Origin of the sequence: Ralstonia condita, from assembly GCF_958405655.1 — a bacterium.
Classification (GTDB): Bacteria; Pseudomonadota; Gammaproteobacteria; order Burkholderiales; family Burkholderiaceae; genus Ralstonia; species Ralstonia condita.
On the sequence record NZ_CATYWO010000002.1, the window covers coordinates 115,344 to 170,782 of the forward strand.

A 55,439-nucleotide genomic window follows, 5' to 3' on the forward strand; every position below is an offset into this window, starting at 1 on the left:
TAGGCCCAGGCTGCTGTAATCGGCCAGGACCTCTTCGCCAAGCGGAGGAGCCGGCAGCTCGAGCGGCGCTTCCACCGGACGGGCCTGGCGCAGCAAGGCGTAGTCGTGACCCGGCTCCTGCAGCGCGAGCGTCTGCCACAGCGCCTGGCGGCGATGCCCGGCCAGCGGCGTGAGCGCATTCGCGGCTGCCAGCACGTTCAAGTCATGGCGATCAAGCTCGGCGCGGCTGGCCAGATCTTCCACGCTGGTGAACGGTGCCTGGGCGCGCGCTGCTTCGATGCGCCCCGCAGCCGACTGGCGCATGCCGCGAATGCGGTTGAAGCCGAGCCGGATGTCGGGCTGCCCCGGTTCACCGTCACGGGTGCGCAGATGGAGCGTGCTATCCCACACGCTGGCGGTCACGTCGACCGGCAGCACACGCACATGGTTGCGCCGCGCCTCCTGCACCAGTTGCGACGGTGAATAGAACCCCATCGGCTGGCTGTTGAGCAATGCCGCAAAAAACGCGGCCGGCTCGTGGCATTTCAGGTAGCTGCTGACATAGGCCAGCTTGGCGAAACCGGCGGCGTGGCTTTCCGGAAAGCCATATTCGGCAAAGCCTTCCATCTGGTTGCACAGCGATTCGACAAAAGCCTTGTCATACCCCTTCTCTTCCACCATCACGCTCATCAGGCGCTCCTGATGTTGCGTGAGGTTGCCCTTGCGCTTCCAGGCCGCCATGTCGCGGCGCAACTGGTCGGCTTGGTCCGGGGTGAAGTCAGCGGCGTCAATGGCGATCTGCATGACTTGCTCCTGGAAGATCGGCACGCCGAGCGTTCGCTTCAGCACGCCTTCCACCTCCTTGCCGGGGTAGATGACGCAGTCGGTCTGTCCGTTGCGCATTGCCTCCCGCCGCTGCAGGTACGGATGCACCATGCCGCCCTGGATCGGCCCCGGGCGCACGATGGCCACCTGGATCACCAGGTCGTAATACGTCTGCGGTCGCAAACGCGGCAGCATCGACTGCTGGGCGCGCGATTCGATCTGGAACACGCCGATGGTCTCGGCCCGGCAGATCATCTGGTAAGTCTTCTCATCCTCATCCGGAATGTTCTGCATGGCGAGCCTGCCGGCCGCTTTGTAATGGGCTCGCCGGCCCGGCAACGCATCCACCATGTCCAGCGTGCGGCGGATGGCCGTGAGCATGCCCAACGCCAGGACGTCTACCTTCAGCAGGCGCAGCGATTCAAGGTCGTCTTTGTCCCACTGGATGACGCGGCGGTTTTCCATGGCCGCGTTTTCGATCGGCACAAGCCGCGAGAGCTTGCCCTGCGCGATCACGAATCCGCCCACGTGCTGCGACAGGTGACGCGGAAACCCCCGCAACTGGTCCACCAGCAGGGCCCAGCGCTGCACCAGCGGCGATTCCGGATCCAGCCCCTGCTGGCCGGCGCGCTGGGCGAATTCCTTGCGGTTGTCCCACCACGCCTGCCCCTTGGCCACCTGCTCGATGATGCCCAGATCAATGCCGAGCGCGCGGCCGACATCGCGCAAGGCGCTGCGCGTGCGATAGGTGATCAACGCAGCGGCCAGCGCGGTGCGCGTGACGCCGTACTTGTTGTAGATGTACTGGATGACCTCTTCGCGGCGCTGGTGCTCGAAATCGACGTCAATGTCGGGCGGCTCGTTGCGTGCGCGCGAAAGAAATCGGGCGAACAGCGTGTTGCCGCTTTCCGGATCGACCTCGGTGATGCCCAGGCAATAGCACACCGCCGAGTTGGCCGCCGAGCCGCGCCCCTGGCAGAGAATCTCTTTGCTCCGCGCGAACTTCACCACGTCATAGACCGTGAGGAAAAACGCCTCGTAGCGCAGTTCGGCAATCAGTTTGAGCTCTTGCTCGATCTGTTTGCGGACCTTCTTCGGTATCGAATCGCCATACCGCCGCGTGGCACCGGCCTCTACCTCGGCGCGCAGGTATTGGGCAGGCGTCATGCCTGCGGGCACGACCTCGCTTGGATATTCGTACTCGATTTCATCCAGCGAAAACGTGCACAGTCCCGCCAGCTCCACTGTGCGCTGCAGAGCCTTGAGCCCGCGATCGCCCTGATAGAAAAACCCGAACTGCATGCGTGTTCGCATGGCCTGCTCGGCGCTGGGGGCCAGTTCCAGCCCGCACGCGGCAAGCGGCCTGGACAGGCGGATGGCGGCCAGCACGTCGTGCAGCGGCTTGCGCTGGCGCGAATGCATCTGCACGCCTCCGGTGGCCACCATGGGCACGTCGGTCTGCTCCGATACCGCGGCCACCGTGGCCCGGTGGCGATCATCGGCATGGCGCAACGGCAGCTCCAGCGCAATCGACAACCGATCGCCGAACACGCGCGCGCACCACGTCGCCTGGGCCAGCAGGTGCTGCGGGTCGGGGTCGTAGTCGGGCAGCAGAATCGCCAGGCAATCGGGCACGCCGCGTAGATGGGAAAGCGCCTCTTGCGGTGCGGCCAGGTCGTCAGCGTGCAAACGGTACTCGCCCTTGGGCGCTGCCAGCCGTGCCTGCGTGATGATCTCGCACAGGTTGCCGTACCCCTCGATGTTCTGCGCAAGCAACACCAGTTTCAGCCAGGGCTCGCCCTGCGCATCGCGCACGGTGAAGCGGCTACCGGTGATCAGCTTGAAGCCCAGGGCCTTGGCTTTCATGTGCGCGCGCACCGTGCCGGCGACCGAGCACTCGTCGGTCAGCGCAAGTGCCTGGTAGCCCAGTTCGTGCGCGCGCTCGACCAGCTCCTGTGGGTGCGACGCCCCGGTCAGGAACGTGAAATTGCTGATGCAATGCAGCTCGGCATAATCGGGCAGGCCGATGGAAGTGGTTGCCATGGTGCGGCTCGCCTAGCCAAACAGCCCGTGCAGATACCAGCGGCCGTCGTCTTCGCCGGCCTTCACTGCGGCAGAAACACGTTCGCGGTAAAGCCAGTAGCGCACGCCCTGCCCATCTTCGGCGATGAAGTAATCGCGTTTGATCAGGGCATCGTCCCACCAGCCGGACTCAATGCGCTCGGGCAGCGACACCAGCCGCAGCGGCCCGCGGTAATACGGATAGTGTTGACGCGTCAGCAGTGGAATGGGTTTCTCCAGCAGCCACAGCGGCCGCTCTGGCTGCTGCGCATGCCATTGCGTCAGTGCCTGGCGCGCCGCCGCACGGCCTTGCGTGGTGGTCGCGGCATTCACCTCGGCCCAATGGTTGGCGCGCTCGGGGCGATGGTCTGCGCAGGGCTGCGGATGGCGCACGTTGCCTGCCCCCAGCCGGGCGATGAGCGTATCGAGCAGGCGGGCTGCATCCTCGGCGCGACCACCCGGCTCGGGAAAGAGGGATTCAGTGGGCGGAGCAAGCGGCGTGGCATCGGTCACGGTCAGGCGCAGTTCAACCACCGGCGCGGTCAGCGTAAGCCGATGCATGCGCTCGTGCAGTACACGCGACAGGTGCAACAGCGTGCGAACGGGTTGCGCCAGCGCGATCTCCACCGGCGTGGAGGAAGCCGTATCCTCACTGCCCCGGCCGCGCCGGCGTTCATGCTCCAGCGTGAGGCGATACGTCTTGGCACCCAATTGATGCGCCGACAGCCAGCCCACCAGTTGCAGCAGCAATTGCTCCGATGCTGCCAGGACGCCTTCCGCACTATCAATGCGACCCGGCAGCTCCAGCGGCACATCAAAACGCAACGGTGCGGCAAACCACGTAAAGCTCTCGTGCCGATTGCCGTACGCCGCATCCAGCGTATCGACCAACAGCGGCCCGCAGCGGCGGCGCAGACCCCCACGCGGCAACGCACGCAAGTCAGCCAGCGTGCGGCACCCGAGGCCGTCAAGCCAATCTGGTCGTGTGAGGCGCGTTACGGCATCCACCGACAACCGATCGAGCAGAACCGACAAACGCTCCTGCCGCACGGCACGCCGCGCACAGCCTTGACGCATCGCCGTACGACGATGCCCGCGCGCTGGCGCTGGCCGCGCGCTGGCCAGCCACGCCGCTCCGCGTGCCGTCGGACCGGCGCCAAGCTGCGGCATCGCGCCCAGCCGGAGCGCGCAATACCTCACTGCCCGGCACAGCGCGCGATGGCCGCCGAACAGGCGCAAACTGGCCTCGACTTCCAGCAGCACAGTCCCTTCTTCCACCACATCCAACGTGACATGGGGCGTGAATGCCAATAGCGCGAGTGCCAGGGATTGCAGCAGCCGTCCCTCCGCCGCCAGATCACGATCGAGCTGCACGGCGTGGGGCACAAGCGCCTGTGCGCCCGCCCGCCGCAGGCCGGGACGCACCCCTTCACGCATCGCCAAACCATTGGCTGACACCACGCGCTCCTGCTCCAGCACCACGACTGGCAAGGGGAGCGCGGCCGGGTCAGACCACTGGGGTCGAAGCGCGTCGAGGGGCAGACGGGGCAGATGCACCGCGATCCAGAACGGCATGATCGGAGGCGTCCGACAAAGCATCGAACGCAGCGGAAGACGAAGAAGAGGACAGCACCGCCAGCAGTGCCGCAGTGGCCGGATCCATGGTGAAGGGCTCGGCGGGCTGCACCGGCAATGGACGCACAGCCGCTCGGCCAGCCCGCAGCGGATCGGCCAACGGCAACTGCAATGGCGACTCGCGCAGCGGCCCGCGCCGCTTGTGGAAGACGATGGACAGCGCATCGCCACCTGCCGGCGCCAGCCCCAGCCGCAACACCGCCGGCGAGGACTCACGCAGGGCCTGCGCCGGCCGGAATACCCAGATGGCGCTCTCACCTGACTGCGCCAGCACCTGCAGCCTGCGCAGTGCCCCCGGACGAACCTGGTTCAGCCAGATCAGGACGCCGCCAAAGGCCTGGCTGCGCACGATCTGCTCGGCCGCCCACAGCAGATCGGCCTGCATGTCGGCCCGTACCCAGACGATTTGTTCAGGCGAGAAATCCCAGCCCACCAGCCGCACCGCATTGGGCAGATACGGCGGCCCCACCAGGGCGATGCGCCTTGCACCTGCGCACAGCGTGGACAAAGCCGGACGGAGCAACCGGCATTCGCCGATACCCGGCTGCGGACACAGCAACTCGGTCAGCCCGCCGAGAGGCCAGCCGCCGCCGGGCAGCTCGGCATCCAGCGTGTCATAGCCGGTCGACAAGACGCGTCCACCGCCTCGCGCCAAGCTGCCCGCGCGCCACAGTGCCGGGTGCAGCGTTTCGGGTGCCGGCACGGCTCGGGCTTTTCGCGCGGCCAGACGTGGCTCGGACACCACCTGCCCAGCGGCGACGGGGTGTTCCGCCACACCTTCGGCGAAAGAAAGAGACGAGGACAGCGCAGACATGGGAGAGCCGCAAGGCAAGTCGGTGAAATACTGTATGGATATACAGTATCACAACTTTACGTCTGCAACGCTTCTTTTCCAAGGCAAGCTGCCCACGTACAAAAATGGTGTGATGTTCCTGGTGACCCAGCCCGTTTCCCGTGGAAAAAAGCAGCGTTACCAACAGGAGCGGGCGGGCCGCCAACGCTCAACGCGTGGGCGGGTGGGTCCCAACGACAAGGCTTCGGAAGGCCGCAACACGACGGTCTGGCCATCAACGCCCGACAGGTTGTCCGGTGGAGGCGTCACTGGGCCAGAAGATGTTCAGCGGCACCGCAATGCTGATATCGAACCCCGTGGTCTCGCCTTCCACAGGCGGCCCACCATCCAGTGCCCACGCCACCCAGTTCTTCAACCGGGCACAGACTTCAGCGCGGTCTGACGGCGGTAACTTCAGATAGGTCTGCACCATCGACGGTGTGAGCTGGAAGGACAGCGAATCAACCTGCTTGACTCCGTCTTGCATGCACACAGTCCACCACGCCTGCACGTCAAGGGCGAGCGCGCCGGCCAGGTCGAACTGCAATTCGGCGTTCTCCGGCAACGCATCGACGATTGCAGCATGCAACTCGTTGAACTGCGCGCCAAGCGCGCTATCGGAACCCGGCCCTGTCATTGCTGTCTCCTCCTTTTGCGCCTGCAGGTGTGCGGCACATCGCCATAAAACCAGCGTAGCCGCACAGCCACGAACCGCCTTGACGGGACGCAATGAGGTTCCCGCTTGCACTTGTCGGAAACCAAATGTGTCGCGACAAAAGGTTGCCGATATCCATCGCACCTCGCCACAACGTGGCGACGGCGGTGCGGAATGACGCACGCCAATGTCGAACGATCTGCTTGCCAGGACACAACGGCGCACCGGGCATCTGACGGGACGTTTCTTGCGAGGCAATCAACGTCATGTCCCTTGCAGCAGGTATTCCCCTGCCCCGCCATCGGCGAAGCAACCCGTCCCGACCGCCCTCAAGCCATCGCGCTCGCGCACAAGAAAAAGCGCATCCAACTGCTTGCGGCGCGCGAGTGCCACGCCATCCTCCTCGCCCAACACCATCAATGCCGTGGCGTATGCATCCGCGTCCATGCAACAGGATGCGAGCACCGTGACCGACGCAACCCCGTTGTTCAACGGCTGCCCCGTTCGGGGATCCATCGTGTGTGAAACACGCTGGCCATCGCATTCGCGCCAATGGCGATAATCCCCCGACGTCGCAATTGCGACATCGGTCATCTCAATGACGGAGAGGGGCTCCCTGCGTTCATCATCCGGTCGTTCGATAGCGATCGCCCAGCATGCATTCGATGGCTTGGTACCGCGCGCGCGCATCTCGCCATCGATGCCGACGAGCCAGGATTCAATGCCGTGGCGGTCCATGACGCGCCCCAGTTCGTCGACACCAAAGCCCTTGGCGATCCCGCACAGATCCAGTGCGAGCGGCGCGCGTTTGCGGGCACGGCCGCGCGTGGCGTCGACTTCAAGCAGCGCGCCGACGGGCGAGCGAGGCTGCGCGGGCAACGCCCCTGTGGCGCTCGGCGCATCGGCTTCACGTGGGCCGAAGCCCCAGCGGCTGACCACATCGCCCACGCCGACATTGAATGCGTTACCGCTCTCCTGGCCGATCTCGATCGCGCGTACCAGCACCATCGCAAGGTTGGCGGAAATCGGCACCCACACGTCAGGCTCGGCCAGATTCAGCCGGGTGAGATCGGAAGTGGCCTTCCAGTTGGACATTTCCTGATCGACGGCCTGCACCGCGCGATCGAGCGCCGCTGCAAGGCGGGCGCGATCAAGGTCGGGACCGGCATAGCACTGCGCGCTGTAGCGCGTCCCCATGGTCTCGCCGTTCAACGTGTAACGGCAGCGCGCGCGCCCACCCTGACGCTCAATAGACGTCTTCGACATAGGAACCCTTCAACTTCAAGTCATTGACCGTCACACCCGACCCGGCAAGAATGCGCTCCCAGGCCGTTGCAACGCCCCTTGCCATCTCCCGGCCGCCACACACCATGACGTGCGCACCTCGCGCAACAAGGTTGCGCAGCGCGGCCGCATCGGCAAGCAAGCGCTCCTGCACGTAGGTCTTTTCACTCGGGCTCGACAATGCAGTGGTCAACGCGGTCAACTGCTGCTTGCCGACGAGTTCGGCGAGTTCCTTGTCATACAGAAACGCATCGCCGGATCGCCGTGCGCCAAAGTACAGGTGCATCGGCCTTTCGGCTGCGTTGTGCCGAATGAAACCAACGAACGGACCGACACCGGTTCCAGCGCCAATCAAAATGACCGGCGCCGTGCCCGCGGCTGGCCGGAAGCTCGGGTTCGGGCGGATGAACGCCTCGACGACGTCACCTGGCGCAAGGCTGGTCAGGTAACCCGAACACACCCCTTGCGGATGCTTGCGCACGCAAATCTCGACCAAGCCGTCGCTCGACGCGCTGGCAAGCGAATAGAAGCGCGGCACGGCATCGCCCGGCGGCACAAAGCCAACCAGATCGCCAGGTTCGAATGACGGCAGGCGACGGCCTACCAGGCGTTTCCATGAAGACCCGCCGTTCCCGTCGCGCACGAAGCGCAATACCGAGGTGAATGCATCGGCCTGCTCGCCATAGTCCTTGCGCTCGACCAGGCGCAGTGCGAAGGTGCACGGCAACGAAGGCTGGTAGTCCACAGCGAGCTCGGTACCGAGCACGGCGCCCAGTTGCCCGGCCCACTTCCTGAAGGTGCTCTCGGATTGACGATCGACGCACTCGATGTCTACCAACGCACGCATGCCTTTCTCGCGTAACGCGCCATGCACCTGCCGCGCGAATCCGCAAAACTGCGGGAACTGCCGATCGCCGAAACCGAGCACGGCAAAGGCCATTGGCGCAGAGATCTCCAGGCGTGCCAGCTTGCGCAGAAAGTGCGCGGCGTTGGCGGGTGCCGCGCCATCGCCATAGGTGGAGGTCAACACGATGAGGCGCTTGGCATTCGTATAGCGCGACGCCATATCGTTCATGGCCGCCATGTGCACCCGAAAATTGGCTTGTGTCAGGGCCCGATGCAGGGCCGTGGCAAACGCCCATGTTGTGTTCCCCTCGCTACCGACAAGAAGGACGGTATCCGCCTGGCGCGGGTTCGCATTAGCGGAGACTTTCGGCATCGCGCGGCGACGCAATGCCCACAGCCACACGCCGCTGATTGCCAGCACGGGCACCGATGCACTCGAGACACCAAGCAGCAGTGCCAGCCACCACAGCCCGTCTCCCGTATGCAGCATGTACACGGTTTCTTGGAACTGCTGCCACGCGTCATGTTTTCGCCATGCAAGGGACACTCCGGTGGACGCATCCACATAACCCGCGCCCTGCGCTGTTGTCAGCGCATAGACGTCGCGCGGATTCTGCGGGTCCGGAAAGGTCAGCTCGCGCAATGCGGCAACATCCACGCCCTTGAGCGCAGCGAGTTGACTGACAGGCGCAGGCGCGGAGGCGCTCACCGACGCCGGGTAGGCGGGTTCTGCCGAGCCACCCTCGGGGAGTACGCCGAACGTCGTCAGCGACATTGCCGCACCAGTCAGCGCCGACAGCGTCAGCCCGACCAGTGCGACACGCGCGATCTCGTTGTGCACACGCTGCAAGCCGCTGCCGCGGATGCGTCCGAAGAGGTGAGCCATGCCGCCCATGCGCCGCGCCAGCAGCGCCAGGCCCGAGACGCTCAACAGCAGCATGAGGATCGCGCCTGTGCCTGCGGCTACGCGGCCCACATCGCCCAGCAACAACTTGCGATGCAGGTTGGTCACCCAACGCATGGCGGCCGACGTTGTGTATGGTCCGATGGCCGCTCCGGTCGAAGGCTGGATGCGCTGTGCGGCGGGCCCGTCGGCCGCCGTGTAATACGCGACGATCATGCCGGATGGCTTGCGGGCGATCCGTTCGACTTCAGGAATGTTCGCCTTGACGCGCGATGCAAGCATCGCGACATCGAGACTGCCGGAAGGCGTCCGCACGGCGGCCGCGCGGTCGATGGCAGGTTTGACCGACAGCACCACGCCTGAGAGTGCCATGACCGTCAGGACAATCGCGGCAATCAGTCCGGACAAAGAATGCAGCTTGCGAAGCATGATGGCACTCAAAGCAGGTAGCGAAACGATTTCACATAACCGCGGCCTTTGACGGGTTTGGCCGCGCCAGACGTCGTCAATGGGACAACCACCTCGGACGGGTTTTCGTTCATCTTCTCGACAGCCGTATCGATGTGAATCTCATAGCCGGCATCGATCAGCGTATCGGCGACATCCAGCGTTGCGCGCAGCGTTCTGCCTGCCCCGACGCTCGCCCCGGTGATGCCATCGAGCTTCGCCCTGCCGCCCGAGAGTCGAGACCAATCGCGCAGATGCTTGTAGTACTTAGCCTTGTCGCCGGCCATCCAGAGCGTTCCCTGGTACCGGCCCGCGCGATCGGTCACATACATGACCACGTAAGCGCCGTCGCCGCCGTAGTTGCTCAGTTGCGTCTCAAATGTCACCTGGCGCGCTGACGCGATCGACGGCAGCGTGAAGGCGCCAGCCAGCGCCGCAATAGGAAGCGCATATTTCACTTTCATGATCTGTCCTCTGGAATATTGATGGGATGGTGGTCGTGATGACACCGAATGGCATCCGATCGCACGGACACTATTGAATCTGCACCTGCGGCTTTGACCCTGGCTTGACAATGCCGCCAGCGGGTACCTGCCCGCTTGGCCTGGCGGGGTCCGTCGCCTTCGCGCGGTCATCGTCGCGATCTCCGCGCGCACGTCCGCTGCCGTCGTCGGTCTTGATTCGAATGATCGTGAGCGTGGCGGGGTCGACCTTCGCCTTGAAGCGGCGGCCATCGCGATCGACGCCACGGATTTCGTAGCAGCCGTCGTCCGTCCTGATCTTGCTGACGCTCCAGCCTTGCGACTTGGCGAGCGTATCGATCGCCTTGACAGGTTTCCACTCGGCGAGCGGAACATTGCAGTCATCGTCATCGGCCAGCGCCGGTTGAACGCCGATCGCGCAAGCCCCGACCAGGGCCGTAAGCGCAAAACCTTTCAAAAGTCGTTGACGGTTCATGGGTCGTCTCCAGTCCTGTTCGTCTTGACAGGCTCCACGATGCGTCCCTGACCTGAAGCCAACCTTGCGAAGACAACGATTTTTCTTCATCCTCGCGCAAGGTTGGGATGTCAAAGTCTTCCAAAACGTCAGCGGGAACCAACATGAGAGTGCTACTGGTCGAGGACGACCCCTTGCTCGGACAGGCGGTATACGAGCAGATCCTTCGAGATGGGCATTCGACCGACTATGTCACGACGCTTGGCGACGCCCGACGCTACGTTGCCGCGGCCGCCTACGATCTCATCCTGCTGGACCTGCTGCTGCCCGATGGCAAGGGAATCGATTTCCTGCGCGAACTGCGCACAACCGGCTCACAGGTTCCCGTGATCATCCTGACCGCGCTGGATCAGGTGTCAAACCGCATCGCCGGCCTCAATGCCGGCGCTGACGATTACCTCGTCAAGCCATTCAACCTTTCGGAGCTGTCCGCGCGCGTCAATGCCGTTGGACGACGCTATGCCGGCAACCCCAATCCGCTCGTGACGCTGCGCGATCTCGAGATCGATCTGGCGGGTCACAACATCAGGCGTGCCGGGCACCATGTTGCTCTGACGGCCAGCGAATGGGCCCTGCTGGAAGCCCTCGTCCAGCGCCCCGACATGATCGTCTCGAAAGCGCAGCTGGAAGCGCGGTTGTATTCGTTCAGCGATGAGGTTGGCAGCAACACCATCGAAGTCCACATGAGCCGCCTGCGGAAGAAACTGGGCTCCGATCTGATCGAGACCGTGCGAGGGCTCGGCTATCGAATCCGACAGGCCTAGCGATGCCGCGCAGCCTTCAAGCCCGTCTTGCCGTCATGCTGGCGCTTGGCCTGGCGGCGCTTTCGCTGGTGACCGCATTCGCGTCATTTCACGTCCTGCGCGAAGAGATCGACCGGATCTCGGATAGCGCATTGCAGGAAACGGCGCAGCGCCTGCTGCCGCTCACCGTCATGGACATGCTCGCGCGCGACGAGCAAAGCGCCGGTGAACAACGCATCCCAGCCGTGCGCGCGCACCACGAATTGCTGACATACGTTGTGCGGGATCAGCAAGGGAAGACCGTCCTGCAGTCTCACGACGCCGATCCCACGATCTTTCCGCTTCACCCTGCGCCCGGCTTTACATCAACGGCCTCGCACCGGCTCTACACCGAGACGGCACTCCAGGGCACGGTTTCGATCATCATCGCGGAGCCGCTGGCGGCACGTCGGCACGCCACGATCATGGCGGCGCTTGCCGTGGTGCGTCCGCTCGCGCTGCTGGTTCCGTTCGCCCTGCTGGGTGCGTGGCTGATCATCCGCTTCGGGTTGCGTCCAATCCGCCGCTTTTGCGATGCCATTGCGGCCCGGGGGCGCGACGATCTCAGCCCGGTGATGGATGCCCGCATGCCAACGGAGATCATCCCCATTGCGGACGCCGTGAATGAGCTGATGAAGCGATTGGATCGCGCGCTGACCGCCGAGCGCAGTTTCACCGCGAGCAGCGCCCACGAGCTTCGCACCCCGATTGCCGCGGCGCTCGCGCAAACCCAGCGTCTCATCGCCGAATCCCAAGGGACGTCCATCGAGGGGCGCGCCAGGAATGTCGAGACATCATTGCGGACACTCGCGCGACTGAGTGAGAAGTTGATGCAACTGGCGCGCGCCGAAGGCGGCCGAGTCCTTGCTGATACCCCCGGGGATCTGCGACCCATCCTCCAGATCGTTGTCGATGACATCCACCGCGCCGCGCGCTCGAATCTCGTTCAATTGGCGTTACCGCAGGGGCCCGTGCTCTCGCAGATCGACCCTGATGCATTTGCGATGCTGGTGCGCAACCTGATCGAGAACGCGCTCAAGCACGGCACGCCCACGGAAGCGATTCAGGTGGAGCTGTCGTCCGATGGTCGGCTGACGGTCACGAACCGCTGCCCTGTCGTTCCGGCGGACACACTTGCCCGCTTGACGCAACCATTCGAGCGCGGTGCCACGACCGCGAAAGGCAGTGGCCTGGGTCTTGCGATCGTCCATGCCGTCGCACACGCGGCAGGCGCACGCCTGAGCCTGCGCTCTCCTGCCGAGGGCAAGGTCGACGGTTTCCAGGCAAGCGTCGATGGATTGGCGGCCGACTGATGAGCGCGGGACCGGTCCAGGGTCCGTCAAGCGCTTCGCAGCAGGCGCATTGCACGCGCTACCACGTCACTGGCGCGGACGCACGTTCATGTGGTCGACCAGCGTCGTCGGCGGATAAACGACGACCGTGTCGTGATCCTGCAATCCATCCAGCACCTGCGCTTCTTCAGCGTTGCGCTGGCCAATCTGAATGATCTGCTGCACGGCTTTTCCGTTCTTGACTGCAAACGCGCACCAGTGCTCACCGCAGCGGAACAGGGCGCCGATCGGCAGCCGCAGTACGTCGGGCCGATCCCAGATGACAATGCGGCCTTGCACGCGATACCCATCGTTCAGCCTCCCGGGCGGATCCACCAGATCCGCCACGACATGGACGCGCTGCTCCTCCACGCCAAGCGCCGACACCTTGGTGAATGCGCCCGGACCCACCGTCCGGACCATGGCATTGACTGCCGTTGGGCCGCCCCACTCCACGACCGATACGCGCATACCGGGGCTGATCTTGACGGCATCGGTGGACAGCACGTCGACGACGAGTTCATAGCGCGAAGGATCTGCCAGGACCATGAGGGCGGTACCCGCAGGTACAACGCGCTCACTCTGCTGCTCGATGCGCAACAGCACGGTATCTGCGGGAGCACGCACCTCGACGGGTTGCCCAGATTCCAACGCCTTCAGATTTGCCGTCGCGACGCGAACGTCGGCTGCTGCCGATGTCTCTCTTGCACGCGCGGCAGCCAGGTCACTGGCCCCCGAGGCCAGCGTGGTACGCATCTGCTCGACTTCCTGCCTGGACGTGGCGCCGCTGCTCAGCAGTCTTTCGCCACGATCCAGGTCGCGCCTGGCCTGCTCGTAATCGGCACGAGCGTGAGCGGCTCGGGCTTGTGCCTCACGAAAGGTCGCTTCGGCGGCGTCAACACGCGCCCGTTGCGCGGCCCGCTCGCCCGGCGTCATCGGCACCGGCACGAGGACGGCGATCACCTGCCCCGTCCTGATCCGATCGCCCTCATGCCATTCCACGCGGAGCAGTCGGCCCGTGATCGGCGCGGTCATCACATAGCGATCATGCGCGCGGATTTCGCCGTCTTCATCGATCGTGACCTGAAGCGGCCCACGTGTGACGCGCCCGGTATCAACCGTCAGGGGCGCTGGCCAGAGTGCGTACGCGAGTGCCAACGCCAACGCAAGCGCGGCACCGGCAACGGCAAGCGGCTTCCTGAGCGCACCGCGCTTCATGTTTCCCTCGCCTTGAGCACCGCAACGATATCCAGGCGCCTGATCTTGGCGGCCACCAGCAACCCTGAACACACGACCGCCCCCCCCGTCACCATGAACGCGTAAGCAAACGTGGCCGCATGCACCACGAGCGGCAGGCGGTAGAGGTCCGTTGTCAGCCGAGTGGCGAGGAGTCCGCACACGCCGTAGCCAAGCAGCAGCCCGGCTGGCAGTGCAATCGCTGTGAGCACAAACTGCTCCCCGAGCAGTATCCACGCGACTTCAGCCTGCGTGAACCCGAGCACGCGCAGCGATGCCAACTGCTGCACGCGTTCCGAGTACGCGATCCGCATGCCGTTGAAGGCCACACCGAAGGCAATCACACAGGCAAAAGCGAAGTTGATGGACGTGGACAGGCGGACGCTTTCCTCCATGATCTTGCGAAAGCTGGTGATCACGGCCTGGCGAACCGCCACCGCATTCACCGCTGGCAGCCGCTTCAGGGTCGCATACAGCGGGGCAGCCGCCTGTTGATCGACGGACAACCTCGCCCCCGACCAGTTTCCGCTTTCCCCGAGCAGGTTCGCCAGCGCTTTCTGGTCCATGTAGGCGGCTATGCCCACCAGGTCGCCGGACAGTCCCATCAATGTCACCTGTACGGTCTGACGCTTTCCCTCCAGCACCTCGACCGTGACCGGGTCACCGGGATGGACGCCCAGCACGTCTGCGAGTCTGGCGGAAACCACCAGACCATCCGGGGGCATGCGCAGGGGTCTTCCATGGTCATCGACCAGCCGGTGCAACTCCGCCGTCTGAGCAATTCCGCTCAGCGAGACCTGGCGCGACCGATACCCGGCAGCAAGCCTGACCGGCACATCGCGAAACGCCTCGACCTTCAGCACGCCGGGCAGACGCCCGATGGCGTAGACGGCACGATGCGATAACGGCTGAGAGAAGGCTACCGTCACATCCTGGCGCTCGATCTGCTGAAACTGAATATCGAACAGAAAGTCGATCGCATCAAAGAAGAACCCACCGACGACGAGAATGGCGCTCGCGCAGGCAATGGCCAGGACGCCAAGGGTCGACTTGACGGGCTGGCGAGCGATATTGCGCGCGATCATTCGCCACACCACATTCAGGTGCCGATAGATGCCCGCGCGCTCCACCCACCCCACCGAAAAGGCCGGTGGAACGACCGCACGCAGCGCCTCGACCGGCAGCAGCCTGGCGGCCTTGGCGGTACTTGCAAGGGCCCCGACCGTTGCCGTCCCGAAGCTGATCAGAAACGCCCAGATCATCGTCGCAGGATCGACGCGAAACGCGAGATGCGCCAGCCGATAGTAGCGGGCGTAGAGATCAGTCAAGTACATCACCAGCGCCAGTCCGCCGCCAATCCCGACGGCAGCACCTGCTGCAGCCACAACGCATGCCAGCTGCAGGTAATGCAGACCCACCGAGAGGTCACCGTATCCGAAGGCTTTCATCAGGCCGATCTGCGCGCGTTGGGTATCGATGAGCCGGGTCAGCACGTTCTGCAAGAGAAACATGGCGACAAGAAAGAAGATGGCGGGGACGTACGTGGCTGTCACGCGGTTCTGCGCGATCTCGTCGGTGATGAATCGATTCGATAGCTGGTTTTCGCGGCTGATGGCTCCAAGCCCGCCATACGGCAACAAGGCATGGTCGACCTGCGCGATGACGTGCTGCGCCGGCACGCTGCCGTCCAGAGACAAGACGAGATCATTGAATGCGCCATCCATGCGGAACGCTGCCGAAACCGCATTCGTTCCCATCCACACGACGCCGTAATGGCGGTTGTCCGGGAAGATGGACCCGGCGCCGGCTTCATAGACATACTCCGGCGAGATGGCGATGCCGACAATGTGCAGGCGCTTCCACCGGCCATTCAGGATGGCGCTGAAGTGGCTGCCCGGTTGCAGGCCGTTGGCCTCTGCGAAAGCAGCGCTGATCAACACTTCATCATCGCGGCCAGGCGAAAGGTATCGGCCGCTTTGCAGATGCAGCAGATTGAGCGTCGGCCAGCCGAATTCCGGGACCGACACGATACGGGCCGTGGCCGGCTCCGAAAGGCCCGGTATGTCGACCGTCACATCCGACACGACACGCGCTTCGGCATGCGATACGCCCGGTAGCGCAGCAATGCGCGAAGCGGTCTCCAACGGGGCCCGTTTCAGATGCACGAAGAGGTCGGCAAACCGGTACGACGTGTAGTAATCCTGCTGGGCGTTGAGCAGCGCCAGATACGTGCTGCGCATCGCAACAAACGTGGCGACGCCGCAGGCGACCACAAGGACTGCCGCCACGACCTGCGCACGCATCTGCCAGAGGTCGCGCCAGAGCAGCCGGACAAGTGTGCTCACCATGCCAGATCCCTCACTCGGGCACGCTGCGCATTGCGACGGTGCTCGACAATGGCGCCGCTGCTCATGCGGAGTACGCGATCCGCCATTTCGGCAATGACGGCGTTGTGCGTGACGATGACGATCAGGGTGCCGAAATCGCGGTTCACCTGCTCGAGCACCTCGAGTACCAGCCGCCCGGTGCGGAAATCCAGCGCGCCGGTGGGTTCATCGCACAACAGGACATCCGGCCGCTTGGCTACCGCACGGGCAATGGCCACACGCTGCTGCTCACCACCCGACATCTGCGAGGGAAAGTTGTCGGCCAACGCCCCGATGCCCACCCGGTTCAGGGCCTCGTCGGGAGCCAGCGGGTGCTCGGCGATATCCGTCACCAGTGCGACGTTCTCGCGGGCGGTCAGGCTTGGGATCAGGTTGTAGAACTGAAACACGAATCCGACGTGTTCGCGCCGGAACCGCGTCAGGCCCCGTTCGCCCGCAGCCGAAAGATCGTGGTCCCGATACACGATGGTGCCACTCGTTGGCGTATCCAGCCCGCCCATCAGGTTGAGCAGCGTGGATTTACCGCTGCCCGACGCACCCAGCAGCACAACGATCTCACCGGCACCGAGTTCCAGGTCGACGGCTTCCAGGGCGCGAACGCTGACGCTGCCCATTGGGTAGACCTTGCTGACGGCCTGGATGGTGAACACCGTTTCCACGACACACCGATCGGCTAGTGGACCAAGCACATCCCCGGGGGGCGCATCGGACAGTGGCTGGCGTGCTCGAAAGGGCCACTGCCAACAGCGCGGTACGCAAGGCCTTCCTGCCAGCTCACATGCGCGGCCGCTGCTGCGTCATCAGTAAGGCAATCCTTCCTCAATCGGCAGAGCGGGATCGCGCGACCACTCATTCCATGAACCGAGATACAGTCGCACGTCCTTGAGGCCGGCCTCCTCAAGCGCAACAAACGTCGTGGATGCCCGCGCGCCCTTGAAGCAGAAGACGATGACCGGCGTATCGTGACGGATGCCCACCGTCGCGCATTCCGCCAGAATTTCCGCCGGCGACTTGAACATCTGGCCAGATGGAGTGGGCTTCAACATCCGGTACCACTCGAGCCAGACAGAACCCGGAATCCGCCCCTTGCGCGGACAGAAATCCTTGCCGTAAGGCGACGAGCTTTCCCCGATCCACTCGTCCACGTCCCGGACATCGAGTTTCACCACGCGTGCATCGGCAATGGCTGCCTTCATCTCCTTCAGGTCGACCAGGATGTTCCGCCCCTCCGCCGTGACGGGGAAGGCAGCGGGAGTCGGCGTCGACGCCTCGGTCGTGCTCGGTAGCGCTGCGGCGCGCCACGCATTGAAACCGCCGTGGAGCACCTTGATCTTGTCTCGCGGATAGCCCAGGTAGCGCAGCAGCACGTAGCCGCGACAGGACTGCCCGAAACCGGTGGTCATCGACTGCTCATAGACGACAGCGGTTTCCTTTCCAGACAGGCCAGCCTTGCTGAAGGCCTCGGTAAATGTCTGCCGCAACGCCTCCACGCCTTCAGGCGTCGATGTCGCCAGATAGGTGAAGATCTCATGCAGATTCACCGCGCCCGGCAGATGCGCTTCAGCGTAGTTCGCTGCATCCCGCGTGTCGATGAGGACTACCGGCTTCACCTTCATCAGATCGGCCAGCTCGGTAGCGGAAATCAGGACTCTCTCGTGCATGGCCGGCCTCGCTGCATCGTGGACGAACAACCATGGAGGCACAACCCGGCTCCGGCCAGGTGCCTATGAGAAAACTCTAGGCGAGGGAACGGCGTCGATGTTGATATCCATCAATCGCGAGAACGTGCCTTGGCCGATCGCGCCGTCACGCTGCGGCCGCGCACTGGAGGGCACTTCGCCAATCTTTGCAGACACCAGAATCACCCTGGCAGGAAGGTGCTGCGCGCGCGGGCACCGATCGCCTAGGGCGCCATGTGCGCGCCATGATGATGGTGGGGCATGTCACCCGCCATGGCATCCGCCCCGTGGTCTGCAAGCTGCGCATCAAACCAGCGGTGCAGTGCAGAGACGAGCGTCTTGTCCTCGGTGCGATATGTCAGCTCCGCTCCTGCTTCGACGTCCCGGTAGCGAATCTCGATCTGCCCCGGCCTGGCGGCCTTGAGCTCGGACAGCCCAGGCATGGCCGGACCGTGAATCTGCGTCGGGGCCGAGAAATCGCCGTTCCCGAACTGGGTCTGGATGGCACGCAGATGCTCGCGCACCAGTGCAATCTGTCGCGTATCGGAAGGCTTCTTGGCGATGACGCGCTGAATGCCACCACGCTGCGTCTTGATGAAGAGGTGCGTCGTGTCGCTCAGGTTGAACGGCATGACGTCCGCGCCCCTGGCGGCCACTTCGCCCTGGCGCTGGGCGTCGGCTGCATGGAGTCCAGCCGAGATCGTGGAGGCGGTGAGGAATGCCATCGCCCACACTGCATTGAAACGCTTCATTCCTGCTCCCCTGAGGGTGGTGATCGCAGCCACGACTTTGGATGCACCTGTTCGCCAGCCCTTTCGCCCGGGACGGCTACCAGCGTTACGCAAGCCCGCCCGACCAAGCACACCGGTGCGCGTTCGGCTTCGGGGGCATGCGCCCCCGGCTCGCAACAGCTTACGCGACTGCCCTAGACCGCATTGAGCGGAATTTTCAGATAGCGCACCCCATTGTCTTCGGGCGGCGGGAGCTCGCCAGCCCGAATGTTGACCTGAACCGAGGGCAGGATGAGGGTGGGCATAGCCAGCGTTGCGTCGCGCGCCTGCCGCATCGCGACAAACTGCGCTTCGGTCACGCCATCATGCATATGGATGTTCCGGGCCCGTTGCTCGCTGACGGTGGCCTCCCAGCCCGGGCCGCGCCCTTCAGGCGGGTAGTCGTGACACATGAACAGCCGGGTTTCGCCGGGCAGGTCCAGCAGCTTGCGAATGGACCGATACAGCTCGTGCGCATTACCACCGGGGAAATCGCAGCGTGCGGTGCCGACATCCGGCATGAACAGCGTATCCCCAACGAATACCGCGTCCCCGATCTGGTACGCCATGTCAGCGGGCGTGTGGCCGGGTACGTGAATCGCCTTGCCGGTCAAGCCGCCGATGGTGAAGGTCTCGTCGTCTTGAAACAGATGATCGAACTGCGATCCGTCCAGCCGGAATTCGGGTTCGAGGTTGAACAGCGCCTTGAATACGCCCTGCACACGGCAAATGTCCTGACCGATGGCGATTCGGCCACCCAGATGGCGTTTCAGGTAAGGAGCGGCGGAAAGATGGTCGGCATGCGCATGCGTCTCAAGAATCCACTCGACCCGCAAGCCATGTTCGTTCACGAATGCGATGACCCTGTCTGCACTGACGGTCGACGTCCGTCCGGACTTGGGGTCATAGTCCAGCACCGAGTCGACGATGGCGCACTCTGGGCGCCCTTGCTGGTACACCACGTACGTCACCGTCCACGTTGCGGGATCGAAGAACGGTTGGATGGTCGGTTGCATGAAGATCTCCTTGGATACGGAACATTCTATTCACACATAGTCTATTTTTCAATATACTATCTTTATGTAGATTGTAGGCCCACCTCTCATGGAACAGCCGCCTCCCGCCATCGACCTCACCACCATGCAGGCAGCCGCTGCCAATGCTTGCACTTTGCTCAAAGTGCTGGCCAATCCGGATCGGCTGCTGCTGATGTGCCGCCTGTCCCAGGGCGAACTGTCGGTGGGCGAGCTTGAGAACGCGCTCGGCATCCGGCAACCGACCCTGTCGCAGCAGCTGGGGGTTCTGCGTGACAACGGTCTGGTCGCGCCCCGCCGCGAAGGCAAGAACATTTTCTATTCCGTGGCGAGCGCACAGGCGCTTGCCGTCATGACCACCCTGTATGAACAGTTTTGTACCTACACTGATTCGGAGCCAACATGCTGATCGATATCGGTAACTTCACGCCCGGCCTGTCACTGGCTGGCGGTCTCATCATCGGCGCTGCAGCTGCGGTGCTGGTGCTCTTCAATGGCCGCATTGCCGGCATCAGCGGCATTCTCGGCGGCCTGCTGAGCCTGCCGCGCAAGGATATGGCCTGGCGCGTCGCCTTCCTTGCCGGCCTGATCGGGGCTCCCGTCCTGGCAAGCGTGCTCGGCAGGCCTGCCGTCGCGGATATCCAGGCGGGCTGGGGCGAGATCCTCGCCGCCGGTTTCCTGGTCGGCCTGGGCACACGCTATGCCAGCGGCTGCACGAGCGGCCACGGCGTATGCGGTATCTCCCGCGGTTCTGTCCGGTCGCTGGTCGCCACCATGACCTTCATGGCGGCGGGCTTCCTGACCGTCTTCGTGCAACGCCATCTGATTGGAGGCTGACATGACCTCGATTGCCGCATTGCTTGCCGGATTGCTCTTTGGCGTGGGCCTGATGATCTCAGGCATGGCCAACCCGGCCAAGGTTCAGGGCTTTCTCGACATTGCCGGGCGCTGGGATCCGTCACTCGCCTTCGTGATGGCAGGCGCGATTGCCATTGGTTCGCTCGCATTCCTGATTGCCAAACGCCGCCAGCGCTCATTCCTGGGGCTGCCTGTGCAACTGCCCGCCAGCACCGCCGTGACATTGCGGCTGGTGTTGGGGAGTGCCGCATTCGGCATCGGTTGGGGTCTGGCCGGTTTCTGTCCGGGTCCGGCACTGGTCGCCCTGGGCGCAGGCTACCCCAAGGCTATCGGGTTCGTGGCAGCCATGGTCGCGGGCATGGTCGTGTTCGAGGTGATCGACCGGGCGAAAGCCAAGTTGCAGCAGGCGTAAGCGCGCCGAGGTGGATCCATGGAAAACGTGATTGCCAGCAGCGCTGCCCTCGGGGCCGTCGTCGGACTGATCCTGGCGCTGACCGGCGCAGGCGGCGCCATCCTCGCGGTGCCGCTGCTGCTTTTTGTATTGCATCTGAACGTCGCCGAGGCCGCGCCGGTGGCGCTCCTTGCGGTGGGTCTGTCCGCTGCTGTCGGCGCCGTCATCGGACTGCGCGCGGGCATTGTTCGGTACCGCGCCGCCGCGTTGATGGCGGCCACTGGCACGGTGTTCTCGCCGGCCGGCCTGTGGCTCGCCCATCGTCTGCCAAACACGCCGCTGACCTTGATCTTTGCCGCAGTGCTCGCCTATGTGGCCCTGCGGATGTTCAAGCAGGCCAAGACGGTCACGAAGGACACCTCCCGCAGCGAGGAGCACCAGCAACCGTGCCAGCTCGACAACGAGACCGGCCGCTTTGTGTGGACAGCCGCGTGCACGCGCGCACTTGCGGTCTCGGGCATCGGCGCGGGCTTTCTCTCCGGCCTGCTTGGCGTGGGTGGCGGCTTTGTCATTGTGCCGGCACTCAAGAAAGCCACCAACGCCCCCGTGCATTCCATCGTGGCGACATCTCTGGCGGTGATCACGCTGGTCTCCGCTTCGGGAGTCGTGACAACCGCCTTGTCCGGGCGAATGAACTGGACGGTTGGCGTGCCCTTCGCCGCGGGTGCCGCCGTTGCCATGCTGGGCGGACGGCTCATTGCGGGCCGACTGAGCGGCCACCGGCTACAGCAGGGCTTTGCGCTCGTGGCCGGACTCATTGCCATCGGCATGGTGGCCAAGGTTGCGCTGGCGACTTGAGCCAGGCCTGACAAGCGTACCCGTTGATCGGTACGACATTTCTCAAGGAGACACTCTTGAACACAAGACAACTGCGCGCCCTGACGGTCGCGTTGCTGGCAGCAGCCAGCGTGCCTGCGATCGCTCAGACACCCACCGTCCCGTTGACCGCCCCGGACGAAGCATCGATTCCCAAGGGGCCGATGGGCGATGCGATCAAGCACGGCAAGGCGTTGCTCACCGACACGCACAAGCTCCTGCCCAACAACGTCGGTAACGGCCTGAACTGCACCAGTTGCCATCTGAATGGCGGGACGACCCCCTATGCGTCGCCCTGGGTCGGACTGACGGGTGCCTTTCCGGAGTACCGGTCCCGCAGCGGCAAGATCATCTCTCTTCAGGAACGCATCAACGACTGCTTCCAGCGCTCGATGAATGGCAAGCCGCTGGCGTTCGACTCGGCAGAAATGAACGACATCATGGCCTACATGAAGTGGCTGTCGACGGGTGTGCCGACCGGCACGAATGTGACAGGACGGGGCTTCGAGAAGATCGACACCTCGCTAGTCCCGAACCGCGAGCAAGGCAAGGCCATCTACGCGGCACAATGCGCCTCCTGCCACGGCGCCGAAGGCCAAGGCACCAAGAACCCGCAAGGCGGCTATTTCTTCCCGCCGCTGTGGGGCCAGGACTCCTTCAACGTCGGCGCAGGGATGGCGCGGCTGTACACCGCTGCTGCGTTCGTCAAGCACAACATGCCGCTCGGCCAGGGCGGCACGCTCTCTGCCCAGCAAGCCGTTGACGTGGCTGCGTACTTTACGCAGCAACCTCGCCCCGACTATGCGGCACGCGTCAATGACTGGCCCAAGGGAGACAGGCCGAAGGATGCCCGCTAGCGCATCACTGATGCGTATCGGGGCCATGACTTCACAAATCTTGTGCTACGTCATGCCCCGATTCTTGAGGCGGGTCAACAATGCAACCTAGGGTTCCATCGAATCACCCGCCAGCCGGACAGCCAGCGCAACCTGCCCGGCCTTGATGAACCAACCCGCGCAATCCTGAAGGAGGCTGCCATGCAAATGAATGTTGGAACGGTGGATCGCGTTATCCGAATCGCGGTCGGGTTGCTCTTGATCGGCCTGGCGGCAACGGGGCGCGTCGGCGTATGGGGCTGGATTGGGGTGGTTCCGCTCATCACGGGATTGTTCCGCTTCTGCCCGGCCTACAGCATCCTGGGCGTGAAGACCTGCTCGGCGCCCAAGCCCGACGCCAAGTCCTGACGCATCGATCAGCGGACCGGCTGACGGCCGGCTCGCACGCGCCGCGCAATGGCCTGCGCAACGAGCGGGGCCGCTGCGCAACAGGACCTCAGCTGCGGCGCGCGACCGTTTCGGTCAGCCTCGCACGGGCTGCAGCGTGATACGTCGATAGCACTGCTCGGTCTCACTCACGCTTCCCAGTTCGGTGCCGACATGGCCGAGCGAGGCCGTTGCCGCGGCGACGCCATAGCGAAACGCCTGCGGCACGTCGTCCCCGCGGTGGAGCGCCCACACCATTCCGCCGACAAAGCTGTCGCCCGCCCCGATCGTGCTCATGACGGTGACAGCGCCACCAGCCACGCGATCGACGCCGTCGCGCGTCACCAGCATCGCACCCTCCGCGCCTAGCGAGAGCGCAACCACCTGCGCATACCCCGCATCGACGATCTGCCGCGCCGCTTGCCCCCATTCGGCTTCGTTAGCCAGAGGCTGCCCGGTCAACTGCCGCAGTTCATTGAGGCTCGGTTTGATGAGGTACGGCGCGTGCGGCAGCGCGAGACGCAGAGCCTCGCCGGAGGCATCGAGCACGACCCTGGAGCCGCGCGCATTCGCGGCATCGATCGCGCGCGCGTAGAAATCGTCCGGCACGCCAGGAGCCAGGCTTCCGCTCAACACGAGATAGCGCGGCGCCGGATGCAGCGCGTCCAGTCGCGCCAGGCAACCTTGCCACTCGGCTTGGGTGATGACCGGGCCAGGCATGACAAACCGGAATTCGCGCCCCGAAGAAGCCTCCTTCACCGAAAAGTTCTCCCGCGTCTCCCCCGCGATCGGCAATACCGCAAAGTCCAGCCCCTCCGCCGTCAGCAAGCGCGCCAGGTTGGCGGCTGCTGCGCCGCCCCCCAGGTAGATGGCCTGACAATCGCCGCCCAGCCGACGCACCACGCGGGCCACATTGACACCGCCGCCGCCAGGATCGCAGCGAACCGGGCCGCAACGCATCTTGTGCGTATCGGTGAGGCGCTCGACCGCGGTGAAGAAGTCGATGGCCGGATTGACGGTCAGCGTAACGATGTCGGACATAGGACCTGAACGGATGAGGTGCAAAGCTGCACCTGCGGCGATGCGGTGGAAATGCCAGCGGGCGTCGCGACTTGACCGGCGCCGCGCACAAGCACTGTCGTGGAGAACGGTCCTGTTGGTCACGGCAAATGGAAGCGACCGCCTGCTGCACTGCTGCCATTCTCGCGGCTGCACGGGATGCCCTGCAACCGCAAGGCGATGACGGATGCGCTCGGTTCAGATGTGCAACAGGGCCAGCACGGCAAGGACTCCGCCCACCCCGCCGACGCCATACGAGAGCACCTGCATCCAGCGCCGTCGCGACAGCAGCGTGATGGCCGCCAGCGCAATCGAAACTTGAATGGCCACCACCGCCTGTGCCCACCGATGATGATGGTGTACCGCCTGCTCGCTGGCTTCATCGGCCTCCCTTGCCAGGCGCTCCTGCTCTTCAGCCTGACGACGAATGTCCTCCCTTTCCGTCGCGTAGCGCTGGGCTTCGCGCCGTGCGGCGGCCTGGTCGGTGCCCGGCAGTTGGGCGGTCAGCTCGGCAATCGCCTGCTTCTGCCCCTTGGCCTGGTAGTAGGCCCACCGATTGGCCGCTTCGGTCTTGTGGATGGCGGCTTCGTTCTTGGCGAGCAGCGCCGCGTTCTGCGTGGCGCCACCCTGGTAGCCGAAGATGGCGCCAGCCGTCGAGAGAATGGCTGTCATGACAGCGATGCGCCCGGCAAAGCTGTCGGCGTGGCCGCTCTCTGCGGCGTGTTCCAGCACGTGATCGTGCGCGCCGTGCACATGGAATCCTTCTGACAAGATTGCTCCCCGTTTTGATTTTGTAGATGGTGCGTGCCGTCTGGCGACGGGCCTCACAATGCATCGACTCGCCTGGAAAGGCAACGCCCGACGATGCGCACCTCCCGCGAGGCAGGTCACCTTTCAATTATGTAGGGCTCCCGAAAATCTGTGCGATTGCTGGCAGTTCAATGCCCAACAAACATCGACCACCTGTGCGGGAGCGCAGCAAAGTCGAAGAACGCCTTTCCCGAAAAGGATAGCGTGGTGGGCGACTACATGCCCAATGGCTTCATCCAGCAGCAGCGCTTTCGGTCACGCCGTCAGCAGAGTTGAGGCGTGTCATGCCCGTCGCGCCCGCCGCCCCGCGTCTCATTCGCTGTCTCGCTCTCGAACCGCATCCGGAAGGCGGCTTCTAGCGCGAAACCCATCGCAGTGAGGAACGCGTCCAGCGCGGCGTCGCGGCCGTCGAACGTGCGGCCGCCACCGCCATCTGTTCCTTGCTGGCCGGTGATGTCTATGCCGCCTGGCATCGGCTCAAGTCGGACGAGGTTCGGCATTTCCATACGGGCGAGGCGTTGGCGGTGCATGTGTTGGAAGACGACGGCGTGTTGCACACGTATTGCCTGGGCCACGCGGCCGACGACGACGAGGCGACTTGCCAGGTGGTGGTGCCCGCCGGTCGCTGGTTTGCGGCGGAGTGCCCGGCAAGCCTGCACGGCTATTCGCTTGTCGGCTGCTCGGTCCCGCCGGGCTTCGAGTTCTGTGATTTCGAACTGGCCGCGGGCATGCAAGGCCGTGTGCTGGTGGAACGGCATCCGGCACATGAAGTATGGATCCGGCGGTGACTATCCTAGCCTGCGGCAGGTGAGTCAGCACCACACCACGCTGTCATAGCCGACCGTGCGGCGATAGACGCTCATGCCATGCCACGTGCTGTATTCCATGTATGCACATGTCAGCACGACGATCCAGTTGGCTACCGTGGTGGATATATCACCTCCCTCGCTGCCCGCCCGATCGCAATTTGATCGGCACGCTTGCAGTCTATGAGAGGGGCGTCCAAAACCATTGCGCGAGCAACGACGCTTCTTGGCGCCTATTCCCGGGCCCGGCTCCTTGGAGGGCACGACGCGCCGCATGCATGCAACGGCATGAGCGCAGGCGCGCGCCCGCACATCCCGCCGCACGGTGGGACGACGCGGCGGGACGAGCCGCCGCCGACATGGGCATCCGCCCGCCGGGCACCAACCCGGGCAGGCGATGCCTCAACGTCAAAACGAATGGTGCACGCCGGTGCTCACCACGATCTGGCTGCGGTTGGCCGACACACCGACGCCGTTGATGGCGGCCGACGGCGCATCCCCGGACGCGCGCTGATACGTCCCCTGCACGTACACCTGGGTACGCTTGGAGAACGCATACACGTTGCCCAGGCTGAACTGGTTCCAGCGCGCGCCCTCGTACTTGCTGAACGTGTAACCCACGTTGAGCGTATTCGCGCCGCTGTAGTGCCACGCGGTGCCGAGGTCGACGTTCTGCGCGCGGGCGTTGGCACCGCCGAGCGTGATGCGCGTCTGCGTGTACACCGCGTTGATCTGCACCGGCAGGCTGCTGAACTGGTACAGCGCGCCAGCGCCGAACGACTTGACCGAGCTCATCGGCGTCATCGTGCCTGGCACCAGCGTCGTGCCCAGCGTGTTGGTGATACCCAGCCGGCCTGCGATGTCCAGTGCCCGATCATTCGACGCGGTATAAGCCGCGGCGGCGCGGAAGCCTCCGTTGGTGTAGTACGCGCCCAGGCTGTAGCTGCGGCTCTTGGTCGGCGAGCCCGGCACTTCGCCAAAGCCATACATGCCGCCCAGTTGCAGCCCGCCGAAGATGGGCGAGACATAGCGCACGGCATTGTCGATCTGGAACTGGTTGGCCAGGTTGTCGAAATTGCCCGGGTGGAACAGATAGAAGTTCGTCAGTTGGAAGCCGTTACTCAGACGGCCGAGGTAGTCGAACATGAAATCGGCCTGATGGCCGAGCTGTACATTGCCAAGGCTCTCATTCGACAGGCCAACCCAAGCCGTACGGTTGAAGAGCTTGCCGGCCACCACGCTATTGCCCGAGTCCCCCAGGAAACCCGACTCCAACTGAAAGATGGCCTGCGTGCCGTGACCGAGGTCTTCCGTTCCGCGAAAGCCGAAGCGATCCGGCTGCATGGTGCCTGGGTCCATGCGCAGCGCCGATCCACTGGTCGTGGCGCTCCTGACGTTGTTGATGTAGGCCACCCCCTGGTCGATGCTGCCGTACAGCGTCACGCTGCTCTGCGCCGCGGCGGTGCCGGTCAAGCCCATCGCCGCCAGGGCGAGAAGTGTCTTCCTCATGTCTTTCCTCCGGTGGCCGGGTTACCCGCCCGGCCGGTTGTTATCGCTGTCTTGGTGGACAAGCTCCTGGCGATCTGTTTCATATACAAAACGCCGTTTGATAAAAGAACTGCAGGTAAAAAAAAGCGCACGGCTGGTCAGGCCGGCGCGTCAATACTCAAAGATCGATCACCAGGCGCTTTCCCTTGCAGCCCGACACGCACACCATCATGGTCTGATTCGATGCGCGCTCGCTCTTGGAAAGCACGCTGTCACGATGGTCCGGCTCGCCTTCCAGTACGCGCGTCTCGCACGAGCCGCACACACCTTCCTTGCAGCTGTATTCGACCTCGACACCCGCTTCGAGCAGCGCGTCGAGCAGGGACTTGCCAGCGGGCACACACAGCTCGGCGCCGGTGCGCATCAGCTTGACCGTGTACTCGCCCTCCTGCACGGAGGCCACGGTGGCCTCTGCGGCAAACCGCTCGATGTGAACGTTGGTGTAACCGAGTTCCTCGCACGCGGCCTCGAACGCCCGCAACATCGGCCCCGGGCCGCAGCAGTAGAAATGCGTGTCAGCCGAGTGCCCCGCAAGCAGCGCCTTCAGATCCGGCGGGCCGCCGGCTTGCGCATCGAAGTGAAGACGCACCGCATCGCCATGCACAGCCAGCGCATCGACAAACGCCGCTTCGGCACGCGAGCGCGCGCAGTACAGCATCGAGAACGCCCTGCCGCGCTCGGCGAGCCGGCGCGCCATGCAGACGATCGGCGTCACGCCAATGCCTCCCGCCACCAGGACCGTATGCGGCGCACGCTCATCGAGTGCAAAGTGATTGCGCGGCCCGCCCACCTTGAGCGTCGAGCCGACGCGCAGTTGCTCGTGCACGTAGCGCGAGCCCCCGCGACTGTTTCGATCCAGCAGCACACCGACCACATAACGGTCACGCGCTTCCGGTGCGCCGCACAGCGAGTAACTGCGCACCAGGCCGTTGCCCAGGTGCAGATCGATATGCGCACCGGGGGCGTACTCGGGCAGCGTCTTGCCTTCCACATCGCGCAGCTCCACGCTCACGATGCCTTCCGCTTCGTAGCGCATCGCCTGCACCCGCAGGGTGAGGGGGGGATTCGTAGTCATGGCACGTCTCTCAACTTCAATTCAGCGCTTTTCCGTCAGGAACTTGCCTTCCGGCCCGCCGACGTTTTTCTGACGGCGCGTATGCCCGTCGATTCCGCCTTCGATGGCCCACTCGGCGAACACGGTCGGCCCGGGCTCGAAATCACGCGGCTGCCACTCGCCGTCAAGCTGGTCTTCATCGGCGTAGTACTCGATCAGGCCGCCCGCCGGATTCTTGAAGTACCAGAAGTACGCCGACGAAATGGGGTGGCGGCCGGGGCCGAGCTGTGTATCCCAACCGCAGCGCGACATCTGCATGCCACCGCCAAACACTTCGTGAATGTCGCGTACGGTGAACGCCACGTGGTTGAGCCCGCTCCTGGCCTGCGGCGTCTGCAGCAGAAAGAGGTCGTGATGCCCGCCCTCCGGTTCACATCGCAGGAAAGCGCCACGGCCCGGGTAGTGATCGGACGGTACAAAGCCGAGCTTGTCGATGTAGAAGCGCTCCGTGGCCGCCACGTCCTTGACGAAGAACACGACGTGACCCACTTCGATGGGCGTAGCGCGTTCGTAGATGGGGCTGGGCTGGTTCACGCGCGGTTTGTCGGTCCAGGTGTTCATTGCCGCGCATTGCACGTCGATGTCGCGCTTGCGCGAGCGCTGCACACGCACGGCGAGGCCGTTCGGATCGGTGCAGCCGACACGGCCGTCAGCGTTGACATAGCCGGGCTGCCCAGCCAGGACATCGGCCAGGCGGTCGAGCACGGCTTGAGAGTCCGCTCCCCAGATCACCTCGCGCAACGTGGGACCGGATTCCATTGCGGGCGGGAGCGACGCATCGTCCGTACGCTTGACACGCACGCGGCACCCATTGAGCGTTTCGAACAGCAAGCCACTGCCGTCTTCAGGCAGCAGCGCGAGGCCCCAATCCTGGAAGAACTGTTTGCATGCTGCAAGGTCATCGGCACCGTAGACGATTTCGTCGATGCCCCGGATCGTATTCATCTTCCTCTCCTGCTTTGCGCCGTGGGCCGGCGAAAGCCGCCCACGGTCGCTTTGAATCATTGACGCGTCCGCGCCCTGGTCATTCATTTGGGCGCCGCGGAATGCGCGGCTGCCGGGATGCCCGGTGCGGCCAGCGCGCCGCTGCGCAGCAAGGCCAAGCCACACACCAGCACGACGAGTTGCGTACCGACCAGGCTGCCAAAGCCTGCGGCAAGGCCACCGCCGTTCCCCTGGGCAATCACGACGCCCATGACGGCCGGCATGAAGCCCGCCACCAGACTGCCGACGCCATTGACGACACCGAAGGCACAAGCGACATGTTCAGGCGCGGCATTGAACTGCACGGTGCTCGGAATGGCCGGGCTTTGCAGACCCCAGCACAGGCTGGCTGCGGTCAGCCAGTAGGCTGCGGCATAGCGATCGGTGCTATTGATGGCCAGCAACACCGCGATGGCCACGCCCAGGCTGCCCAGCACGAACACCAGCGGCACACGGCGACGCGGAATGATGTCCAGCAGCAGGCCGCCCAGCAGCACACCCAGCACCGCCGCGTACTGCGGCATCGAAGCCATCCAGCCCATCTCGCGAAGCGAAAAGCCGCGCGCTTCCTTCAGGTAGGTCGGCAACCAGTTGCTGCTGCCCCACAAGTACGACAGGAAGGCCGCGGTCAACACCGTCATGGTGAGGATGTGCCGGGTATGAAAGGCGCCGCGGAACATGTCGCCCACCGTACCCAACGCGGCTGGGAATGACTCAGGCTTGGGCATCGCTGCGTAGCGAGCCGGCATGCGCACAAAGGCCAGCACCAGCGGAATGCCCAGCAGCAGATTGCACAGGCCCAGCAGATGGAAAGAGGCTTCCCAGTCGGCGTTGGCAATGGCGTAGCCGACCAGCGGATACCCCACGGCCAGACCAATGCCGGTGCCCATGTTGAAGATGGCATTGGGCTTGCCGCTCTCACGGCTATCGAAATGGGCCTTGATGTATGACGCGCCCAGCGAGAACAGCGGCCCTTCGGCAAAGCCGAGGATGAAACGCGATCCGAGAAGCTCCATGTAGCTGTGGAACCACGGCGAGGCAATGGTGATCACGCCCCACAGACCCAGTCCGTAGATCAGGCTGCGGCGCACCCCGAACAGCGCCGCGCAGAACGGCGTGAACACGATCGCAGACAGCCCGTACCCTGCCATGAAGGCCGTGGCCAGCAGGCCCTGGCCGCTGCGGTCACCAGCGGCAATGCCCATGTGCTGGAGAAAGTCGTGCTGCGTGATCAGCACAGCGATATTGATGCGGTCCACATAGGAAATGGCCACCACCAGGAAGAGCGTGATCACGCCCAGCCAACGTTGCGATGTCGCGTTCATTGCGCACCTCCGTGCATTTGCAGCGCAAGCGCATGCGTTGACTTGGCGGGGGTGCCCTGACCCAAAACGATGTTCATTGGTTTGTCTCCTCCACGCTGCACTAGGCCTCAATTGGCCCAGGCCAGCGGTTGTTCATTCAGGCCCCAGTAGAGGCTCTTCTGTTCCATGTACTGCAGGATGCCGAGGCGGCCCTTCTCGCGGCCCAGGCCGCTGTCGCGCCAGCCGCCAAACGGCGTCGAGATCGAGAACTGCTTGTAGGTGTTGATCCACACGTTGCCGGCCTGCACCGCGCGGCCGACGCGCCAGGCGCGCTTGTAGTCGCGCGTCCAGATGCCCGCAGCCAGCGCATAGACGCTGTCGTTGGCTTGCTCGATCAATTCGTCTTCATCGTCGAACGGCATGGCGACGAGCACCGGACCGAAGATTTCTTCCTGGCAAATGCGCGCGCTGTTGGTCAGCCCTTCGATGATGGTCGGCGTGTAGAAGTAGCCCGACTCGCACCCGGCGACGTGCGGACGCAAACCGCCCGTGCGCAGGTGGCCGCCGTCTTCCACGCCCATCGCCACGTAAGATTCGATCGACTCGCGGTGCCGGTCGGTAATCAGCGGGCCCATCTGCGTGGATTCATCGGCCGGATTGCCGACACGCAGGCGTGCTGCGCCAGCGGCCAAGCGGTCCATGAACGGTTCATACAGTGAACGCGCCACAAACAGACGTGACCCTGCGATGCACGACTCGCCCGACGAACTGAAGATGCCGTACAGCACGCCGTTGACTGCGTGATCGAGGTCAGCATCTTCAAACACCATCGTCGGCGACTTGCCGCCGAGTTCGAGCGACACCGGCATCATCTTGTCGGCGGCAATGTGCGCGATATGGCGGCCCGTATTCGTGCCGCCTGTGAACGACACGCGACGCACCAGCGGATGCTTCGTAATCGCATCGCCAATGACGGAACCCTTGCCCGGCAGCACGCTGATCATGCCCTTGGGCACGCCCGCTTCCTCACAGATGGCGGCAAGCTCCAGCGCCATCAGCGGCGTGACTTCTGCCGGCTTGACGACGACGGCGTTGCCCGCAGCTAGCGCAGGTGCCATCTTTTGCGCCTCGCTGGCGATGGGCGAGTTCCACGGCGTGATGGCCGCCACCACGCCCATGGGCTCATGCACGCTCATCGTCAGGCAATCGCCACGCGCGGGCGTGAGCGCCTCTTCCAGCGTCTCGCACGCAGCACCGAAGAACTGGAACGTGGCGGCAGCGCTTGCCACCAGGGCGCGCGTCTCGTTGATCGGTTTGCCGTTATCCAGCCGCTGGCGTTGGGCCAGTGCTTCGCTGCGCGAGCGGATCAGCTCCGCCACGCGATACAGGACAGCGGCGCGCTCGTGCGGCTTGCGCTGCGCCCAGCCGCTGGACAGAAAGGCGCGGTAGGCACCGGCCACGGCTTCTTCGACATCGGCGACGCTGGCGGCGTTGAGTTCAGCCACCACTTCGCCCGTGGCGGGGTAACGGGTGACATAGCGCTCGCCAGTGCCAAGGCGCCATTCGCCAGCAATGCAGATGGGCAGCAAGGACGTTGCGGTTGCGTTCAAGATAGAGACAGTCATGGCGCAATGGCCTCGCTTAAATCGAAACGGCGTGCGCGCGGTTGCCCAGCGCACGCACTACGCTGAACACCGTCAGCGCAGAAGTCTTGGGATTGGCCGCCAGCGGCTTGCCGCGCATCGTCAGCTCGAAGCCGCCAAAGGCGCCGCGCGCCTCGACGTGATGGATGTTCTCGTCCACCGTCGGATCGGCCAGCAGCTTGACGTGCGTGTGCTCAAGCCCGAGGCCCGCCAAGGACAGCGTGGCCGCCACGTTGGCGTTTTTTGGGAACAAACGCGCAGCTTCACGGGCGTTGCCTTCAAAGATCACGGTCGGCTCGCGCAGCGCATCGAGGTCGAACTGCTGATCGGCCGGCGTGTCCTTCCAGGCGCGCGGCGGCTTGCGGCCGGTGTAGACCACCGCATCCAGGCCGCCCACGCGCGCAGCGGCCAGTGCATCGATGGCCCCGATGGCACCCGACAGCAGCTGCACTTGCGCGTTGCCACGGCGGGCCGCGGCTTCCAGCCGTTCGGCCACGCCGGGTTCGGACAGCGCACCCACCGATACCACCAGGCAGTCGATGCCCTGCTCCAACGCCGGCAACACATGCTCTTCAAGCGCATTATGGCCAGCACATTCGACCAGCAGATCAGGATGGGCGTCCGCCGACAGATGCGTCGTGACACGCGCATTCGGCGCGAACGGGGCGATGGCCTCGCGCGCCTTGTCCATCGCGTGCTCGGGCACGATCACGGCGTCAAAGCACACATCCGGATCGCTCTTGAGCAGTTCCAGTACGCCTTGCCCGATTGCTCCGCACCCGACCATCGATACATGCAGCATGTCTGGCTCCTTCAATTGGCTCAGTTGCGCGTTCACGCCACCACCGTCGTGCGCTCGGCGGCGCGTTCGCCCTGGCCATCCTTGGCTTGTTGATTGACGGGCGGGCCAGCAAAGATGGTCTTGAAGCTGCCGATGGAGAGCATGTCGATCTCCATCAGGAACGGCCCCTCGCTGCTGGTGGCTTCCTTCAATGCGCTGCCCACGTCGGCCAGATCCGACACGCGGCGATGGCGCAATTGCAGCGACTGTGCGAGTGCCGCGTAGTCCGGCGTGTGCAGATCCACGTAATGGCGGCGGCCGCCGTACTGCGCGTCCTGAATGTTCTTGATGACGCCGTAGCCCTTGTCGTTCATCAGCACGATGACGAGGTTGGCACGCTCCTGCACGGCGGTCGCCAGCTCACCCAGGTTCAGGATGAAGCCGCCGTCACCGGCCAGACAGAACGTGGTCTTGCCCGATCCGGTTGCTGCCGAGCCGACCGCCGCGCCAATGCCCATCGCCAGACCCTGGCCGATGCCGCCACCCAGCGCATGCACACCAGCACGCGAATCAAAAATACGGAGTTGGCGATTGCCCCACGTGCTGTTCGACACCGTCACGTCGCGCACCCAGTTGAACTCGCGGCCCACTGCGGCTTGCAACGCCTCCACCAGCTTTGCGTACGGACCGAGGCCATCGACCAGCCCGCGCACCGCCGTCTCGTGTGCGACGCGCAGGTCGGCAGCGAACGTCGCATCGATCTGCATCTTCTGTTCCAGCCGATCAGCCAGGCCATCCAACGCAAGCGCCGAATCGCCGCACACGAAGTAATCGCTGGCGTAGCAACGGCCCTCCGCCGACGCATCCGCATCGATGCGGTACAGCGGGCGCGGCAGCTTGAGTTCGTACTTGAGCGTTTCGTTGCCACGCAGGCGCGAGCCGACGACGACCATTGCATCGCACGTCTGGTAGAACGCTTCGACCGGCTTATGCAGGTTGAATGCGCCCAGCGAGCGCGGGTCATCTTCCGGCACGATGCCGCGGCCCTGCGTGCTGGTGACCACGCCAAAGCCCAGATCCATCAGGCGCTTGACCTGCTTCGCGGCGTGGCGGGCGCCACCGCCGAGCCACAGCATCGGGCGGCGCGCGCGCGACAGGCGTTCAGCCAGTTCATCCAGCGCGTGGGCCGACGGCACATGCTGAGGCACCTGCAGCGGGCGCAGGTCGTCCGGCATCGGGATCAGCGCGGCTTGAATATCGATGGGAATCTCTACGCTCACCGGGCCCGCCGGCGCCGTCAGCGCGGTCTGTACGGCTAGCTTCATCGTGCTGATGGCGGTATCGGCGCTGCGCACGCGGAAGGCCGCCTTGGAAACGGCCTTGAGCATCGTGAGCTGGTCCGGCGCTTCGTGGATGTACGCGAGGCTCTGGTCCAGATAAGGCGTCTCGATCTGGCCCGTAATGTGCAGCAACGGTGTGCCGGCGGTCAGTGCTTCGACCATGGCGCCCGCGGCGTTGCCAGCCGCGGTGCCGGTGCTGGTCAGGCAGACACCGAGGCCGCCCGTGGTACGGGCATAGGCGTCGGCCATGTTGGCGCCGCCGGCTTCACCGCGCGCCATGATGAAGCGGATCTTGCCGCGCTCGCCCATCGCATCGAGGATGGGCATGTTGTGGATGGAGATGACACCAAAAGCGGCCTTGACCTCGCAGGCCTCCAGGAAGGCTGCAATCGCGTGGCCCACCGTGACCAGTTGCGGTTCCTGTTGTTGTCTATTAAGCATGACGGGAGTGTCCTCCGGAGATATCGATGTGGCTGCCCGTGGTGTACGAAGACAACGGCGAGGCAAGGAACAGAATGGCGCGGGCTGCTTCTTCCGGCAGCCCCAGGCGTCCAAGGGGAATATGTTTTTGCGCGGCCAGGCGGCGCGTCCACGCGGCCCAGTCGAGATGGCGATCTTCTTCGGGGCGAGCCTCGAAGCGGCGGCGCCATTGGCCCGACTCCACCAGCCCGATCAGGATGCCGTTGACGCGCACGCCCTTCGGTGCAAATTCGGTCGCCATCGAGCGCACGAGGTTGAGCACACCCGCACGTGCGGCCGAGGTGGCCACCATGTGCGGCTCGGGCTGCTGCGCCAGCAGCGAATTTACGCAGACGATCGCGCCGTGCTCCGAGCGCTCGAGTTGCGGCAGGAAAGCGCGCGTGGGATGAATCACGGAGAAGAACTTGAGCTGCAGCTCCTGCGTCCACGCGGCATCGTCGGTATCGGCAAACGTCGAGACGCGGCCCTGGCCGGCATTGTTGACCAGCATGTCGACGGGGCCAAGCGCTTGCGCCACGGCATCTGCAAACGCTGCCATCTGCGCGGCGTCGAGCACGTCGCACGTTGCAGCAAACAGCCGGGCGTTTGGGAAGCGGCTGCGCAGACCTTGTTCGGCTTGCGCGAGACGTTCGGCATTGCGCCCGCACAGCGCCACGGCGGCACCGGCTTCCAGCAGCAGTTCAACGGTGGCGAGGCCGATGCCGGAGGAGCCTCCGGTCACAACGGCGGTCTTGCCAGTGAGGTCGATCATCGGCATGGTCATTCGCGGAACAGGTTGACGACCTTGCCGCCGGCGGGGCGGTAGTCCAGCAGGTAAGACAGCTCGCCGGCGGCGGCGCGCACCTTGTCGATCATCAGATCGAGCTGTGCCGCGTCGATGCGCGGCGACGGAATGGTCGTGCCGAGTGCAGCCACCACCTTGCCGGCGCGATCCAGGACGGGCGCAGCAATCGTCGAGATGTTGGCTTCGAAGAAGCCTTCCTGCAGCACGTAGCCGTGTTCGCGGTCGCGCTGGACCATCTCGAACAGCTCTTCCACCGTGCGCGGCGTGTTGGCGGAAAACACTTCCAGCTGTGGCTCCGGATAAAGCTGGCGCAGTTCAGCCAGCGACAGATCGGCCAGCAGCACACGACCCAGCACGGTGGCGTGAGCCGGCAGGCGCGTGCCGACATTCACCGAACTGGTAAACGGCGTGGGCGCCACCGATTTCGCCACATAGACGATCGACCGGCCATCGCGCACGACGAGGTTGCACGGATAGTGAATCTCGTCACGCAGGCGATCAAGCAGCGGGCGGCCCAGCTCGGTGAGCTCCAGCGAGGCGAGATATTCAAAGCCCAGGCGCAGCACCGCCATGCCGAGACGGAAATCGCGGCCGCCGTCTACGCGCTCGATGAAGCCCATCACTTCAAGTGTGGTCAGCAGGCGGAACACCGTGGAGCGCGGCACCTTCAGGCGGCGCGCCAGTTCCGGCGCCGACAGGACGCGGTCTTTGTGGCTGAATTCGCACAGGAGGCGCAGGCCGCGTTCGAGGCCCGGCACGATGTACTTTTCCTGCACGTCTTCTGAAATGAGGTCGTTGCTCATACGTCTTGGCGCTTAGGCGTTTTGAGATTGGGAGAGAACGGCGTGTTCGATCCAGCCTGCGACAGCGTCAGGCGCATCGATATAGGAGGCATGCCCCGCAGCCGGTACTAGCGCAAAAGGCAGACCGAACGTCTTGGCCAGCGCTTCGCAGCCTTGCGGCGGCGTGATGCCATCCACATCGCCGCAAGCGACTTGTGCCGGCGTCGATGCGGGGCGTTTGCGCAGATAGGCGCCGATGTCGTCGCCGCTGAGCATCGCCACGGCCTGGCGGTAACCGCCATCGTTGAGGCGCTTCATGTTCCAGCGCACCCAGGCACGCTCTTCGTCGGTGGCATTCGGGCGCAGCAGGTGCGCATGGCGCGACTCCGCCATGCCGGCGATGCCGAACTGGTCCAGCGTTGAAAGACGTTGCGCTTGCACGGCGCGCGACTTGTCTTCCTGCCCCGGCTGGCCGTAGCCCTGCGCAGGGTTCAGAAGCAAGAGGCACTTCGGCTGCATCGCCGCTGGCGCGGCGGCCACATACGCCGAAGCCATCAGCGCGCCCAGCGAGTGACCGACGATCGCATCCGGAGCTACATGCAGCGCAGCTAGCCATGCCTGCAGCCGCAACGCGTAGTCGGCGGCGCGCGGCGCTGCCTCTGCGAGCGGCGTGGAATTTCCGTAGCCCGGCGCATCCCATGCCAGCACACGCATGTTGTGCGAAAGAACCTGCGCGCAGGGCAGCCATGATGCAGCGCTGGAGCTGATGCCGTGCAACAGCACCACCACCGGCCCACGCTCGCCCCATTGCCGATAGCCGATGCGATCGCCACGCACGCTGATCACGACGGTGTGTTCGGCGAAGTCGCCGCCCAGCACGGCAAGCGCGTCGGCAACACGGAACGGATGGGAAGACATGACAGCCTGCACGCTCATGGCATCAACGCTTGATCTTGGCGAGCGGGTGCTCGGGCGGGTACGTCGGTGTGATCGGCTTCTTGGCGCCGAGCATCACGCACATCAGCGCGTCTTCATCGCCGATGTTGATTTCTTCGCGGTACACGCCGGGCGGCACCGAGACGAGGTCGCGGTCGGTCAGGATGGTCTCAAAGCGCTCACCGTCCTTCTCCAGCACCAGCTTGAGCTTGCCGCGAATGACGAAGAACACCTCCTCCACATCGGTGTGCAGGTGCGACGGGCCTTCGTGACCGGCCGGAATGACCATGGTCGAAAACGTGAAGTGCTCCGCCGGCACCGTGTTGGTGTCTGCCGCCACGCCCGTGCCGCCCGTGCCGAGGTAGCGCATTTGCGCACGGCGGTATTTCGGGTCGAAGTCGGCCTGGAACTTGAGGGCGTCCCAGTCGTAACGGCGGGTGGAAAAACGGGCCACGCGGCTGTTCATCCAATCTTCAAACGACGCGCCTTCCGGGCGGTCCCACGTGCGTTGCACTTGCTGTTGTTCGGAGAGATCGCTCATCGAATACCTCTTCTGAATGGTGTGTGGATGCATTACTGCATGACGAAACCGCCGTTGACGGCCAGCGTCTGGCCCGTCACGAATCGGGAAAGATCGGACAGCGCGAACAGCACGGCGCCGCACACGTCGTCCGGCACCTGATCGCGCGAGATGGCACGCTGGTCGCGGTAGAGCGCATGGCGGTGCGCCGGTACGTATTCGGTGGCTTCCACCAGCGTCAGGCCCGGCGCAATGGCGTTGACGGTGATGCCGTCTGCGCCGCATTCGCGCGCCAGAGACTTGGTCATGCCGATGACGGCGCTCTTGCTCGCCACGTAAGCCAGCAGGTTCGGCGCGCCCCACAGCGGTGTGTCCGACGACAGGTTGACGATCGCACCGCGGCCCGAAGCCTTGAGCGCCGGCAGGCAAGCGGTCGTCATCAACCAGGTGCCGCGCACGTTGACGTTCATCACGCGGTCCCAGGTCTCGACGTCGATCGACGATGCGTCGCGCCCGCCCGAGTTCGTGATGGCCGCGTTATTGACGAGACCATCGAGACCGCCCAGCGCTTGCACCGCAGCGGCGGCACAGGCCTGAATCGAAGGCGGATCGGCCAGATCAAGCGTGAAACCATGTGCCTCGAAGCCTGCCGCACGCAGTGCCGCCGCTTCCTCCTGCACGCGCTCGCCAAGAACGTCGGCCAGCGCAACCGCGCCACCGGCTTCGGCAATCGCCTTGGCAAAGGCCAGACCCAGTCCGCGCGCAGCGCCCGTCACGAGCACCTTGCGGCCGGCCAGCAATCCGGCAGTTGAATCGCGCTCAGGCATGTTGAGCTTCCGTGGGAACAGGCTTGAGCATGGCGACAGGCGCATCGGCCAGTTCAGCGGCGGCGCGGCGTGCCAGCACGCGGCGGATACGCGTGATGCCGATGTCGTGCTGATACAGCGTCTCGTGATCGCGCGCTTCAGGCGCCATCGATTCGAGCACCACGCGATCCTGCTCCAGCACATCCCAGTGCAGGCCTTCCAGGCGGTTGCGATACAGGAAGCGCCACACGTCGCGCTGCCAGCCCTGTACGTGGCGGGTGCGCCAGAAGTAGACGATGCAGTGCTCCTCATCCACCGGCGTCACGATGCCGATGATGGTGAACGGGCCGCCCGGGCCAACCTTCGGTTGATACGGAATCGACAGGCGCAGCCACATCGTGCCGGTCTCGCCAAACTCGGTCCAATCGAAGTTCACGCCGCGCTGGCCGGTCTTCTGGAACATGATCCCGTGGTCGGTTTCGACGACTTCCATCACGGCCTTCTTCTCGCCGCTGGCCATCGAATGCGACACGGCGTGCAGGTAGGCGCCGTGCATCGGATCCATGACGTTGTCGATGGCATAGCGGTAGTTGACGTTCCAGTGTGCGAAGCAGAGGAAGTGGCTGTGCTCGTCGCTGGTCAGCTCTTCAGGCAGCCGCAGCGTGCCGACGGCGTCGTCGAACTCCGACGGGGCCTTGTCGCCAAACCAGAGGAAGATGGCGCCGGCACGTTCCTGCACCGGGTAGCTGCGCACGCAGGTCTTGCCCTCCATGGGGCAAGCGTCGACAGCAGGTACGCTCGTCACCGTACCCTGGCCGTTCACTTCAACGCCGTGGTACCAGCAAGCCACGTGGTCGCCCAGGTTCCAACCCATCGACAGGCGCGCACCGCGATGCGGGCAGCGGTCTTCCAGCGCATGCACCTGGCCAGCGGTATCGCGCCACAGCACGATGTTCTGGCTCAAGCGGGTGATGCCCACCGGCGCGTTCTTCACATTCCACGACGCCGCCACCGGATACCAGTAGTTGCGCAGACCGGTGTTGATGCGCGCTTCCTTCTGCGCTTCCTTGTTGCCTTCCATTGCTTGCCTCTTCTGATGGGGTTGAGCCGGGCGCCTCTGCGGGCGACTCGGCGTCGAATCGTGTTGGTCCCAGCCCGGCTCAGGCGCCCAGGCGGCGCATCTCGGCCAGGAATGTGTCTTCCGTCCAGGTCTCGCCGCCGGCGGCATTGCGCGGGCCACGCTCGTTCAGCACGGTGACGATGTCGGCGGGCGTTTGCGCGCCACCCAGGAATGCCGCTTCCAGCGAATCGGCCAATTGGTTCTCATAGGCGGTCGGCTCGGCAGCGCGCGTCTGCCACACCAGATTGGCGACGTGACCAGGGCGCTCGACACGGCCCTTGCCGGCGACGTTGTTCGGAGAAATCGGCTCCCACGGAGCGAGGTCTGGGTTGTATAGCGGTTGCATGTCTGTCGACTCCATCACGTTTCGCTTGTTTTACCTATGAAACGTCTGTTAATATCTGGAACACAGGTGCAACTATAGACCGCGTCTTCGAAATCGCAGATGCGGGATTACCCTATGGTTTCCAAAAAGGAAGACTGCGTCACACGTCGGCCAGGCGGCCGACAAAAGCTTGGGGCATCGAGCTAGCGCAGGCGCGCCAGCAGACGTCGTCCAGCATCGACGACCGAGCGCTCGCTGGTCATCTGGTACCGCACGATCATCCCCTCCACGCATAGCAGCGCTTCTTCGGCGATCGCCTTTGGGCGCGGATAGCCGAGACGCTTGGCCAACTCCGCCAGATAACTCGCCAGTTCGGCCTTATGCAGGACGGCCTTTTCCACCAACTGCGCGTCACCGGTTTCCGTACCGGATTCGGCAACGAGGTTGATGAACGCGCAACCGCGATACGTTTCGGTGTCGAACCACGTGGCCAACACGTCCGCCAGCACGTCGAGGTCAGCACGCCTGGCAAGGCGCGCTTCCGTCGCCTCACGAAACCACGCCATCCACCGTTCGTGTCGTGCATCCAGGAAGGCTGCGATCAAATCGCTCTTTGACGGGAAATGCCGGTACAGCGACATCTTTGCCACGCCCGACTCAGCGATGATTCGGTCGATGCCGGTGGCACGAAACCCTTCCTGCAGGAACAGCCGCTCGGCGGTTTCCATGATGCGATCGCGGGCGGAGAGGATTTCGGCAGTCTTGGCCATGTCGATGAACGTGAAGGCAATGCTTCAGTATGGTCTTGACAGACAGACCTGTCTACTCAATTATGTAGACAGACCTGTCTCATAAAACCGTGACTTCTGCTTTTCCGACCCCTCATGATGATTGCCGCCCCGCTCGAGCGGCGCTCTCGCCGTTGCCGCTGTGGCGCCTGCGGCTGGCAACGGCTTATATCGAAGAGAACCTTGGCAGGGCGGTCCGGCTGGAAGACGTTGCACGGGCGACGGGCCTCACGCGCATGCACTTTGCTGCCCAGTTCCGCGCGGCCACGGGCGTGCGTCCGCACGCGTATCTTTTGCATCGGCGCATCGAGCGCGCCAAGACCTTGCTGATGAGACTGGACGCTACGATGGTCGAGATCGCGCTGGAGGTTGGCTTTCAGAGCCAGGCGCACTTCTCGACGGTATTCAAGCGGCTCGCGGGCGATAGCCCGTCGACCTGGCGACGACGCGCGCTCGATCAACTGCATGGCTGAATGCACGACGCCCGGCCAAGACCGGGCGCCTCATTTTGGCCGACCGCGTCACAAACCCAGCGCAGACAACCCCGGGGGATCGTCCGGGCGACGCCCAAGCGGCCAGAAGAACTTACGCTCCTCCGCCTGGATCGGCAGGTCATTGATGCAGGCATAGCGGCGCTGCATCACGCCGTGCTCGTCAAACTCCCAGTTCTCGTTGCCATATGAGCGGTACCAGTTGCCGGAATCGTCATGCCACTCATAGGCAAAGCGCACGGCGATGCGGTTGCCGCCAAAGGCCCACAGTTCCTTGATCAGGCGGTAGTCGAGTTCCTTGCGCCACTTGCGCGTGAGGAACTCGACGATCTGTTCGCGCCCGTTGACGAACTCGGCGCGGTTGCGCCACTGGCTATCCGGCGTGTACGCGAGCGCGACGCGCTCCGGGTTGCGGCTGTTCCAGCCGTCTTCGGCCAGACGCACCTTTTCGGTGGCAGATTCGAAGGTGAACGGCGGAACCGGCGGGCGGGTTTCATTGGCAGACATTGGCAACTCCTTGGCAACGGCAATCGTGGAGGCTGCCGCGCCAACGACGCAGCAGCACGCACAAAGTCTGCCCAACCGACTGCCTCGCCGATACCAGGAACGCACGGGGTCTTTCGCGAACGCACGATTCCCGCACCGCACGCCTACAGAAATTTGCGATAAACAACGAAGCCGGATTTCTCAGCCACGGTGTCGTAAAGCCTCATCGCCGTGGTGTTCGTTTCGTGGGTCTGCCAATAGACGCGGGGCAAGCCCGCCTCTGCGGCGCGGCGATAGACCGCCTCGATCAGCGCGCGACCGACGCCCTGCCCGCGTGCGGCTTCGGCGGTGAAAAGGTCTTGCAGATAGCAGCTCATCTGCACCTGCGTGGTACTGCGATGGAATAGGAAATGCACGATGCCGAGCAATGCGCCCTCCCGCTCGGCAACCAGGGCATAGACCGGCTCGGCTTCATCGAAGAAACGCTGCCAGGTCGTCTGCGTGACGGTGTCAGGTAAGGCTGTTTCGCCCGCGCGTCCGTAAAAGGCGTTGTAGCCATCCCAGAGAGGTTTCCAGGCAGCGAAGTCGTCTTGGCGGATGGGGCGGATCTGCAGGTCGTCGGGTGTGGGCATGGAGGGCTGAATGGAGCGGGTGGCAACGCTCGCGCATTCTGCCAGCCGGCTGCCCTGCGTGCAGCCAGCCTTCCCACCGTTTGGCTTAGCTTGTGCTTCCGTGCCTCGGCTGCCATGTGGGGCGACGCCATGAGCAGCGCGTGTGCAGCGCACCGCCCTAGGGATTGTCCGGAGACAAGTCGTTGCCGGAAGAAAGTTTGCTGAAAGCCTCGACCCACTAAAGTGCGCTCCATGGCCCGGTCACGACCCGGTACCGGGCAGTGCGATCTCCACGCACATCAGCGTCACTACGATAAGGGTCGGGTGTTGTACCAGCCATACCGCCGGACCACATGGGATGTCAGTCCGGCGTCCGCTTCAATCGGTCTTTCCTGCTGTCAACCTTGCAGCCCACCGTCCTCCCGGTGGGCTGTTTTCTTTTCAGGGCTGTGCTGGATTGGGCAACACCAGACGCTGCGTCAGCCGCTGCACCATCGGTGCCGCAATCAGCACGATGGTGAACGCAGCCGGCCAGGCCAGCACGAAGGCATGCGCCCAGCGCGCGAGAAAGTCAGGGCTGATACCGGCGTTGATCCAGCCGATCCAGCCGGTCATCAACAGCGACATCAGGCCGGACATCAGCCACGCAAAAAGGATACGAAGACGTGTGGGAGTGGAAACGGGCATCGACATGGCGGTTCTCCTTGCAAGCCATCAAATGTGATTGACGGTATGCTAGACAACCGCGTTTCGAGAAACTATAGACGTTTATTGAAACTTAAATTCCGAAAATGGAATCATGCTCGACGATTTGGCTCTCTTTGTTTCCATCGTGGACCGCGGCAGCCTGCAGGCCGCGGCCCGCCATGCCAACCTGCCGCCCGCCACGCTCACGCGGCGCCTGCAGAAGCTCGAGACAGCGCTTGGTTGCCAGCTTCTGCTGCGCAGCGCCCGCAGCCTGAAGCCCACGCCGGAAGGCCAGCTTTATTACGAGCAATGCCGCCCGCTGCTGACCGCGCTTGCGCAAACCACGGCCACGCTCGACGACGATCTCAACCAGGTGAAGGGCACCCTGCGCGTGCTGGCGCCGCTGAACCTGTCGCGCGGGCTGCTCGCACCCGCCTATGCGAGCTTCATGGCGACGTGGCCGGAGATCCGTCTGGAGTTGTTGCTCAGCAATCGCAATGAAGACGTATGGCGGCATGGCGCTGATCTTGCCATCCGCGTCGGGCAGCAGGACGACCCGAAGCTGCGGCAGCGCCGGCTGGGCGTAATCGGGATCGTACTGGTGGCGTCGCCAGCCTACGTAGCGGCACACGGCATGCCGGCACACCCGCGTGATCTGGCGGCGCATCGGCTGCTGGTGGCGTCGCCCATCTCCACCTGGCGCTTCACGTCGCCCGACGGCAAAGAGACCATCGAAATGCAGCCCGACGCCCAATGCGAGGTGAACGATATTGAAATGGCAGCCGCCCTCGCGGAAGCCGGGCAAGGGCTGCTGTATTGCCCGCGCACCCTATGCCATCGGGCGCTGGAGGCCGGCCAACTGGTGCGCGCCCTGCCTGATTGGCGCACACCGCAGCGCCCGATCTATGCTGTGTGGCCGCAGCAACAACTGCCCCGCAAGGTGCGAACCTTGCTGGAGCATCTGGCCGAGTTCGCAGCGGCAAACCCGCTGCTGCAGGACTATCCCGACGCGCCAGCCTCATCGCTCGCACACCCGCACACGGTGTGACGGCGTGCGCGGATGCAACGTCAGGAAAGTCTCGCATTGTCAAACGGCAAAACCGGCTCCTAGCATGCCGTTGAAGCGTCTCACCCCTGAACCGACATGGAGCCCGCCGATGTCCGCCCCCGCCGCTTCTGCGCACTCAAGACATGGCCCGCCAGTCGCACGCCAGCAGTCTTCCCATGTGGTGCATTCCGGCGACGTCCGGCTGTTTGCGCGCATGACGCAGCCCGACGAGGCGGCCGCACGGCAGCGCCCGGCCGTCATCCTTGTGCACGGTTATCCGGATGACAGTTCCGTCTGGAATGGTGTGCGCGACGCATTGGCGCGCCATTGCCGCGTCCTCACGTTCGATGTGCGTGGCGCAGGCCTGTCGGATGCGCCGACCGACACCGCTGCCTACCGCATTGCGCAGTTCGTGGATGACCTCGCCGCGGTGGCGGACCTGCTGTTGCCCGGCGAGCGATTTCACCTGGTCGGCCACGACTGGGGTTCCATCCACAGTTGGGAATCCGTGACGACCGATCGGTTACGCGGGCGCATCGCGTCGTACACGTCGATTTCCGGACCATGCCTCGATCACGTCGGCCACTGGATGCGCAGCCAGCTTGATGTCGGCACATGGGCAGCGAAGCGCGCTGTCTGGAAGCAACGGCTGCAGTCGTGGTATGTCGGCTATTTCCACTTGCCGTGGGTGCCGGAATGGTCATGGCGCCTGTGGGCCGCACGTGCGTGGCCGTGGTGGTTGCGCCAGACGGAAGGCTTGCACGGCGCGGGGCGGCGGCCATCCCTGACGCGCGATGCGTGCAACGGTCTGTGGATGTATCGCGCCAACTTTCGCGAGCGGCTGGCCCACCCGCAGGTACGCGCGCCGCACGCCCCCGTGCAGTTGATCGTACCAACCCACGACCGCTACGTGAGCCCTGCCGTCACGCGCGCGGTCGAAGCGTGGGTATCGCACTATTGGCGGCACGAAATCGATGCAGGCCACTGGCTGCCGATGCGCCGTCCCGAGTGGGTGGCCGATTGCATCCGCCGGTTTGCCGACTACCTGGACTCCGGACACGAACCCGCTGCGCTGCAACAAGCGCGCGTACCCGGGGTGTCCGCCGCATTAGAAGATCCTATCCAACGCAAACGTTGACGTTCCTTGCATCAGGCTGCAATCATCATCCGCCGATAACGCTGACGGCGCGCCACGATCTGGCGCCCGAACGGCTCGACCGGCCGGTTTCGCGAGAACCGCGATGCCCGGTCATCGACACAAAAGACAGGGACAAGACGATGAAAAGCAAGGTCGTGGTGTACGGACCACTGTATGGAAAGTGGTACGCGATCCTCGTCAACGACGGTGTGGCTGCCGAATCGACGCCATTCGAATCGTACGAGGCCACCCTGGACTTCGCCTCGCGCAGGTATCCGGCACTCGAGCAGGAGCGACAGCCCTATGCCCGGGGCCGCGATGATGACCACCGCGCAAGTCCCGCCGAAGAAACAGCGCAGGTCTGAGGCAGCGCCGTACGCGCTGCCCGTGTGTCATTGGCGCGGCACGGAGCAGAAACGCCCGGCAATCCAGTCAAACACGCTGCCCTCGCGGAGCGAGCGGCTCTGCGCGTCCTCACCGTAGCGAATCTGGTAAAGCGGGTTGCCGCTGGCGTTACGCGCGCGGTAGAGCGTCTGCGCGATGACCGTGTAGGTGCGCTGCGCACAGTCGAGCACCACCTGCTTGACCGAGGAGCGGATCGGCTGGCCATCTGCCGTCTTGATCGTGAAATCGGGCAGCACATTACGCAGCAACCGGAAATGCACGGTAGGCGTATCGCTGCCCGGGGCGGCCTCGACCTGGGGCTTCACCGATTGCCGGTCGATATAGGACACCACGCCGGTGGCGCCCACGAAGCGGCGCCACCGATCGGCGCTGCTGGTCTGTTCGGACACGCCGGCCGTCGCGGATGCCGCGGGCACAGCGGGGGTTGCGGGCGTCGCGCTGGCCGACGGCACGGCCGATGACGACGCAGTTTGCGCAAACGCGGGCATCGCTGCCCACTGCGCGACGGCCAGAATGGTCGCCGCGATGGCGCCTTGCCGGCGCCAGCCTCCTGTCTTCATGGATGATCTCGCCTAGCTGCAAATGCGAAGCTGGCGATTTTACCGCGACCGCGCAACCGCTTTCATCACATCTGATCGGAGGTCTCCGCTGCATCCGCACCAGCAAACTTCAGATACAGCCCGCGCAGCGCCTGCGTCAGCGGGCCCGGCTGCCCATTGCCGATCGTCACGCCGTCGATGGACGCCACCGGCATCACGAACGTCGATGCACTCGTGTAGAACGCCTCCGCCGCCTGCTGAGCCTCCTGGATGGAAAACGTCCGCTCTTCCAGCGTGAGACCATGCTCACGCGCCAGGGCCATGACCGACACGCGCGTGATGCCCGGCAGCACGGCGTTCGACAGCGGACGCGTGATCAGCCGCTTGTCTGCGGTGATGATGAACGCCGTGGACGACGCGCCTTCCGTCACGCGATCGCCGTCGGTCATCCACGCTTCGTGCGCGCCGGCGCGGGCCGCCATCTGCTTGGCCATCACCTGCGGAAGCAGGCCAACGCTCTTGATGTCGCAACGCTTCCAGCGCAGGTCGGACACGGTGATGACGGTCGCACCTTTGCGCGCCAGCGGATTGTCAACGATGGTCTTGACTTGCGTGAAGGCCACTGCGGTGGGCGTCATGTCTGCTGGAATGCCAAAGTCGCGCTCGGCCACCCCGCGCGTCACCTGCATGTAGACAACGCCCTCTTCCAGGGCATTGCGCGCCACCAGCGCTTCGCACACACGCGTCCATTGCGCTCCGGTGTACGGATTGTCGATGCCGATCTCCGACAGCGAGCGCGTCAGGCGCGCAAGGTGGGCATCGTTATCGACCAGCTTGCCGCGCACCACGGCGGTGACTTCGTAAATGCCATCGGCAAAGGTGAAGCCGCGGTCCATGATGGAAACGGTGGCTTCGGCGGCGGGCACGTATTGGCCGTTCAGGAAGACGATTCGAGACATGCTTTCAAGAGAGAAATGGACTGGCCGGACGACCCCGCCAATACGACCCAAGGATACGTGGCCAGAACCGCCAGTGACGGGTTGACCGCACGTTATGCGCAAACGGCATGATGCTGCGGGGTGTCCGGTAAACTCGTCGCTTCACCGCTCGCACGCTGTCATGACCGAAGTCGTCATCCGCCCCGTTACCGACGCAGACCTGCCAGGCATTCTGGCTGTGCAGCAGGCATGCTACGGCGATGGTTTCCTCGAACCGGGCGATGCGCTGGCCAGCCGCTGGGCGCGCAGCCCGGCCATGTGCCTCGTCGCCTTGCAGGGCGACGGAGTCGTCGGCTACCTGCTCTCGCATGCGTGGCACGCATGGACACCTCCCAAGTTGCATGTGCCGCTGCCGCCCAACGACAGCGCAGATGAAGCGCTCTGGTTCGTGCATGACATGGCAATTGCGCCGGCGGGCCGGGGCCAGCGCCTGGGTGAACGTCTGTACAGCAGGGCCTGCGCGGCGGCACGGGCGAGCGGGTGCCGGCACTCGCTGCTCGTCGCGGTGCAACGTGCCGACATGTTCTGGCAACGCCTCAGGTATCGCCCTGCCGCCATCGATACGGAGGGGGCATCCATGCTGCGCGCCACCTACGGTGACGACGCAGTCCTGATGGAGCGGTCACTCCCGTGAACCCACGGCGTCACATTTCGTAACATCGGTATCGGTTCTGAAAGACAGTCAGCCCGCCACTGGTCTACAGTCCCGACGTGTCGAGGAAGTTCACCATGCAAAAGCTTTTGGCGCATTGCGCCCTGGCCGCAGCCGCGGCGCTGTCTTCTCACGCCGCGCTGGCGCACATCGATGTCGGCATCGGGATTGGCATTCCGGCCGAGCCTGTCTATGTGGCGCCCGCGCCGGTCTATGGGCCGCCTGCCTACGCGCCGGCCCCCGTGTACGTGGAGCCGCAACCCGTGATTGTTGCGCCCGGTTATGACGATGACGACTGGGCCGCACAGAAATGGCGGGAAAAGCAGTGGCGCGAGCAGCGCCGGCGGGAACACGAATACTGGGAACGCCGCCATCGCGATGACGACGACGATTGACCCTCAAGCCGCTTTCTTCGCCAGCCCCAGATAGGTTTCGATCACGCGCGGATTGCCTGCCAGTTCCTGCGCCGGCCCCTCGAGCATCATGTCGCCAGTCTCCAGCACGTAGCCGTAATCGGCCACTTGCAGTGCCGCGCGTGCGTTCTGTTCGATCAGCAGCGTTGCCACGCCGGTTTTGCGCAGGTCACTGATGATGTGGAAGATCTCTTTCACGATTAGCGGTGCGAGACCGAGGCTGGGCTCATCGAGCATCAGCAACTGCGGCTTGGCCATCAGTGCGCGACCGACCGCCAGCATCTGGCGCTCGCCGCCGGAGAGCGTGCCGGCTTCCTGCACGCGTCGCTCCTTGAGTCGCGGGAAGAGATCGTAGACGAGGTCCATCTGGTCCAGGTAATGGCGCTCCCCCGCGCGCTTGCGCCGGTACGCGCCCAGCACGAGATTGTCTTCCACGCTCATGGTGGCGAACAGCTCGCGCTTTTCGGGGACCAGGCACATGCCACGTGCGACGCGCTTTTCCACCGGCAGCCCGGTCAGGTTGTGACCCAGGTACGAGACGACGCCACTGGCTGACCCCGTGATCGGCAACGCGCCCATGATGGCGCCCAACATCGTCGACTTGCCCGCGCCATTCGGGCCGATCACGGTGACGATCTGCCCCGAGCCCACCTTGAGGTGGGCGCCATGCAGCGCTTCCACCTTGCCGTAGCGGACGTGCAAGTCCTTCACTTCGAGAATGACTGACATGCGCGCTCTCCTTATTCCACGCCGCCGAGATAGGCTTCCAGCACCGCCGGGTTCTGCTGCACGTCCTGCGGGAGCCCCTCCGCGATCTTGGTGCCGAACTCCATCACCACAAGCCGGTCGGTGAGGTTCATCACGAAATCCATGTCGTGCTCGACCAGCAGCACGCTCATGCCTTCGGCCTTGAGCTTTGTGAGCAGTGCGGCCAGTGCCTGCTTCTCCTGGTAGCGCAGGCCTGCGGCGGGCTCGTCGAGCAACAGCAGTGCCGGATCGCAGCACAGTGCGCGCGCGATTTCCAGAATGCGTTGCTGGCCAAGCGCCAGGCTGCCTGCCTCCTGATACATGCAATCAGCCAGTCCCACGCGCTCGAGCTGTCGGCGCGCCTCGAACAGCAGCTTCTGCTCTTCGGCCTGATTCATCCGAACGACGCTGGCGAGCACGCCGCCCTGCGCCGCGAAGTCGCCACGCAGGTGCGCGCCGAGTGCGACGTTCTCGAGCACGCTCATGCCCGACAGCAACTGGACATGCTGGAACGTGCGGCCGATGCCGCGCTTGACGATCTCCCGCGACGGCTTGCCGCTGATGGTTTCACCGCGATACAGCACCTCGCCGCGCGTGGCGGGCTGCACACCGGTCACCAGGTTGAATGTGGTCGACTTTCCGGCGCCGTTGGGACCGATCAGGCCGATGATTTCGCCGGCCCGCACCTGGAAGCTCACATCGTTGACCGCCACCAGACCGCCGAACTCCTTGCGCGCTGCGCGCACGTCGAGAATCAGCTCACCGGCCTGCGGCTTGTCCCGCTGCATGAGCGCCGGCGCTTCGTCCGGCGCACGCGCCGTCGGCTCCGAAGGAAGCAGCTTGCGGATGAACGGCCATACGCCGTCGCGCGCGTACTGCAGCAGCAGCACCAGGAGCACGCCGAACACGATGATCTCGAAGTTGCCGTTGGTGCCCAGCAGCTTCGGCAGGATGCTCTGCAGGCTGTCTTTCAGGATGGTCAGCACACCGGCGCCAAGCACCGCGCCCCATACGTGCCCCACCCCGCCGACCACCGCCATGAACAGGTATTCGATGCCGTAGTTCAGGCCAAACGGCGTCGGGTTGACCGCGCGCTGCAGGTGCGCATAGAGAAAGCCCGACAGGCATGCCAGCACCGCCGCGCACACAAAGATCACCACCTTCATCCACGCGGTGTTCACGCCCATCGCTTCGGCCATGGTGCCACCGCCCTTGAGCGCACGGATGGCGCGCCCCGGCCGGGAGTTCAACAGGTTCTGCACCGCCAGCACTGCCACCACCACCACCGCCCAGATCAGATAGAACATCTCACGCCCGGTCTGCAGCGGATTGCCGAGCAGGTTCAATACAGGGATGCCGTTCAAGCCGTCGTACTTGCCCAGAAACTCGAGGTTGCCGAACAGGAAGAACAGCGACAGGCCCCAGGCAATCGTCGCCAGCGGAAGGTAATGGCCCGACATGCGCATCGTGATGAGGCCGATGAGGTAGGCAGACACCACCGTAATGACCAGCCCCGCCAGCAGGCCGATCCACGGTGACACGCCGTACTGCGTCGTGAGATACGCCGTGCTGTACGCCCCCAGACCCACGAACGCCGCCTGCCCGAACGACGTCAGTCCGCCCACGCCGGTCAGCAGGACCAGGCCCAACGCGACGAGGCTGTACAGCCCGATGTAATTGAGCAGCGTGATCCAGAACTCGGGCGTCGGCAGCACGGGCAAGAGCGCCAGCACGATCACAAACAGCGCAGTCAGGAGGCGGTTGCGCGTGAGCCAGCCCCGCTGCGTTGGCCGATCGGAGGATTTCGTCAATGTTGTCATCGCTTTATTCCTCTTCCTCGACATGCTTGGTGGTGAGCGAGCGCCATAGCAACACGGGAAGGATGAGCGTAAACACGATCACCTCCTTGAACGCCGAAGCCCAGAACGAAGCGTAGGACTCCAGCAGCCCCACCAGCAGCGCGCCCAGCGCGGCAACCGGATAGCTCACCAGCCCACCAACGATTGCACCCACGAAGCCCTTCAGGCCGATGAGGAAACCTGACTCGTAATAAATCGTGGTGATGGGGGCGATGAGGATGCCGCACAGCGTACCCAACGCGGCAGCCAGCGTGAAGGCCAGTCGTCCGGCCTGCGTGGTGCCGATGCCGACCAGCCGCGCGCCCAGCCGGTTCACCGCCGTTGCGCGCAACGCCTTGCCCGACACGGTGCGGCCAAAGTAGAAGTACAAGGCCACGATCATCAACGCCGACACCAGCACCACCCACAGGCTCTGGCCGGACACCGTCAACGCGCCGAGGTCGAATCGTGCATCGGAAAATGCATCCGTGCGCGAGCCTTCGGCGCCGAACATCACCAGGCCGAGCCCGACCATCGCAAAGTGCACGCCCACCGAGACGATCAACAACACCAGGGTGCTGGCCTCGGCCAACGGCTCGTAGGCCAGCCGGTAGATCATCGGCCCCATGGGAATGACGATCAGCAACGCCAGCGCCACCTGCACCACCTGCGGCAAGGTCATGGGTGCCAGTACGGCGGCCGCAGCGTAGATGGCCAGCGGAAACACCAGGTACTTCACCGCGTAGAGGGCGCCCGTGCGCAGCGCATGCAGACGCAGTTCCGGCTGCAGCAGCGTACGCCCCATCTCGACAAGGAACGTGAGCACGCCCAGCACCACCAACAGGCTGGCAGACAGCGGGGCCTTGTTGGACTGCACGGCCGCCAGCGTGAGCGCGCCATATGCGACGAACTCCCCTTGCGGGATGAAGATCACGCGCGTGACCGAAAACACCAGCACGAGTGCCAGCGCCAGCAGCGCGTAGATCGCGCCCGACGTCACGCCGTCCTGCGCCAGGATGGCGGCAATCGACAAGTCCATGGGTCTCCTTGTTCTTGTGATCGTGGAGCTCGCGCGACAGGCCAACAGCGCGAGGGGGCGCCACGAGTTACGAGAGGGTAAATGTTTTACGACAGGGTGAAATTGGCGAGAACCCTAACGGGCCGGTCTGGCGCGCCGGCTGGCTGCCTTCCCCGGTGCCGGGTCGGACGGTGCCTGCAGCATGGCAGAAAGCTGCGTCACGAAGGCACGCAGCGTCGCTTCCAGCTCGCCGCCGCGCTCCGCATGGAACACCGCGCGCAGGTTCAGCGCGATCACCACGAGGGCCAATTGTCCGCGCGCGCCAAATACGGGCAGCGACAGCGCATTCACGCTCGGTAACAGACTGCCGGCCACCCACGAGGCCCCCGCTTCGCGGATGTCTTCGCACAAACGGTAGTAATCGGTCAGCGAGCGCGGCAGGTCGGGCAAGTCATCGCCCGCGCGGCCGTGCAGTTCGCGCTCGACCAGCGGCAGCGTCTGTTCGATCGGCAGATAGGCACCGAACAGGCGGCCGGTGGCGGAATTGAGCATCGGCATGACGTCGCCGATACGCAGGTTCACCCCAGGCACACCTCCGGCCTTCTCCCAATGCACGACGGTGGGGCCGCGATCACTCCAGACTGCGATACCGATGGTGTGCCCGGTTCGATCCCGCAGGCCGGCCAGCAAGGGCCGGGCACGCTCGATGGCCTCGTTCCGGTTGAGGCTGGCCAATCCGAGGCGCAACGCAAAGGGGCCGAGTTCATAGCGGCCCGTCAGCGGGTCCTGCGAGACCGCTCCCACGCGCTGCAGACTCACGAGATAACGATGCGCCTTGGACGGATGCATGCCGGCCGCGCGCGCCAGGTCACCAAGCGCCATCGCGCGCATGGCACGGGTGAGTGCAACCAGCAATTGCGAGCCGACCTCGATGGACTGGATGCCCGAACGATCACGGCCAGTGCGTGCGTCTTCGGCATCGGCGTCGGCCGGCAGCGCGTCTTCGACTTCGGTGATCTCCATGTCCGTGGGCGCGTTAGACGAATAAGTGCTGCGAGCGTAGCACGTCACGCGCTGCGTCCCGCCGCCTTTACTTTTTATGCATTGTAAAAACAGTAATGCTAATCATAATTCTCGTATACCCTAGGCGCCTGCCCGGACGGCCCGGTCTATGATTCGCTGCAAGCGGCATGGCCTGATGTCGACGCGCCTCCAAACACGGCTTCAGGCTGGATCCCACCGCAAGGAAAATTCCCCAACACGTAATCCACTACACCAGGAGTGACAGAATGGCCAAAGCCTTCGCCTCGCAAGCCGACCTCGAGGCCAAACAAGTCACCTTCACCCAGCTCTCCCCCAACGCCTACGCCTACACCGCGGAGGGCGACCCCAATTCTGGCGTCATCATCGGCGACGATTCGGTGCTGATCGTCGACACCACCGCCACGCCTGCGATGGCGCAAGACCTGATCGCGCGCATCCGCGGCATCACCGACAAGCCGATCAAGCACGTCGTGCTGTCCCACTACCACGCCGTGCGCGTGCTCGGCGCATCGGCCTACTTTGCCGAGGGCGCACAGCACATCATCGCCAGCCGCGGCACGTATGACATGATCGTCGAGCGCGGCGAGGCCGACATGAAGTCCGAGATCGAGCGCTTCCCGCGTCTGTTTGCAGGCGTCGAAACGGTACCCGGCCTGACCTGGCCGACGCTGGTGTTCGAGCGTGAGCTGACGCTCTTCCTCGGCAAGCTCGAAGTGAAGATCCTGCACCTGGGCCCCGGCCACACGAAGGGGGACACGGTCGTCTGGATCCCGTCGCAGAAAGTCCTGTTCTCGGGTGATCTGGTCGAATACGACGCCGCCTGCTACTGCGGCGATGCCCAACTCGAAGAATGGCCTGCCACGCTCGATGCCCTGCGTGCGCTGGGTGCGGAAAAGCTCGTGCCTGGCCGCGGCCCCGCACTGCTGAATCCGCAGGAGGTGGACAAGGGTCTTGCCTACACGCGTGATTTCGTATCGACGCTGCTGCACGCCGGCCGCGAAGCCGTGGCGCAGAAGATGGACCTGAAAGCCGCCATGGCGCACGCTCGCGCGGCGATGGACCCGAAGTTCGGCCACGTCTTCATCTACGAGCACTGCCTGCCGTTTGACGTGACGCGCGCCTTCGATGAAGCCAGCGGCATCAAGCACCCGCGCATCTGGACCGCCCAGCGCGACAAGGAGATGTGGACAGCGCTGCAAGGCTGAACCTTCTGTTCCATTCATGACGGGCCGGCCATGACCGGCACGCGTGCGAGCGAGACATGAATCCCCATTTCCAGAACCGCGTCTTCCCATACGCGCCTTACGCAGAGCAGCAGCCCGGCTGCAACGCGATGGCACGCCCTGTCGTCATCGTTGGGGCGGGCCCGGTCGGCCTGGCGACGGCCATCGACCTTGCACAGCAAGGCGTGCCGGTCGTCGTCGTGGACGACGACTGCACGCTGTCCACCGGCTCCCGCGCGATCTGCTTCTCCAAGCGCTCGCTGGAAATCTTCGACCGCCTTGGCTGCGGCGATCGCATGGTCGACAAGGGGGTGAGCTGGAACGTCGGCAAGGTGTACCTGAAGAACGAACTGCTCTACAGCTTCGACCTCCTGCCCGAGACGGGCCACAGGCGGCCGGCCTTCATCAACCTGCAGCAATACTACGTGGAAGGATTCCTCGTCGAACGCGCGCAGGCGCTGTCGAACGTCGAGCTGCGCTGGAAGCACAAGGTGGTGGACCTGGCGCAGGACGCCGATGGCGTGACGCTGACCATCGAAACACCGGATGGCAGCTACACGCAGCGCGCCCAATACGTGGTGGCTGCGGACGGATCGCGCAGCCCAGTGCGCCACATGATGGGGCTCGAAGCCCATGGCCAGACATTCAAGGATCGCTTCCTGATCGCCGACGTACGCATGGAAGCGCCGTTTCCGAGCGAGCGGTGGTTCTGGTTCGACCCGCCGTTCCACCCGAATCAATCGGTGCTGCTGCACCATCAGCCCGACAACGTCTGGCGCATCGACTTCCAGCTCGGCTGGGATGCCGACCCGGTGGCCGAGAAGCAGCCTGAGCGCGTGATCCCGCGTGTGCGGGCACTGCTCGGCGACGACGTGGAGTTTGAGCTGGAATGGGTCAGCGTCTACACCTTCTCGTGCGAGCGGATGGAGCGCTTTCGTCACGGCCGTGTGCTGTTCATCGGCGACGCAGCGCACCGTGTCTCGCCATTCGGCGCACGCGGCGCCAACAGCGGCCTGCAGGACGCCGAGAACCTCGCGTGGAAACTGCGCATGGTGCTTGACGGCGATGCTCCCGACACGTTGCTCGACACCTACGCCAGCG

General features: G+C 64.4%; 56 protein-coding genes and 2 pseudogenes (2 of these 58 cut by a window edge). 18 read left to right on the forward strand and 40 right to left on the reverse strand.

Annotation, left to right across the window (positions count from 1 at the left end):
* The 8 genes from R2N03_RS07050 to R2N03_RS07085 all read right to left on the reverse strand — a co-directional run.
* Nucleotides 1-2,847: the 5' portion of an error-prone DNA polymerase gene (locus tag R2N03_RS07050; protein WP_316656805.1), read on the reverse strand. The gene continues 375 nt to the left of window position 1, outside the view; the window shows 2,847 of its 3,222 coding nt (coding positions 1-2,847); it begins with the start codon at nt 2,845-2,847; the stop codon falls past the left edge of the window.
* 12 nt (nt 2,848-2,859) lie between these two features.
* Entirely contained in the window at nt 2,860-4,440 is a 1,581-nt protein-coding gene (locus tag R2N03_RS07055) for a Y-family DNA polymerase (protein ID WP_316656807.1), read from the reverse strand.
* Nucleotides 4,373-5,314: a translesion DNA synthesis-associated protein ImuA gene (gene imuA / locus R2N03_RS07060; RefSeq protein WP_316656809.1), complete on the reverse strand. Its 942-nt coding sequence runs from the start codon at nt 5,312-5,314 to the stop codon at nt 4,373-4,375. The genes R2N03_RS07055 and imuA overlap by 68 nt, the downstream gene beginning before the upstream one ends.
* Nucleotides 5,315-5,567: 253 nt before the next feature.
* On the reverse strand, nt 5,568-5,969 hold the full coding sequence (locus R2N03_RS07065) for a hypothetical protein (RefSeq protein ID WP_316656810.1): 402 nt from the start codon (nt 5,967-5,969) through the stop codon (nt 5,568-5,570).
* Nucleotides 5,970-6,251: 282 nt separating this feature from the next.
* Nucleotides 6,252-7,253 (reverse strand): FAD:protein FMN transferase, encoded by a 1,002-nt coding sequence (locus tag R2N03_RS07070; RefSeq protein ID WP_316656812.1) that lies wholly within the window; start codon nt 7,251-7,253, stop codon nt 6,252-6,254.
* Complete coding sequence (locus R2N03_RS07075; protein ID WP_316656814.1) at nt 7,234-9,450, reverse strand: PepSY domain-containing protein; 2,217 nt, start codon at nt 9,448-9,450, stop codon at nt 7,234-7,236. The genes R2N03_RS07070 and R2N03_RS07075 overlap by 20 nt, the downstream gene beginning before the upstream one ends.
* 8 nt (nt 9,451-9,458) lie before the next feature.
* Nucleotides 9,459-9,926, reverse strand: a complete 468-nt coding sequence (locus R2N03_RS07080; protein WP_316657774.1) for a DUF2271 domain-containing protein — start codon at nt 9,924-9,926, stop codon at nt 9,459-9,461.
* A gap of 76 nt (nt 9,927-10,002) precedes the next feature.
* Entirely contained in the window at nt 10,003-10,425 is a 423-nt protein-coding gene (locus R2N03_RS07085; protein WP_316656816.1) for a PepSY domain-containing protein, read from the reverse strand.
* A gap of 143 nt (nt 10,426-10,568) precedes the next feature.
* On the opposite strand from R2N03_RS07085, the gene R2N03_RS07090 reads away from it, so the two are divergent.
* Together R2N03_RS07090 and R2N03_RS07095 are read left to right on the forward strand one after the other, a co-directional pair.
* Nucleotides 10,569-11,228 carry a response regulator gene (locus tag R2N03_RS07090; protein ID WP_316657775.1) on the forward strand — a complete coding sequence of 220 codons (660 nt, stop codon included), beginning with the start codon at nt 10,569-10,571 and terminating at the stop codon, nt 11,226-11,228.
* 2 nt (nt 11,229-11,230) lie between these two features.
* The gene (locus R2N03_RS07095; protein WP_316656818.1) at nt 11,231-12,559 is read left to right on the forward strand and encodes an ATP-binding protein; all 1,329 of its coding nucleotides are present in this window, start codon (nt 11,231-11,233) and stop codon (nt 12,557-12,559) included.
* Nucleotides 12,560-12,625: 66 nt separating this feature from the next.
* Here R2N03_RS07095 and R2N03_RS07100 read toward each other — a convergent pair whose 3' ends face one another.
* The 6 genes from R2N03_RS07100 to R2N03_RS07125 form a co-directional block, all read right to left on the reverse strand.
* Complete coding sequence (locus R2N03_RS07100; RefSeq protein WP_316656822.1) at nt 12,626-13,795, reverse strand: efflux RND transporter periplasmic adaptor subunit; 1,170 nt, start codon at nt 13,793-13,795, stop codon at nt 12,626-12,628.
* On the reverse strand, nt 13,792-16,161 hold the full coding sequence (locus R2N03_RS07105) for an ABC transporter permease (protein ID WP_316656824.1): 2,370 nt from the start codon (nt 16,159-16,161) through the stop codon (nt 13,792-13,794). Before R2N03_RS07105 ends, R2N03_RS07100 begins: the two co-directional genes overlap by 4 nt.
* Nucleotides 16,155-16,859 carry an ABC transporter ATP-binding protein gene (locus R2N03_RS07110; protein WP_316656826.1) on the reverse strand — a complete coding sequence of 235 codons (705 nt, stop codon included), beginning with the start codon at nt 16,857-16,859 and terminating at the stop codon, nt 16,155-16,157. The genes R2N03_RS07105 and R2N03_RS07110 overlap by 7 nt, the downstream gene beginning before the upstream one ends.
* A 141-nt stretch (nt 16,860-17,000) precedes the next feature.
* Entirely contained in the window at nt 17,001-17,861 is an 861-nt protein-coding gene (locus R2N03_RS07115) for a sulfurtransferase (RefSeq protein ID WP_316656828.1), read from the reverse strand.
* 242 nt (nt 17,862-18,103) lie between these two features.
* Nucleotides 18,104-18,631 (reverse strand): aspartate carbamoyltransferase, encoded by a 528-nt coding sequence (locus tag R2N03_RS07120; protein ID WP_316656830.1) that lies wholly within the window; start codon nt 18,629-18,631, stop codon nt 18,104-18,106.
* Nucleotides 18,632-18,804: 173 nt separating this feature from the next.
* The gene (locus tag R2N03_RS07125) at nt 18,805-19,665 is read right to left on the reverse strand and encodes an MBL fold metallo-hydrolase (protein WP_316656832.1); all 861 of its coding nucleotides are present in this window, start codon (nt 19,663-19,665) and stop codon (nt 18,805-18,807) included.
* Nucleotides 19,666-19,753: 88 nt separating this feature from the next.
* Here R2N03_RS07125 and R2N03_RS07130 point away from each other — a divergent pair, with 88 nt between their 5' ends.
* The 6 genes from R2N03_RS07130 to R2N03_RS07155 all read left to right on the forward strand — a co-directional run bounded on the left by R2N03_RS07130 (nt 19,754) and on the right by R2N03_RS07155 (nt 23,052).
* Nucleotides 19,754-20,092: an ArsR/SmtB family transcription factor gene (locus R2N03_RS07130; protein ID WP_316656834.1), complete on the forward strand. Its 339-nt coding sequence runs from the start codon at nt 19,754-19,756 to the stop codon at nt 20,090-20,092.
* Nucleotides 20,086-20,520 carry a YeeE/YedE family protein gene (locus R2N03_RS07135; protein ID WP_316656836.1) on the forward strand — a complete coding sequence of 145 codons (435 nt, stop codon included), beginning with the start codon at nt 20,086-20,088 and terminating at the stop codon, nt 20,518-20,520. The genes R2N03_RS07130 and R2N03_RS07135 overlap by 7 nt, the downstream gene beginning before the upstream one ends.
* Nucleotide 20,521: 1 nt before the next feature.
* Nucleotides 20,522-20,953, forward strand: a complete 432-nt coding sequence (locus tag R2N03_RS07140; protein ID WP_316656838.1) for a DUF6691 family protein — start codon at nt 20,522-20,524, stop codon at nt 20,951-20,953.
* A gap of 18 nt (nt 20,954-20,971) precedes the next feature.
* Complete coding sequence (locus tag R2N03_RS07145) at nt 20,972-21,790, forward strand: sulfite exporter TauE/SafE family protein (RefSeq protein ID WP_316656840.1); 819 nt, start codon at nt 20,972-20,974, stop codon at nt 21,788-21,790.
* A 56-nt stretch (nt 21,791-21,846) separates the two neighbouring features.
* Nucleotides 21,847-22,665, forward strand: coding sequence for a c-type cytochrome (locus R2N03_RS07150; protein WP_316656842.1), 819 nt, complete (start codon nt 21,847-21,849; stop codon nt 22,663-22,665).
* Nucleotides 22,666-22,845: 180 nt separating this feature from the next.
* On the forward strand, nt 22,846-23,052 hold the full coding sequence (locus tag R2N03_RS07155) for a YgaP family membrane protein (protein ID WP_316656843.1): 207 nt from the start codon (nt 22,846-22,848) through the stop codon (nt 23,050-23,052).
* A gap of 114 nt (nt 23,053-23,166) precedes the next feature.
* On the opposite strand, the gene R2N03_RS07160 is transcribed toward R2N03_RS07155, so the two are convergent.
* Nucleotides 23,167-24,111 (reverse strand): 1-phosphofructokinase family hexose kinase, encoded by a 945-nt coding sequence (locus R2N03_RS07160; RefSeq protein ID WP_316656845.1) that lies wholly within the window; start codon nt 24,109-24,111, stop codon nt 23,167-23,169.
* Nucleotides 24,112-24,327: 216 nt separating this feature from the next.
* Nucleotides 24,328-24,900, reverse strand: coding sequence for a DUF4337 domain-containing protein (locus R2N03_RS07165; RefSeq protein ID WP_316656847.1), 573 nt, complete (start codon nt 24,898-24,900; stop codon nt 24,328-24,330).
* A 183-nt stretch (nt 24,901-25,083) separates the two neighbouring features.
* Here R2N03_RS07165 and R2N03_RS07170 point away from each other — a divergent pair.
* Together R2N03_RS07170 and R2N03_RS07175 are read left to right on the forward strand one after the other, a co-directional pair.
* Nucleotides 25,084-25,215, forward strand: a pseudogene (locus R2N03_RS07170) (sterol desaturase family protein); the annotation flags it as partial.
* An 8-nt stretch (nt 25,216-25,223) separates the two neighbouring features.
* Nucleotides 25,224-25,727, forward strand: a pseudogene (locus R2N03_RS07175) (cupin domain-containing protein).
* Nucleotides 25,728-26,153: 426 nt separating this feature from the next.
* On the opposite strand, the gene R2N03_RS07180 reads toward R2N03_RS07175, so the two are convergent.
* The 15 genes from R2N03_RS07180 to R2N03_RS07250 all read right to left on the reverse strand — a co-directional run bounded on the left by R2N03_RS07180 (nt 26,154) and on the right by R2N03_RS07250 (nt 40,982).
* Nucleotides 26,154-27,254 carry a porin gene (locus R2N03_RS07180; RefSeq protein WP_316656849.1) on the reverse strand — a complete coding sequence of 367 codons (1,101 nt, stop codon included), beginning with the start codon at nt 27,252-27,254 and terminating at the stop codon, nt 26,154-26,156.
* A 157-nt stretch (nt 27,255-27,411) separates the two neighbouring features.
* A complete protein-coding gene (locus R2N03_RS07185; protein ID WP_316656851.1) occupies nt 27,412-28,368 on the reverse strand; it encodes a PDR/VanB family oxidoreductase in 957 nt (318 codons plus the stop codon).
* A gap of 21 nt (nt 28,369-28,389) precedes the next feature.
* Nucleotides 28,390-29,352 (reverse strand): VOC family protein, encoded by a 963-nt coding sequence (locus tag R2N03_RS07190; RefSeq protein ID WP_316656852.1) that lies wholly within the window; start codon nt 29,350-29,352, stop codon nt 28,390-28,392.
* 83 nt (nt 29,353-29,435) lie between these two features.
* A complete protein-coding gene (locus tag R2N03_RS07195) occupies nt 29,436-30,716 on the reverse strand; it encodes an MFS transporter (protein WP_316656854.1) in 1,281 nt (426 codons plus the stop codon).
* 107 nt (nt 30,717-30,823) lie between these two features.
* Nucleotides 30,824-32,320, reverse strand: a complete 1,497-nt coding sequence (locus R2N03_RS07200; RefSeq protein ID WP_316656856.1) for an aldehyde dehydrogenase — start codon at nt 32,318-32,320, stop codon at nt 30,824-30,826.
* Between the two features lie 16 nt (nt 32,321-32,336).
* Nucleotides 32,337-33,140, reverse strand: coding sequence for an aspartate dehydrogenase (locus tag R2N03_RS07205; protein ID WP_316656859.1), 804 nt, complete (start codon nt 33,138-33,140; stop codon nt 32,337-32,339).
* Nucleotides 33,141-33,172: 32 nt separating this feature from the next.
* Complete coding sequence (locus tag R2N03_RS07210; RefSeq protein ID WP_316656860.1) at nt 33,173-34,900, reverse strand: thiamine pyrophosphate-binding protein; 1,728 nt, start codon at nt 34,898-34,900, stop codon at nt 33,173-33,175.
* The gene (locus tag R2N03_RS07215; protein WP_316656862.1) at nt 34,893-35,696 is read right to left on the reverse strand and encodes an SDR family oxidoreductase; all 804 of its coding nucleotides are present in this window, start codon (nt 35,694-35,696) and stop codon (nt 34,893-34,895) included. The genes R2N03_RS07210 and R2N03_RS07215 overlap by 8 nt, the downstream gene beginning before the upstream one ends.
* 2 nt (nt 35,697-35,698) lie before the next feature.
* Nucleotides 35,699-36,526, reverse strand: coding sequence for an IclR family transcriptional regulator (locus tag R2N03_RS07220; RefSeq protein ID WP_260804160.1), 828 nt, complete (start codon nt 36,524-36,526; stop codon nt 35,699-35,701).
* Nucleotides 36,527-36,538: 12 nt separating this feature from the next.
* A complete protein-coding gene (locus R2N03_RS07225) occupies nt 36,539-37,441 on the reverse strand; it encodes an alpha/beta fold hydrolase (RefSeq protein ID WP_316656867.1) in 903 nt (300 codons plus the stop codon).
* Between the two features lie 4 nt (nt 37,442-37,445).
* The gene (locus tag R2N03_RS07230) at nt 37,446-37,982 is read right to left on the reverse strand and encodes a cupin domain-containing protein (protein WP_024974097.1); all 537 of its coding nucleotides are present in this window, start codon (nt 37,980-37,982) and stop codon (nt 37,446-37,448) included.
* A 32-nt stretch (nt 37,983-38,014) separates the two neighbouring features.
* Nucleotides 38,015-38,788 (reverse strand): SDR family oxidoreductase, encoded by a 774-nt coding sequence (locus tag R2N03_RS07235; protein ID WP_316656874.1) that lies wholly within the window; start codon nt 38,786-38,788, stop codon nt 38,015-38,017.
* Nucleotides 38,781-39,848, reverse strand: a complete 1,068-nt coding sequence (locus tag R2N03_RS07240) for an aromatic ring-hydroxylating oxygenase subunit alpha (protein WP_024979224.1) — start codon at nt 39,846-39,848, stop codon at nt 38,781-38,783. The genes R2N03_RS07235 and R2N03_RS07240 overlap by 8 nt, the downstream gene beginning before the upstream one ends.
* Before the next feature lie 79 nt (nt 39,849-39,927).
* A complete protein-coding gene (locus R2N03_RS07245; RefSeq protein WP_316656879.1) occupies nt 39,928-40,233 on the reverse strand; it encodes a recombinase-like helix-turn-helix domain-containing protein in 306 nt (101 codons plus the stop codon).
* 182 nt (nt 40,234-40,415) lie between these two features.
* Complete coding sequence (locus tag R2N03_RS07250; RefSeq protein WP_316656881.1) at nt 40,416-40,982, reverse strand: TetR/AcrR family transcriptional regulator; 567 nt, start codon at nt 40,980-40,982, stop codon at nt 40,416-40,418.
* Between the two features lie 89 nt (nt 40,983-41,071).
* Here R2N03_RS07250 and R2N03_RS07255 point away from each other — a divergent pair, with 89 nt between their 5' ends.
* A complete protein-coding gene (locus tag R2N03_RS07255) occupies nt 41,072-41,473 on the forward strand; it encodes a helix-turn-helix domain-containing protein (RefSeq protein ID WP_316656883.1) in 402 nt (133 codons plus the stop codon).
* Between the two features lie 48 nt (nt 41,474-41,521).
* On the opposite strand, the gene R2N03_RS07260 is transcribed toward R2N03_RS07255, so the two are convergent.
* The 3 genes from R2N03_RS07260 to R2N03_RS07270 form a co-directional block, all read right to left on the reverse strand.
* Complete coding sequence (locus R2N03_RS07260; RefSeq protein WP_316656886.1) at nt 41,522-41,998, reverse strand: nuclear transport factor 2 family protein; 477 nt, start codon at nt 41,996-41,998, stop codon at nt 41,522-41,524.
* A 143-nt stretch (nt 41,999-42,141) separates the two neighbouring features.
* Nucleotides 42,142-42,609 carry a GNAT family N-acetyltransferase gene (locus R2N03_RS07265; RefSeq protein ID WP_316656887.1) on the reverse strand — a complete coding sequence of 156 codons (468 nt, stop codon included), beginning with the start codon at nt 42,607-42,609 and terminating at the stop codon, nt 42,142-42,144.
* Between the two features lie 420 nt (nt 42,610-43,029).
* The gene (locus R2N03_RS07270; RefSeq protein WP_012430481.1) at nt 43,030-43,281 is read right to left on the reverse strand and encodes a DUF2798 domain-containing protein; all 252 of its coding nucleotides are present in this window, start codon (nt 43,279-43,281) and stop codon (nt 43,030-43,032) included.
* A 106-nt stretch (nt 43,282-43,387) separates the two neighbouring features.
* Here R2N03_RS07270 and R2N03_RS07275 point away from each other — a divergent pair, with 106 nt between their 5' ends.
* From R2N03_RS07275 to R2N03_RS07285, 3 genes are all read left to right on the forward strand, one after another.
* The gene (locus R2N03_RS07275; protein WP_316656893.1) at nt 43,388-44,323 is read left to right on the forward strand and encodes a LysR family transcriptional regulator; all 936 of its coding nucleotides are present in this window, start codon (nt 43,388-43,390) and stop codon (nt 44,321-44,323) included.
* A gap of 109 nt (nt 44,324-44,432) precedes the next feature.
* Nucleotides 44,433-45,461: an alpha/beta fold hydrolase gene (locus tag R2N03_RS07280; RefSeq protein ID WP_316656895.1), complete on the forward strand. Its 1,029-nt coding sequence runs from the start codon at nt 44,433-44,435 to the stop codon at nt 45,459-45,461.
* 140 nt (nt 45,462-45,601) lie between these two features.
* Nucleotides 45,602-45,826, forward strand: a complete 225-nt coding sequence (locus R2N03_RS07285; RefSeq protein WP_012430484.1) for a hypothetical protein — start codon at nt 45,602-45,604, stop codon at nt 45,824-45,826.
* A gap of 27 nt (nt 45,827-45,853) precedes the next feature.
* Here R2N03_RS07285 and R2N03_RS07290 read toward each other — a convergent pair whose 3' ends face one another.
* Entirely contained in the window at nt 45,854-46,426 is a 573-nt protein-coding gene (locus R2N03_RS07290; protein WP_316656899.1) for a surface-adhesin E family protein, read from the reverse strand.
* A gap of 65 nt (nt 46,427-46,491) precedes the next feature.
* Entirely contained in the window at nt 46,492-47,364 is an 873-nt protein-coding gene (locus R2N03_RS07295; protein WP_316656901.1) for a D-amino-acid transaminase, read from the reverse strand.
* Between the two features lie 160 nt (nt 47,365-47,524).
* On the opposite strand from R2N03_RS07295, the gene R2N03_RS07300 reads away from it, so the two are divergent.
* Together R2N03_RS07300 and R2N03_RS07305 are read left to right on the forward strand one after the other, a co-directional pair.
* Complete coding sequence (locus tag R2N03_RS07300; protein WP_316656903.1) at nt 47,525-48,037, forward strand: GNAT family N-acetyltransferase; 513 nt, start codon at nt 47,525-47,527, stop codon at nt 48,035-48,037.
* Nucleotides 48,038-48,132: 95 nt separating this feature from the next.
* Nucleotides 48,133-48,450, forward strand: coding sequence for a hypothetical protein (locus tag R2N03_RS07305; protein ID WP_012430488.1), 318 nt, complete (start codon nt 48,133-48,135; stop codon nt 48,448-48,450).
* Between the two features lie 3 nt (nt 48,451-48,453).
* Here R2N03_RS07305 and R2N03_RS07310 read toward each other — a convergent pair whose 3' ends face one another.
* From R2N03_RS07310 to R2N03_RS07325, 4 genes are all read right to left on the reverse strand, one after another.
* Entirely contained in the window at nt 48,454-49,197 is a 744-nt protein-coding gene (locus tag R2N03_RS07310; RefSeq protein ID WP_182557780.1) for an ABC transporter ATP-binding protein, read from the reverse strand.
* A gap of 11 nt (nt 49,198-49,208) precedes the next feature.
* Entirely contained in the window at nt 49,209-51,035 is a 1,827-nt protein-coding gene (locus R2N03_RS07315; protein ID WP_316656908.1) for a branched-chain amino acid ABC transporter ATP-binding protein/permease, read from the reverse strand.
* Nucleotides 51,036-51,039: 4 nt separating this feature from the next.
* Complete coding sequence (locus R2N03_RS07320) at nt 51,040-52,092, reverse strand: branched-chain amino acid ABC transporter permease (RefSeq protein WP_316656910.1); 1,053 nt, start codon at nt 52,090-52,092, stop codon at nt 51,040-51,042.
* Nucleotides 52,093-52,206: 114 nt separating this feature from the next.
* Entirely contained in the window at nt 52,207-53,094 is an 888-nt protein-coding gene (locus R2N03_RS07325) for an IclR family transcriptional regulator (protein WP_316656911.1), read from the reverse strand.
* 266 nt (nt 53,095-53,360) lie between these two features.
* Here R2N03_RS07325 and R2N03_RS07330 point away from each other — a divergent pair, with 266 nt between their 5' ends.
* Together R2N03_RS07330 and R2N03_RS07335 are read left to right on the forward strand one after the other, a co-directional pair.
* Nucleotides 53,361-54,320, forward strand: coding sequence for an MBL fold metallo-hydrolase (locus tag R2N03_RS07330; RefSeq protein WP_316656913.1), 960 nt, complete (start codon nt 53,361-53,363; stop codon nt 54,318-54,320).
* 56 nt (nt 54,321-54,376) lie between these two features.
* A protein-coding gene (locus R2N03_RS07335) for an FAD-dependent oxidoreductase (RefSeq protein ID WP_316656916.1) crosses the window boundary here: on the forward strand, nt 54,377-55,439 show its 5' portion. Its footprint extends 617 nt past the window's final position; 1,063 of the gene's 1,680 nt are visible here — the first part of the coding sequence; it begins with the start codon at nt 54,377-54,379; its stop codon lies beyond the right edge, outside the window.

What these genes read in the sequence shown, in the direction of transcription:
- R2N03_RS07190 (WP_316656852.1), bottom strand. Translation starts at nt 29,352, where the DNA reads ATGAATACGATCCGGGGCATCGACGAAATCGTCTACGGTGCCGATGAC.
- R2N03_RS07090 (WP_316657775.1), top strand. Translation starts at nt 10,569, where the DNA reads ATGAGAGTGCTACTGGTCGAGGACGACCCCTTGCTCGGACAGGCGGTA.
- R2N03_RS07180 (WP_316656849.1), bottom strand. Translation starts at nt 27,254, where the DNA reads ATGAGGAAGACACTTCTCGCCCTGGCGGCGATGGGCTTGACCGGCACC.
- R2N03_RS07320 (WP_316656910.1), bottom strand. Translation starts at nt 52,092, where the DNA reads ATGGACTTGTCGATTGCCGCCATCCTGGCGCAGGACGGCGTGACGTCG.
- R2N03_RS07245 (WP_316656879.1), bottom strand. Translation starts at nt 40,233, where the DNA reads ATGCAACCGCTATACAACCCAGACCTCGCTCCGTGGGAGCCGATTTCT.
- R2N03_RS07210 (WP_316656860.1), bottom strand. Translation starts at nt 34,900, where the DNA reads ATGCTTAATAGACAACAACAGGAACCGCAACTGGTCACGGTGGGCCAC.
- R2N03_RS07250 (WP_316656881.1), bottom strand. Translation starts at nt 40,982, where the DNA reads ATGGCCAAGACTGCCGAAATCCTCTCCGCCCGCGATCGCATCATGGAA.
- R2N03_RS07145 (WP_316656840.1), top strand. Translation starts at nt 20,972, where the DNA reads ATGGAAAACGTGATTGCCAGCAGCGCTGCCCTCGGGGCCGTCGTCGGA.
- R2N03_RS07325 (WP_316656911.1), bottom strand. Translation starts at nt 53,094, where the DNA reads ATGGAGATCACCGAAGTCGAAGACGCGCTGCCGGCCGACGCCGATGCC.
- R2N03_RS07235 (WP_316656874.1), bottom strand. Translation starts at nt 38,788, where the DNA reads ATGCCTGAGCGCGATTCAACTGCCGGATTGCTGGCCGGCCGCAAGGTG.
- R2N03_RS07315 (WP_316656908.1), bottom strand. Translation starts at nt 51,035, where the DNA reads ATGACAACATTGACGAAATCCTCCGATCGGCCAACGCAGCGGGGCTGG.
- R2N03_RS07085 (WP_316656816.1), bottom strand. Translation starts at nt 10,425, where the DNA reads ATGAACCGTCAACGACTTTTGAAAGGTTTTGCGCTTACGGCCCTGGTC.
- R2N03_RS07310 (WP_182557780.1), bottom strand. Translation starts at nt 49,197, where the DNA reads ATGTCAGTCATTCTCGAAGTGAAGGACTTGCACGTCCGCTACGGCAAG.
- imuA (WP_316656809.1), bottom strand. Translation starts at nt 5,314, where the DNA reads ATGTCTGCGCTGTCCTCGTCTCTTTCTTTCGCCGAAGGTGTGGCGGAA.
- R2N03_RS07305 (WP_012430488.1), top strand. Translation starts at nt 48,133, where the DNA reads ATGCAAAAGCTTTTGGCGCATTGCGCCCTGGCCGCAGCCGCGGCGCTG.
- R2N03_RS07215 (WP_316656862.1), bottom strand. Translation starts at nt 35,696, where the DNA reads ATGCCGATGATCGACCTCACTGGCAAGACCGCCGTTGTGACCGGAGGC.
- R2N03_RS07075 (WP_316656814.1), bottom strand. Translation starts at nt 9,450, where the DNA reads ATGCTTCGCAAGCTGCATTCTTTGTCCGGACTGATTGCCGCGATTGTC.
- R2N03_RS07185 (WP_316656851.1), bottom strand. Translation starts at nt 28,368, where the DNA reads ATGACTACGAATCCCCCCCTCACCCTGCGGGTGCAGGCGATGCGCTAC.
- R2N03_RS07230 (WP_024974097.1), bottom strand. Translation starts at nt 37,982, where the DNA reads ATGAGCGATCTCTCCGAACAACAGCAAGTGCAACGCACGTGGGACCGC.
- R2N03_RS07140 (WP_316656838.1), top strand. Translation starts at nt 20,522, where the DNA reads ATGACCTCGATTGCCGCATTGCTTGCCGGATTGCTCTTTGGCGTGGGC.
- R2N03_RS07275 (WP_316656893.1), top strand. Translation starts at nt 43,388, where the DNA reads ATGCTCGACGATTTGGCTCTCTTTGTTTCCATCGTGGACCGCGGCAGC.
- R2N03_RS07105 (WP_316656824.1), bottom strand. Translation starts at nt 16,161, where the DNA reads ATGGTGAGCACACTTGTCCGGCTGCTCTGGCGCGACCTCTGGCAGATG.
- R2N03_RS07240 (WP_024979224.1), bottom strand. Translation starts at nt 39,848, where the DNA reads ATGGAAGGCAACAAGGAAGCGCAGAAGGAAGCGCGCATCAACACCGGT.
- R2N03_RS07270 (WP_012430481.1), bottom strand. Translation starts at nt 43,281, where the DNA reads ATGTCGATGCCCGTTTCCACTCCCACACGTCTTCGTATCCTTTTTGCG.
- R2N03_RS07220 (WP_260804160.1), bottom strand. Translation starts at nt 36,526, where the DNA reads ATGAGCAACGACCTCATTTCAGAAGACGTGCAGGAAAAGTACATCGTG.
- R2N03_RS07115 (WP_316656828.1), bottom strand. Translation starts at nt 17,861, where the DNA reads ATGCACGAGAGAGTCCTGATTTCCGCTACCGAGCTGGCCGATCTGATG.
- R2N03_RS07065 (WP_316656810.1), bottom strand. Translation starts at nt 5,969, where the DNA reads ATGACAGGGCCGGGTTCCGATAGCGCGCTTGGCGCGCAGTTCAACGAG.
- R2N03_RS07295 (WP_316656901.1), bottom strand. Translation starts at nt 47,364, where the DNA reads ATGTCTCGAATCGTCTTCCTGAACGGCCAATACGTGCCCGCCGCCGAA.
- R2N03_RS07125 (WP_316656832.1), bottom strand. Translation starts at nt 19,665, where the DNA reads ATGCAACCGACCATCCAACCGTTCTTCGATCCCGCAACGTGGACGGTG.
- R2N03_RS07225 (WP_316656867.1), bottom strand. Translation starts at nt 37,441, where the DNA reads ATGAGCGTGCAGGCTGTCATGTCTTCCCATCCGTTCCGTGTTGCCGAC.
- R2N03_RS07200 (WP_316656856.1), bottom strand. Translation starts at nt 32,320, where the DNA reads ATGACTGTCTCTATCTTGAACGCAACCGCAACGTCCTTGCTGCCCATC.
- R2N03_RS07265 (WP_316656887.1), bottom strand. Translation starts at nt 42,609, where the DNA reads ATGCCCACACCCGACGACCTGCAGATCCGCCCCATCCGCCAAGACGAC.
- R2N03_RS07135 (WP_316656836.1), top strand. Translation starts at nt 20,086, where the DNA reads ATGCTGATCGATATCGGTAACTTCACGCCCGGCCTGTCACTGGCTGGC.
- R2N03_RS07160 (WP_316656845.1), bottom strand. Translation starts at nt 24,111, where the DNA reads ATGTCCGACATCGTTACGCTGACCGTCAATCCGGCCATCGACTTCTTC.
- R2N03_RS07280 (WP_316656895.1), top strand. Translation starts at nt 44,433, where the DNA reads ATGTCCGCCCCCGCCGCTTCTGCGCACTCAAGACATGGCCCGCCAGTC.
- R2N03_RS07205 (WP_316656859.1), bottom strand. Translation starts at nt 33,140, where the DNA reads ATGCTGCATGTATCGATGGTCGGGTGCGGAGCAATCGGGCAAGGCGTA.
- R2N03_RS07130 (WP_316656834.1), top strand. Translation starts at nt 19,754, where the DNA reads ATGGAACAGCCGCCTCCCGCCATCGACCTCACCACCATGCAGGCAGCC.
- R2N03_RS07155 (WP_316656843.1), top strand. Translation starts at nt 22,846, where the DNA reads ATGCAAATGAATGTTGGAACGGTGGATCGCGTTATCCGAATCGCGGTC.
- R2N03_RS07100 (WP_316656822.1), bottom strand. Translation starts at nt 13,795, where the DNA reads ATGAAGCGCGGTGCGCTCAGGAAGCCGCTTGCCGTTGCCGGTGCCGCG.
- R2N03_RS07095 (WP_316656818.1), top strand. Translation starts at nt 11,231, where the DNA reads ATGCCGCGCAGCCTTCAAGCCCGTCTTGCCGTCATGCTGGCGCTTGGC.
- R2N03_RS07055 (WP_316656807.1), bottom strand. Translation starts at nt 4,440, where the DNA reads ATGCCGTTCTGGATCGCGGTGCATCTGCCCCGTCTGCCCCTCGACGCG.
- R2N03_RS07300 (WP_316656903.1), top strand. Translation starts at nt 47,525, where the DNA reads ATGACCGAAGTCGTCATCCGCCCCGTTACCGACGCAGACCTGCCAGGC.
- R2N03_RS07285 (WP_012430484.1), top strand. Translation starts at nt 45,602, where the DNA reads ATGAAAAGCAAGGTCGTGGTGTACGGACCACTGTATGGAAAGTGGTAC.
- R2N03_RS07195 (WP_316656854.1), bottom strand. Translation starts at nt 30,716, where the DNA reads ATGAACGCGACATCGCAACGTTGGCTGGGCGTGATCACGCTCTTCCTG.
- R2N03_RS07260 (WP_316656886.1), bottom strand. Translation starts at nt 41,998, where the DNA reads ATGTCTGCCAATGAAACCCGCCCGCCGGTTCCGCCGTTCACCTTCGAA.
- R2N03_RS07290 (WP_316656899.1), bottom strand. Translation starts at nt 46,426, where the DNA reads ATGAAGACAGGAGGCTGGCGCCGGCAAGGCGCCATCGCGGCGACCATT.
- R2N03_RS07070 (WP_316656812.1), bottom strand. Translation starts at nt 7,253, where the DNA reads ATGTCGAAGACGTCTATTGAGCGTCAGGGTGGGCGCGCGCGCTGCCGT.
- R2N03_RS07120 (WP_316656830.1), bottom strand. Translation starts at nt 18,631, where the DNA reads ATGAAGCGTTTCAATGCAGTGTGGGCGATGGCATTCCTCACCGCCTCC.
- R2N03_RS07330 (WP_316656913.1), top strand. Translation starts at nt 53,361, where the DNA reads ATGGCCAAAGCCTTCGCCTCGCAAGCCGACCTCGAGGCCAAACAAGTC.